At 43.5% G+C, this 57,671-nt stretch carries 51 protein-coding genes (2 of these 51 running past the window's edge); 40 read left to right on the forward strand and 11 right to left on the reverse strand.

The window, feature by feature from the left end:
• The 6 genes from cysS to EXT48_RS05140 all read left to right on the forward strand — a co-directional run.
• A protein-coding gene (cysS, locus tag EXT48_RS05110) for a cysteine--tRNA ligase (RefSeq protein ID WP_130163769.1) crosses the window boundary here: on the forward strand, positions 1-490 show its final stretch. Its footprint begins 890 nt before the window's first position; the window shows 490 of its 1,380 coding nt (coding positions 891-1,380); its start codon lies off the left edge, out of view; the stop codon is at positions 488-490.
• Positions 491-1,455: 965 nt separating this feature from the next.
• On the forward strand, positions 1,456-3,534 hold the full coding sequence (locus EXT48_RS05120) for an EAL domain-containing protein (RefSeq protein WP_130163770.1): 2,079 nt from the start codon (positions 1,456-1,458) through the stop codon (positions 3,532-3,534).
• Positions 3,518-7,687, forward strand: coding sequence for a response regulator (locus tag EXT48_RS05125; RefSeq protein ID WP_130163771.1), 4,170 nt, complete (start codon positions 3,518-3,520; stop codon positions 7,685-7,687). The genes EXT48_RS05120 and EXT48_RS05125 overlap by 17 nt, the downstream gene beginning before the upstream one ends.
• Before the next feature lie 15 nt (positions 7,688-7,702).
• Positions 7,703-8,506: a protein-glutamate O-methyltransferase CheR gene (locus EXT48_RS05130; protein ID WP_130163772.1), complete on the forward strand. Its 804-nt coding sequence runs from the start codon at positions 7,703-7,705 to the stop codon at positions 8,504-8,506.
• A complete protein-coding gene (locus EXT48_RS05135) occupies positions 8,478-9,077 on the forward strand; it encodes a chemotaxis protein CheB (protein WP_130163773.1) in 600 nt (199 codons plus the stop codon). Before EXT48_RS05130 ends, EXT48_RS05135 begins: the two co-directional genes overlap by 29 nt.
• A complete protein-coding gene (locus EXT48_RS05140) occupies positions 9,067-11,790 on the forward strand; it encodes a response regulator (protein WP_130163774.1) in 2,724 nt (907 codons plus the stop codon). The genes EXT48_RS05135 and EXT48_RS05140 overlap by 11 nt, the downstream gene beginning before the upstream one ends.
• Before the next feature lie 71 nt (positions 11,791-11,861).
• Here the strand turns inward: EXT48_RS05140 and EXT48_RS05145 are convergent, their stop codons facing one another.
• The gene (locus tag EXT48_RS05145; protein WP_130163775.1) at positions 11,862-13,385 is read right to left on the reverse strand and encodes an amidase; all 1,524 of its coding nucleotides are present in this window, start codon (positions 13,383-13,385) and stop codon (positions 11,862-11,864) included.
• Positions 13,386-13,565: 180 nt separating this feature from the next.
• Between EXT48_RS05145 and EXT48_RS05150 the strand changes: the two genes are divergently transcribed.
• Positions 13,566-14,462 (forward strand): mechanosensitive ion channel family protein, encoded by an 897-nt coding sequence (locus EXT48_RS05150; RefSeq protein WP_130163776.1) that lies wholly within the window; start codon positions 13,566-13,568, stop codon positions 14,460-14,462.
• Positions 14,463-14,504: 42 nt separating this feature from the next.
• On the opposite strand, the gene EXT48_RS05155 is transcribed toward EXT48_RS05150, so the two are convergent.
• The 4 genes from EXT48_RS05155 to EXT48_RS05170 form a co-directional block, all read right to left on the reverse strand.
• Entirely contained in the window at positions 14,505-15,326 is an 822-nt protein-coding gene (locus EXT48_RS05155; RefSeq protein ID WP_130163777.1) for a mechanosensitive ion channel family protein, read from the reverse strand.
• Positions 15,327-15,343: 17 nt separating this feature from the next.
• Complete coding sequence (locus EXT48_RS05160) at positions 15,344-16,024, reverse strand: LrgB family protein (RefSeq protein ID WP_240703353.1); 681 nt, start codon at positions 16,022-16,024, stop codon at positions 15,344-15,346.
• 1 nt (position 16,025) lies between these two features.
• A complete protein-coding gene (locus EXT48_RS05165; protein WP_010371242.1) occupies positions 16,026-16,394 on the reverse strand; it encodes a CidA/LrgA family protein in 369 nt (122 codons plus the stop codon).
• A 111-nt stretch (positions 16,395-16,505) separates the two neighbouring features.
• Positions 16,506-17,303 (reverse strand): crotonase/enoyl-CoA hydratase family protein, encoded by a 798-nt coding sequence (locus tag EXT48_RS05170; RefSeq protein ID WP_130163779.1) that lies wholly within the window; start codon positions 17,301-17,303, stop codon positions 16,506-16,508.
• Positions 17,304-17,495: 192 nt separating this feature from the next.
• On the opposite strand from EXT48_RS05170, the gene EXT48_RS05175 reads away from it, so the two are divergent.
• Genes EXT48_RS05175 through EXT48_RS05185 form a run of 3 tightly spaced genes read left to right on the forward strand, consistent with a single transcriptional unit; the run spans position 17,496 to position 19,119 of the window.
• Complete coding sequence (locus EXT48_RS05175; RefSeq protein ID WP_010371248.1) at positions 17,496-17,813, forward strand: DUF440 family protein; 318 nt, start codon at positions 17,496-17,498, stop codon at positions 17,811-17,813.
• Positions 17,814-17,830: 17 nt separating this feature from the next.
• Entirely contained in the window at positions 17,831-18,658 is an 828-nt protein-coding gene (locus EXT48_RS05180; RefSeq protein ID WP_010371252.1) for a YdiY family protein, read from the forward strand.
• An 11-nt stretch (positions 18,659-18,669) separates the two neighbouring features.
• A complete protein-coding gene (locus EXT48_RS05185; RefSeq protein ID WP_130163780.1) occupies positions 18,670-19,119 on the forward strand; it encodes a hypothetical protein in 450 nt (149 codons plus the stop codon).
• Positions 19,120-19,150: 31 nt separating this feature from the next.
• On the opposite strand, the gene EXT48_RS05190 is transcribed toward EXT48_RS05185, so the two are convergent.
• Together EXT48_RS05190 and ygfZ are read right to left on the reverse strand one after the other, a co-directional pair.
• Positions 19,151-19,636 (reverse strand): peptidylprolyl isomerase, encoded by a 486-nt coding sequence (locus EXT48_RS05190; RefSeq protein ID WP_010371256.1) that lies wholly within the window; start codon positions 19,634-19,636, stop codon positions 19,151-19,153.
• Positions 19,637-19,647: 11 nt separating this feature from the next.
• Positions 19,648-20,559, reverse strand: a complete 912-nt coding sequence (ygfZ, locus tag EXT48_RS05195) for a tRNA-modifying protein YgfZ (RefSeq protein ID WP_130163781.1) — start codon at positions 20,557-20,559, stop codon at positions 19,648-19,650.
• A 160-nt stretch (positions 20,560-20,719) separates the two neighbouring features.
• Here ygfZ and EXT48_RS05200 point away from each other — a divergent pair, with 160 nt between their 5' ends.
• Together EXT48_RS05200 and EXT48_RS24030 are read left to right on the forward strand one after the other, a co-directional pair.
• On the forward strand, positions 20,720-20,971 hold the full coding sequence (locus EXT48_RS05200) for a succinate dehydrogenase assembly factor 2 (protein ID WP_010371260.1): 252 nt from the start codon (positions 20,720-20,722) through the stop codon (positions 20,969-20,971).
• A 40-nt stretch (positions 20,972-21,011) separates the two neighbouring features.
• Positions 21,012-21,365 carry a protein YgfX gene (locus tag EXT48_RS24030; RefSeq protein WP_338139156.1) on the forward strand — a complete coding sequence of 118 codons (354 nt, stop codon included), beginning with the start codon at positions 21,012-21,014 and terminating at the stop codon, positions 21,363-21,365.
• 57 nt (positions 21,366-21,422) lie between these two features.
• On the opposite strand, the gene nadB is transcribed toward EXT48_RS24030, so the two are convergent.
• Positions 21,423-23,024 (reverse strand): L-aspartate oxidase, encoded by a 1,602-nt coding sequence (nadB, locus tag EXT48_RS05210; RefSeq protein ID WP_069018605.1) that lies wholly within the window; start codon positions 23,022-23,024, stop codon positions 21,423-21,425.
• A 296-nt stretch (positions 23,025-23,320) separates the two neighbouring features.
• On the opposite strand from nadB, the gene rpoE reads away from it, so the two are divergent.
• The 11 genes from rpoE (at position 23,321) to EXT48_RS05265 (ending at position 33,934) form a co-directional block, all read left to right on the forward strand.
• Positions 23,321-23,902: an RNA polymerase sigma factor RpoE gene (rpoE, locus tag EXT48_RS05215; RefSeq protein WP_010371267.1), complete on the forward strand. Its 582-nt coding sequence runs from the start codon at positions 23,321-23,323 to the stop codon at positions 23,900-23,902.
• A 1-nt stretch (position 23,903) separates the two neighbouring features.
• Positions 23,904-24,515, forward strand: a complete 612-nt coding sequence (locus EXT48_RS05220; RefSeq protein WP_130163782.1) for a sigma-E factor negative regulatory protein — start codon at positions 23,904-23,906, stop codon at positions 24,513-24,515.
• Positions 24,516-25,466, forward strand: coding sequence for a MucB/RseB C-terminal domain-containing protein (locus tag EXT48_RS05225; protein ID WP_010371273.1), 951 nt, complete (start codon positions 24,516-24,518; stop codon positions 25,464-25,466).
• A complete protein-coding gene (locus EXT48_RS05230) occupies positions 25,463-25,921 on the forward strand; it encodes a SoxR reducing system RseC family protein (RefSeq protein ID WP_010606761.1) in 459 nt (152 codons plus the stop codon). Before EXT48_RS05225 ends, EXT48_RS05230 begins: the two co-directional genes overlap by 4 nt.
• Positions 25,922-25,980: 59 nt before the next feature.
• The gene (gene lepA / locus EXT48_RS05235) at positions 25,981-27,768 is read left to right on the forward strand and encodes a translation elongation factor 4 (protein WP_010606762.1); all 1,788 of its coding nucleotides are present in this window, start codon (positions 25,981-25,983) and stop codon (positions 27,766-27,768) included.
• A 12-nt stretch (positions 27,769-27,780) separates the two neighbouring features.
• Positions 27,781-28,716: a signal peptidase I gene (lepB, locus tag EXT48_RS05240; RefSeq protein ID WP_010371286.1), complete on the forward strand. Its 936-nt coding sequence runs from the start codon at positions 27,781-27,783 to the stop codon at positions 28,714-28,716.
• A 2-nt stretch (positions 28,717-28,718) separates the two neighbouring features.
• Positions 28,719-29,396 (forward strand): ribonuclease III, encoded by a 678-nt coding sequence (gene rnc, locus EXT48_RS05245; RefSeq protein ID WP_010371291.1) that lies wholly within the window; start codon positions 28,719-28,721, stop codon positions 29,394-29,396.
• Positions 29,386-30,285 carry a GTPase Era gene (era, locus tag EXT48_RS05250; protein WP_045989845.1) on the forward strand — a complete coding sequence of 300 codons (900 nt, stop codon included), beginning with the start codon at positions 29,386-29,388 and terminating at the stop codon, positions 30,283-30,285. Before rnc ends, era begins: the two co-directional genes overlap by 11 nt.
• The gene (gene recO / locus EXT48_RS05255; RefSeq protein WP_039497123.1) at positions 30,286-30,978 is read left to right on the forward strand and encodes a DNA repair protein RecO; all 693 of its coding nucleotides are present in this window, start codon (positions 30,286-30,288) and stop codon (positions 30,976-30,978) included.
• Between the two features lie 85 nt (positions 30,979-31,063).
• The gene (gene pdxJ, locus EXT48_RS05260; RefSeq protein ID WP_130163783.1) at positions 31,064-31,798 is read left to right on the forward strand and encodes a pyridoxine 5'-phosphate synthase; all 735 of its coding nucleotides are present in this window, start codon (positions 31,064-31,066) and stop codon (positions 31,796-31,798) included.
• A gap of 81 nt (positions 31,799-31,879) precedes the next feature.
• A complete protein-coding gene (locus EXT48_RS05265; protein WP_130163784.1) occupies positions 31,880-33,934 on the forward strand; it encodes a TonB-dependent receptor in 2,055 nt (684 codons plus the stop codon).
• A gap of 50 nt (positions 33,935-33,984) precedes the next feature.
• Here EXT48_RS05265 and dapD read toward each other — a convergent pair whose 3' ends face one another.
• From dapD to map, 3 genes are all read right to left on the reverse strand, one after another.
• Positions 33,985-34,812: a 2,3,4,5-tetrahydropyridine-2,6-dicarboxylate N-succinyltransferase gene (gene dapD / locus EXT48_RS05270; protein ID WP_039497128.1), complete on the reverse strand. Its 828-nt coding sequence runs from the start codon at positions 34,810-34,812 to the stop codon at positions 33,985-33,987.
• A gap of 10 nt (positions 34,813-34,822) precedes the next feature.
• Positions 34,823-37,441, reverse strand: coding sequence for a [protein-PII] uridylyltransferase (glnD, locus tag EXT48_RS05275; protein WP_130163785.1), 2,619 nt, complete (start codon positions 37,439-37,441; stop codon positions 34,823-34,825).
• Between the two features lie 216 nt (positions 37,442-37,657).
• Complete coding sequence (gene map / locus EXT48_RS05280) at positions 37,658-38,449, reverse strand: type I methionyl aminopeptidase (RefSeq protein ID WP_039497131.1); 792 nt, start codon at positions 38,447-38,449, stop codon at positions 37,658-37,660.
• A gap of 279 nt (positions 38,450-38,728) precedes the next feature.
• On the opposite strand from map, the gene rpsB reads away from it, so the two are divergent.
• The 17 genes from rpsB to accA form a co-directional block, all read left to right on the forward strand.
• Positions 38,729-39,457: a 30S ribosomal protein S2 gene (gene rpsB / locus EXT48_RS05285; protein ID WP_010371318.1), complete on the forward strand. Its 729-nt coding sequence runs from the start codon at positions 38,729-38,731 to the stop codon at positions 39,455-39,457.
• A gap of 220 nt (positions 39,458-39,677) precedes the next feature.
• Positions 39,678-40,529 carry a translation elongation factor Ts gene (gene tsf, locus EXT48_RS05290; protein ID WP_010371321.1) on the forward strand — a complete coding sequence of 284 codons (852 nt, stop codon included), beginning with the start codon at positions 39,678-39,680 and terminating at the stop codon, positions 40,527-40,529.
• 139 nt (positions 40,530-40,668) lie between these two features.
• Complete coding sequence (pyrH, locus tag EXT48_RS05295) at positions 40,669-41,406, forward strand: UMP kinase (RefSeq protein WP_010371324.1); 738 nt, start codon at positions 40,669-40,671, stop codon at positions 41,404-41,406.
• A gap of 92 nt (positions 41,407-41,498) precedes the next feature.
• The gene (gene frr, locus EXT48_RS05300) at positions 41,499-42,056 is read left to right on the forward strand and encodes a ribosome recycling factor (RefSeq protein ID WP_010371327.1); all 558 of its coding nucleotides are present in this window, start codon (positions 41,499-41,501) and stop codon (positions 42,054-42,056) included.
• A gap of 171 nt (positions 42,057-42,227) precedes the next feature.
• Positions 42,228-43,001 (forward strand): isoprenyl transferase, encoded by a 774-nt coding sequence (locus tag EXT48_RS05305; RefSeq protein ID WP_017216092.1) that lies wholly within the window; start codon positions 42,228-42,230, stop codon positions 42,999-43,001.
• Between the two features lie 10 nt (positions 43,002-43,011).
• A complete protein-coding gene (locus EXT48_RS05310) occupies positions 43,012-43,878 on the forward strand; it encodes a phosphatidate cytidylyltransferase (RefSeq protein WP_017216091.1) in 867 nt (288 codons plus the stop codon).
• A complete protein-coding gene (gene ispC, locus EXT48_RS05315; protein ID WP_130163786.1) occupies positions 43,875-45,065 on the forward strand; it encodes a 1-deoxy-D-xylulose-5-phosphate reductoisomerase in 1,191 nt (396 codons plus the stop codon). Before EXT48_RS05310 ends, ispC begins: the two co-directional genes overlap by 4 nt.
• A 2-nt stretch (positions 45,066-45,067) precedes the next feature.
• Entirely contained in the window at positions 45,068-46,420 is a 1,353-nt protein-coding gene (gene rseP, locus EXT48_RS05320; protein WP_130163787.1) for a sigma E protease regulator RseP, read from the forward strand.
• 166 nt (positions 46,421-46,586) lie between these two features.
• Complete coding sequence (bamA, locus tag EXT48_RS05325) at positions 46,587-49,058, forward strand: outer membrane protein assembly factor BamA (protein WP_130163788.1); 2,472 nt, start codon at positions 46,587-46,589, stop codon at positions 49,056-49,058.
• Between the two features lie 11 nt (positions 49,059-49,069).
• The gene (locus EXT48_RS05330; protein ID WP_010371344.1) at positions 49,070-49,588 is read left to right on the forward strand and encodes an OmpH family outer membrane protein; all 519 of its coding nucleotides are present in this window, start codon (positions 49,070-49,072) and stop codon (positions 49,586-49,588) included.
• Positions 49,588-50,631: a UDP-3-O-(3-hydroxymyristoyl)glucosamine N-acyltransferase gene (gene lpxD / locus EXT48_RS05335; protein WP_130163789.1), complete on the forward strand. Its 1,044-nt coding sequence runs from the start codon at positions 49,588-49,590 to the stop codon at positions 50,629-50,631. Before EXT48_RS05330 ends, lpxD begins: the two co-directional genes overlap by 1 nt.
• Before the next feature lie 10 nt (positions 50,632-50,641).
• Positions 50,642-51,094 carry a 3-hydroxyacyl-ACP dehydratase FabZ gene (gene fabZ, locus EXT48_RS05340; RefSeq protein WP_010371351.1) on the forward strand — a complete coding sequence of 151 codons (453 nt, stop codon included), beginning with the start codon at positions 50,642-50,644 and terminating at the stop codon, positions 51,092-51,094.
• Positions 51,094-51,867, forward strand: coding sequence for an acyl-ACP--UDP-N-acetylglucosamine O-acyltransferase (lpxA, locus tag EXT48_RS05345; RefSeq protein WP_017216085.1), 774 nt, complete (start codon positions 51,094-51,096; stop codon positions 51,865-51,867). Before fabZ ends, lpxA begins: the two co-directional genes overlap by 1 nt.
• Positions 51,868-51,939: 72 nt before the next feature.
• Positions 51,940-53,094, forward strand: a complete 1,155-nt coding sequence (gene lpxB / locus EXT48_RS05350; protein ID WP_010371362.1) for a lipid-A-disaccharide synthase — start codon at positions 51,940-51,942, stop codon at positions 53,092-53,094.
• Positions 53,084-53,677: a ribonuclease HII gene (gene rnhB / locus EXT48_RS05355; protein ID WP_130163790.1), complete on the forward strand. Its 594-nt coding sequence runs from the start codon at positions 53,084-53,086 to the stop codon at positions 53,675-53,677. Before lpxB ends, rnhB begins: the two co-directional genes overlap by 11 nt.
• Before the next feature lie 2 nt (positions 53,678-53,679).
• Positions 53,680-57,171 (forward strand): DNA polymerase III subunit alpha, encoded by a 3,492-nt coding sequence (gene dnaE / locus EXT48_RS05360; RefSeq protein WP_069018614.1) that lies wholly within the window; start codon positions 53,680-53,682, stop codon positions 57,169-57,171.
• Between the two features lie 16 nt (positions 57,172-57,187).
• Positions 57,188-57,671 carry the 5' portion of an acetyl-CoA carboxylase carboxyl transferase subunit alpha gene (gene accA, locus EXT48_RS05365; RefSeq protein WP_010371368.1) on the forward strand. The gene runs 473 nt beyond the window's last position, so only the first 484 of its 957 coding nucleotides appear in the window; it begins with the start codon at positions 57,188-57,190; its stop codon lies beyond the right edge, outside the window.

Below are 57,671 nucleotides of genomic sequence, written 5' to 3' on the forward strand. Positions count from 1 at the left end.
TTATCGTAGCCAGCTAAACTACTCACAAGAAAACCTTGAACAAGCACGTTCGTCGCTTGAGCGTATTTACACTGCGCTACGTGGCGTTGAGCTAGTGGAAGTCGAACTGAAAGGTAATGCTTACGCTGAACGTTTTGAGACAGCAATGAACGACGACTTCAACACGCCAGAAGCACTGCCAGTGATTTTTGAATTATCAAAAGAAGTGAATCGCTTAAAAGATAGTGACGCAAAAGCTGCTGGTGAGCACGCGTTTATTCTTGTGAAACTCGCGGAAGTCTTAGGTATTGCGCAGCAAGACCCCGAATCTTTCTTACAGGGCGAACAAGACGACGACGAAGTAGCGCAAATCGAAGCATTGATTGAAAAGCGCCGCAGCGCTCGTGAAAATAAAGATTGGGCTGCAGCGGATGAAGCGCGTGATGCGCTAACTGCTTTAGGCGTTGTGTTAGAAGATAGCGCGGGCAAAACAACTTGGCGTAAAGCTTAATTAACCGTAGTTTAGGCTAATGAATAGCCGCTCTAGCTGTCTTGGTGACACAGGGCGCTGGAGTAGGGTTATTAAAAAATTGCGAGATAAGTAGCCTCTAGTATTATGCTGATCTATGTAATCAAATAGGCTGATGTCATTCGAACTATTCTCTTGGGCCTGTTCATCTTTTCTGTTCGATTTTTGTTCTCCTGAGTGTGTATTGATCGCGACACTCGACTTACCGCCTAGTAATCTAGGCAAAAGTTGAGCAACAATGAACAAAGCGGACTCAGGTGAACCCAAAAGACTGCGCTAAATTGGCATTTTTCTGTGTTACCCCACAAGGATGTGGGGTAAGGTAACTTTGTGCTCCTACAAAGTCTTTGTCGCCTGACTCACATGGAATAGCTATGCTACGCAGGCTCTGTCTTGTAAAATACCAATCAAACTGCTGCAAAAACAAACTTGCAGGATAAACAGGCCCTATCACAGCCTTTAACTAAAACTCACTTCTAATATTTTCACAAAGTATTTTATCTTTTTCCTCTACATTCGAGGCGGAGATATTAGCACCCTCGTACAAAGATACTATGTACTTAACTATCGTTAGATAGTTCATATCTATATTGGAAAGAGGACAACCAACTCTTTCATCAGCAGTTAAAGCTTGCGGACTTAGTTGGTTAAATATTTATCAACATACACTTTTTAGACTAATCTCTAATAATAGTATTGGGGATCTCAATATGCTCATCTTTGAAGTTAGAATCGCGGGAAGTTAGATAACTAACCCTAGGATTGGGTAAGGAATGAGTTAACTCATTGTTTTTAAATGTATATTAAATTATTTCCTTATCTAACCAAGGAGTTTTTGAGATGGCAAGGCGAGTTTACGCACCAATAGCTGGCTATTGGAAGTGAATTTAACGCAAGTCTAATGTTGATCACTCTGAGCATTACGAATTAAGGATGTTAGAAGGATTATGCCAGATTACAAAAAAGTGAGCATTTTAGTTATTGATGATGACCTCGTAAGCCGAGAGTTAATTGTCGAATGCTTAAAAATATATGAATTTGAGCAGATTGTCGCTGGAGACAGTGTTGCTATGGCGTATGACTGTCTGGCAAAAAATCGTTTTGATATTGTTCTGATGGATATTGGTCTACCCGATGGGTCAGGGGTCGAAGTACTTACTTCTATACGAGCAAAACACTCTGCTATTTCACTACCTGTTGTCATGATTAGCGGTGATGATGAGACTAACAATGTTGTGAAATGTTTAGAATTAGGAGCTAACGACTTTGTAGCTAAACCTATAAACATTCAGGTACTAATGGCTCGTATTGGTACCATTTTGACTATTAAGAGACTAAAGCAGGATGTTGATGTTGCAAATGAACGCTTCGCGCTTGCAGCAAAAGGAGCACATGATGCTCTGTGGGACTGGTTTATTACCACAGATGAGATTTACCTTTCCGCTAGATGGAAGCAGATATTAGGGCTAGAAGAGGGCGAAGTAGAGCCAGACTTTTCCACATTTGTAACGCGCTTACATGACGATGACATGCTTGGTTTTAAACGAGCCTTGCGTGCACATTTGTCTGGAGTGACAGACTACTTTGAATATGAATGTCGAATGCAAAATAAAAGTGGCGCATTTAGGTGGTTGTTGATGCGCGGTTCCGCTTTACGTTTTGATAATGGTAAGCCCTACCGGATGGCCGGTTCAATAAGTGATATTACTGAACGCAAAGTACTGGATCCACTGACTCAAACTCTAAATACTTCGGCTTTTCTCGATAAGCTTGATATGTACATTCAAGCGAGGAAAAGTAAGCAGCTTACTAGCTTTGCTGTGGTGCTGATTTCTATCGATCGCTATAAATTGATCAGTGACAGTTATGGTCACCACTTTTGCGATCACATGGCCGTTGAAGTTACAAATAGAGTTACGAGTGTACTACAGCCTCAAAGCACTTTAGCCAGAGTAGCAAACGATAAACTAGCGTTTGTTATAGAAAACCCTGCTCCTATAAACGAGGTGTTGCTATGGCTGAATGAGGAAGTATTGGAAACGATGATGGTGCCTTTATTAGCAGGTGAAAAAAAGCTTCATATTAGCTTTTCTGCGTCGTTAGTTTTTGATACGCATGTATATCGATACTCACATGATATTTTGCGTGATGCTGAAATTGCATTAGCGGGTCTAATTCAACAAGATGGTGATAGAGTCCGAGTCTTCAAACCTACGCAACAGGTATCTTTAAAAGACAGAGTAGAGCTAGAGGAAGCGATTCATCATGCCATCGAGCACGATGAATTTGAGCTCTATTATCAACCTAAAATTGATGCCTATGGAACAATTCAAGGAGCAGAAGCTCTAGTAAGGTGGAGAAATCAAAATAACCAATTTATTTCGCCCGCTGATTTTATTCCGATCGCTGAGCAGTCAGGCCTAATCATTGGTCTAGGTAAGTTACTTTTTCGGCAATTATGTTGTTTCTTGGCTAAATGTAATGACGCCGGCTTAACGATCCAAATTGCATTTAATCTCTCTGGGAAACAGTTTTTGGACCCGCGATTATGTGACTTTATGTTTAGTACTATGGATGAATGGAATATTTCGTCGCAGCACATTGAGTTAGAAATAACCGAATCAACAATACTACATGATGTTGAAAGTGCTGTGCTCATTTTAAAAGAGTTTCAAGACCGAGGTATTACCATCTCAATAGATGACTTTGGCACCGGCTATTCTTCACTGGCGTATTTAAAAAGGCTACCTATAGAAAAGCTGAAGATCGACAAATCCTTCGTCGATGATTTACCACACAGTAAAGACGATGTGGCAATCGCTACCGCCATCATCAATATGGCACATGCGTTGAATTTGAAGGTGGTTGCAGAAGGGGTCGAGAATAGCGATCAATTTACTTTTTTGACTCAGCTTGGTGTTGAGATGTATCAGGGCTTTTTGTTTTATAAGCCAATGCCTGAGGCTACATTCCTATCTGTATTGGATGAACAAAGCAAAGGGAACATCAATGAAGCTGGCACATAAACTTACCGTTACATTTTCTTCAATTTTATTGATAGTGGTATTTTCTTCGGTTTTTATCTATCAAAAAACGGTAGATGTAAAAACGATGCGAGAGTACCTTTCTGATCATGTGCTACCAATGGTCAGATCGTTAGGTGTAATAGAAACTGAATTACAAACTTCTCTCGCGTTGCTACGTGGTTATATGCTGTTGGGGAATATAGAGACTGAAAGCAAGTATTTTATCGCAAAAAGAGCTAAGTCTTGGCGGATTATTGATAGGCAAACGGCACGTTTATCTGAAATGAAGTTAAGTGGTCGTATAGCTATTTCACTCGACGAATTGAACGCACAGCTGAAGCAGTTTAGGGAGATCCAATACGAAATCGAGAATATCGCTTGGAGTCGTGAAAATACGCTCTCGAAAGACTTATTTACAAATAGTTTTAAACCCTCTTCTCAAAGCTTACAAGAAAGTCTGTCAACGTTAATTAACACGAATAAAGTGCCGCAACAGGCTTCTATTCAACTCGCTAACCTTCGCTATATTACGACGTTAATTGAAACTCAACTTGGCTATTATCTCTCTGGTGACTTTGATGGTGGCGAGTCAGAGCTTTACAGCAAGCTGAGTGAGTTTAGCAGTGTTATTGACAGTATAGATACTAGCTATCAATCAACGATAAGCAGTTCCGCATCGTGGTTGAATATTCTACGCCTCAAAGATATATATGTGGATAGTGCAAAAAACATAGTGGCGGAAAGAAATAAAAAAAACTGGAACAAAGCGCAATTTATTTTAACGAATCGTGCAATCCCTTTAGTAAATGATATTAATCTAACGGTCGATGAACTCGAACAGATGATGTCTATTCAAGAAGAAGAGCATGTGACAGCTTTATTTGATGCTGAAAATGCCATCCTCAATATTATTTGGGTAACCACCTTGGTTGCAATACTTCTATCTCTTTTTGTTGCACTGGGGTTCTCACGTTTTCTCACCCGCTCTATTGGTGCAATTCAACATAAATCAGAAGAGCTTGCTCAGGGGTTCCTTGATGGTGAACGACTTACTCTATCAAGCAATGACGAATTACATGAATTGTCCACAGCCGTAAATACAGTATCTGATAATCTCAAAGCGATTTTAGCTAAAGCACAACTGATGGCTCAAGGAGAGCTGGATGTGGAGTTTTCGCAAAGAAGCGAGCGAGATTTAATCGCTCAAACGTTGTCGGATATGCGTTTGAGTTTTAAGCAAGTTGAGCAGCAGGCAAACCAGATAGCCAAGCATAATTATAATATTGATATACAGCAGCGAGGACCCAAAGATCGACTCTCATCGGCGTTGCGTGACATGCTTGAGTCATTGCAACGGAGCGAGATGGAGAATAGGGCCCAGAGCTGGATTAAAAATGGCCTAAATCAGCTAAATGTTGAGCTGCGTAGCATCGATAAAACAGCTCTGTTGGCTGAAGCTTCAATACATTATCTTGCGAGATATACAAAAGCATGTGTTGGCGGCATATATCTCGTTGAACAGGATAAGTGCCAGTTGCAAGCTAGCTATGCTTTTGACAATAGGAAGCAGTCGACACATACATTTGAGGTTGGCGAAGGGTTAGTTGGGCAAGTCATGAAAGAAAAGACAATAGTGACCTTTAGCCCTGTACCTGAAGGCTATATTGAGGTCAGTTCTGGCTTAGGTAAAGCTCAGCCAACGGAAATCATTTTTTTGCCATTGTTAATTGAAGAAGATCTAAAAGGTATTATTGAGATTGCATATAGCGAAAAGCAAGATGAGGTCATTCAAGAGTTTCTCGCTCAATCGAGTGAGTCTATTGCTGTTATGCTGAATATTTTGCAAGCGCGGCAAAAGGTGGATGAGCTACTCGAAAAAACGCAAAAGCAGAGCTGTTTATTGGAAGAGCAAACGCAAACACTTCAATCGACCCAAGCGGACTTAGAACGAAAGCAAGATAAATTAGAGCAAAGTAATGTTGATTTAGAGCAGAAAACCGTTGAATTAGAACAGAAAAAGGAAGAGTTAGAGCAGCGAAATCTCAAACTTAACACCTTGAAAGCTGAGCTCGAAGCAAGGGCCGATGAGCTTCAACTTGCGAGCAAATATAAAAGCGAGTTTCTAGCGAATATGTCGCATGAGTTACGTACACCACTTAACAGTTTGTTGTTATTGGCAAAAGGGCTTATGAACAATGAGAGTGGGCAGCTAACAGACGAAGATGTCGAATCTGCAACCATTATTCACCAAAGCGGTAATGACTTACTCAGTTTGATCAATGAAATCTTAGATTTATCAAAAATAGAAGCTGGTAAGTTGGAGATCATTAAAGAGGAATTTTCAGTTAACTTACTGCTTGAAAACATGAAAAGAATGTTTACTCCAGTGGCAAATGGGAAAAATATTCACTTCGAAATTAATGATCATTGCCAAGGAGCGCTTATCAACTCTGATAGAAAGCGTGTAGAGCAAGTTTTGAAAAACTTGTTGAGTAATGCAATTAAGTTTACTAGTGAAGGAAAAGTCACTCTTAGTACCGAGCAAATAACCTTGGAGGATATGGGCGATGCGCTTGAGTTTACAGTAAGAGATACTGGTATAGGGATTAGCACGTCTAAATTGTCATTAATATTTGAGGCTTTTCAGCAAGAAGATGGCTCTACTAGTCGAAAGTTTGGTGGTACTGGTCTGGGGCTGACAATTTCAAGACAGTTGACTGAGTTGCTAGGGGGACTGATATCTGTTGAAAGTGAAGTTGGTAAAGGTAGTACTTTCAAGCTGATATTACCATTTAATGGGAGCGCCAGTAATGTTGATATGCGTTCGTCAAAGCAAACGCATTCATCTGTGTCAGATAATCTAGAAAATATCTCCCGTAAGATAAGCGAGGAATCGACTTCAATGCTAGCTGGTAAGCAAGCTGGTTCTGTCTTAGAGAGTAATGAAGGAATGACTAAAACAGAGCAATCTGTTGAAGCGCCCTCTAAAGCAGAGAAAGTAATACTCGTAATAGAGGATAATGTTCAGTTAGCGAAAATAATTGCACAGATGGTAGCTAAACAAGGCTTTAACTCAGCTCTAGCACACAGTGCGGCGGATGGCTTCAAGTTGGCTGTGTCTATGTTACCTGATGGTATTTTACTGGATGTTGGTCTGCCAGACGAAGATGGCGTTCGTCTGCTAGAAAGGTTAAAGCGTCACCCCGAAACGATGAGAATACCGGTTGAAATCATCACTGGGCTTGAAATAAATGTTGAAAATGTGCTTCAGCTTGGTGCTTTAGGGATAACGAATAAACCATTGAAAGACGACGATATTGAGCGGCTTGCTAATCAGATCTCTGTTGAAAATCAACAGCATGTTATGCAGCTTTTAATGATTGCGTCATTGGTTGAACTGAAACGGTTACAAACGGTGTTTGAACAGCAAAACGTCGCACTTGAATCTTGTCATGATATTACCACTGCTTGTAAGCTATTCAAGGAGATTAAGCCCCATCTAATTTTAATCGACGTAACCAGTATTCGGTCTGAGCAACTGATGAAATTGTTCGATGCCATATTAGAATACGATATCCCACCGAAAGTTTTGTTATACAACGCGCAATCGCCTGAAGTCCTGAGCCAACAACTCAAGGCGTATCAGGGACATTTTGTGGTATCTGAAGATGCACAAGAAGCCCATTTAATTCAATTAACAACATTATTTATGCATCGCTTAGAATCTGAGTTGCCAGAGATGCAAAGGGAGCTGCTGTATCAATATCAACATAATACTAATAGCTTAAAGGGTAAAAAAGTGTTGCTAGTTGATGACGATATGCGCAATACCTTTGCTTTAGCTAAGGTGTTAAACAAAGAGGGAATTGAAGTAAGCAAGGCATGTAATGGCGCAGAAGCGCTAGAGTTAATGACAGAGCAAGAGTTTGACTTGGTGATGATGGACATCATGATGCCCGTGATGGATGGTTATGAAGCTATTGCAAAGATGCGGGAAAACGATAAATGGCAAACAGTACCTATAATAGCCGTTACTGCAAAAGCGATGGCAACTGAGCGAGTTAAATGTATTGATGTGGGTGCGAATGACTTTATCTCAAAACCTGTTGATAGCAAACGCTTAATGTCAGTGTTACATGTTTGGTTGCAATAGAGAGTAAATAGCGTAATGCAAAGTGATGCGTTTTCAATAGATCTTGTAGTACGAGCATTGGAATACAAGAATGGTTATGCACTTGTACGTTACTCTGATGACTTTTTACAACAGCGAATTATTAAAGCTGGAAACGAGTTAGGCGTGTCGCATATCACAGAGTTGATTCCAAAAATCTTATCTGGTGAAAAGGAGTGTAGTGATGTGCTCGCCGAAGTAACGATCAACGTTACTAGCATGTTTCGGGCACCGCATGTATTCAAATATCTTCGGGCTTTACTCTCTCAAAACTGGGATAGCAATAAACAATATAAGATTGCGCATATTGGTTGTTCAACAGGTGAAGAGGTTCTTAGTGCAAATATTATGTTGCTTGAACTGGGTATGTTGGGGAAAACACGTAGCTTTGCCTATGACATAAGTCCGAGGGCGATTAGTGTCGCAAAGAAGTCGATATACAAAATTTCAGATTTTAAAGAATTTACGTGCAATTATTTTAGCGCTGGTGGAAAACAGGAATTTCGCAATTACTTTGAGTATCAATCTGGTGTGGTTCATTTTAATCCCGCCCTAACAGAACATACTATTTTTTCTGTTTGTGATGTGACGAAAGCCTTACCTGAGGGCGAGTTTGATTTAGTATTTTGCCGTAACATGCTTATTTATTACACTCAACACGCGCAGGATGAAGTGCTGTTAACAATCTCAAAAGCGATGAAAAAAGACGCATATTTGGTTGTCGGAGAGTCGGAGTCGTTACTTAATTCACGGCAATTTAAGGAGTTATCGAGTGGAAATTCGGTGTACAAACGAAATTGAGGATGTATGTCAAGTCATTGGTATCGGTGGCTCAGCCGGTGCGACGTCTGATTTTATTTCTATATGTCGCTTACTCAATGGAGAAATAATACCGCCGCTGGTTTTAGTACTACACTCTAGTGAAATAGGTGGGCTAGCGCTGCAGCAGACGTTATCTAACTTGATCCGTTACCCTGTCTCTATTGCAATAGATGGTGCGCCCTTAGAAAAGAACCACATATACATCGCCCCCTCACGCCTACATATCAGCATTTCAACGGATCACTGTATTCGATTAGGTGTTGGTGAACTTATCCATGGCTGTTGCCCTGCCATTGACAATCTGTTTTTAAGTATTGCCAATGTTTACCAACATCGAGCAATTGGGATTTTACTCTCTGGTGCCAATGAAGATGGTGTACAGGGTATGTTAGGGCTGAGTCAGGTCAACGCCTTAACAACTATACTTGCACCTGAACTTTGTGAGTTCCCGCAGATGGTAAGTGCGGCAAAAAGTACGACAAAAATTGATCTTGAACTTAGCCACTATTCGATAGCACAACTTATTGCAGGAGCAAGTCATGGATACTAATTTACCAAAAATACTTCTCGTTGATGATCGCAAAGAAAACATTATTGTGCTGCAAAAGTTATTGAAAAATGTGGCAGCAGAACGTATTGAAGCGGCTAGCGGTAATGAAGCATTGAAAAAGTTAGTAAAGCACCCTGATATCTTCTTAGTCTTGTTAGATGTAAACATGCCAGATATGTCTGGATTCGAAGTGGCCAGCTTAATGAGGGATGACCCAGCCTTAGTTGCCACACCGATCATCTTCATCACAGCAGGTGAGCAATCAAGAGAAGACCTAATTGAGGCATATCAACTAGGTGCAGTCGATTTCATTCACAAACCACTTAACGAAGATATTCTACTTGCTAAGGTGAATGTGTTTGTTGAGCTAAAGCGAAAGGAGATTGAGTTACAACACACAATGGCTCAATCAGAATATTGGCGCTGCTTCAATGAAACAGTATTGAATTCAGTGCCTAGCGCTATTTTTATTTCCAATGGTTTACCGGATTTGAAAGCGGTTAATAAGCCTGCTTTGGACTGTAGTCTAAAAAATGAGTTGAGCGACTATTTAGCTAGCCAAGATACATTAGTCAGTAAATTAAAAGAAAAGAACAAGAATAGACTCGTTAAAACCTTATGGTGCCCTCAAGAAGGGACATCACTGCGTACTTTTACTATCACTTTAGAGCAGTTTCAACACACTGAACAACAACAAATTTTAGTGGTGCTAGACGATATCACCGAAGAAGAGCGCGCGCGCCGCGCTGCTGAGGAAGCGGATCAGGCTAAGTCTACATTTCTTGCGAATATTAGCCATGAGATACGAACACCACTGAATGGTATTTTAGGTATGACGAGCCTACTTGCAAGAGAGTCCCTTTCCAAAAAGCAAACTGACTTTTTGCAAACGATCCACAATAGTGGTGAGCATTTGCTGTCTTTGATTAACGATGTTTTGGACTTTTCAAAAATTGAGTCAGGGAAGATGGAATTTGAGAATATTTCTTTTGATTTGAATGGACTAGTTGAAAATTGTGTCATGTTATATGCAAATAAAGCCCAAGAAAAAGGCCTTGAAATTGTCTATAACATTGAAGCTAATGCGCAAGTTACATGTATTGCTGACAAAACTCGCATTACTCAAATTCTCTGTAACTTGATTAGCAATGGAATTAAGTTTACCAAAGAGGGATATGTAAAAATACATGTCTCTAAAACAGGTGTTGAGCTACCTCATACCGTGCTCAGATTTTCGGTAAAAGATACTGGAATTGGTATTCCTAAAAGTGGCGAGCATAAATTGTTTGATGTGTTCACCCAAGTTGAAAGTGCCACCACAAGAAAATATGGAGGGACAGGGCTGGGGCTGGCAATTTGCAAGAGTATCGTAGAAGCTTTAGGAGGAGAAATTGGATGGAACAGCCGCCAAGGCAAGGGGTCAGAGTTCTTTTTCACTCTACCCGTTAGAGTTAACCCAACAACAAGCAGTCCTTATACTCAAGGTGAACTCCCTGCTTTAAGAGGGAAAACCGTTGTAGCGGTAGATGATTTGTCAGTAAACCTTGAAGTGATTAAGCACAATCTGGAATTATGGGGAATGAAAGTTTCTACCTTTCAGGACCCTCGAGATATAGAAGCGATAGTGTCAGATGCGCAATCAGCAGACTTGGTGATTCTTGATTACCAAATGCCGGAAGTAAATGGTATTGAGCTTGCTGCGCAATTAAAAGAAAAGCTGATATATGGGCCACCAATGATGCTATTTTCGTCATCAACAACGCTACCTAATAACGCGCGAAACCTTTTTGAGCATATAGCATATAAGCCTTTTAGGTTATCGGCATTTTATGATGCCTTGATGAGCACATTGTTTGCAGGTTATCGCCATGAATCCAATAGTGAAAGCACCCAAGCGATTGAGCAGTTACCTTATTTAGCAGAAAATTATCCACTAAAGATCCTCGTAGCAGAAGACAATCTCGTTAATATTGAGCTTATGAAGCACTATCTTGGAGCATGTGGCTACAAAGCGGACTTTGCTGAAAATGGACAAATTGCTTTAGATAAGCTTTGCGAGAAGCAATATGATCTCATATTAATGGATATGAGAATGCCGGTACTTGATGGATTGCAAACTACGCGCGAAGTGTTCCGTATTTATGGCGATCAAGCTCCCCAAATAGTGGCTCTGACAGCCAATGCAACCGTTGCAGATAAAAAGCAATGCTTAGCTGCAGGTATGGTTGATTTCTTGACTAAACCGGTTGTAGAAGCTGATTTGGTCTCTTGTTTGCAGGAATGCTCGAAAAAACTACGGTCTGAACAAGTTAGCACACCATCAATTGAGAGTAGTGAGAGTGAAGCAACACCTAAGGTGACTAGAGAACCAGACTCTGAGTTATTGGACATTGATAGACTAAACTCTTTACCTTTAGCACTTCTGTGTAACTTATCTAAAAGTTTTGAGCGTAGCATTGATGAAGAAATTTCTAATTTAAGGTCTTGCTTCACCTCTGGTGATGTCGGTGAGTTGGCTAAGCTTTTTCACAAAGTTAAGGGAGCTGCGATGAACCTTGGGTGCTCAAAGCTTGGTCAGCTTAGTTCTAAATTACAAAGAGAGTGTGAAAGCAACAAACAGCTACCAACTCCTGATGTAATCACTGATTTTGAGGCCTTATGTACAACTAGTTTAATTGAGCTGAAATGTTACCTTGAATACAAAGGAGCATAAAAACGCGGTATTGCCGCCATTTTTAACAGAAAGCCTCCTGTAGTGGTGTGGAGGCTTTTTATTTGCGCTGGCTAAGGCGTTAATGTTGTCTTAAACTCAGGCGCTTTACGTGCATTAGTCAACTGCTCGAAAGCATAGGCAAGCTTGATTAATTTCGCTTCGCTATAAGCCTCAGCGAAGAAAGAAATACCCAGCGGTAGCTCATGATGAAAACCCATCGGTACGGTAATGCTTGGATATCCTGCAATCGCGGCAGGAGATGACGAGGAGGCGGAGAAATTATCACCGTTAATGATATCGATACTCCAAGCTGGGGTATTCGTTGGTGCGATAAATGCGTCAAGGCGATGTTCTTGTATTATTTTATCAATGCCTTGTTGGCGGGCAAATTTTTTAACCAAAGCTTGGGCCTCTTGATATCGGTGCTCAGTGATATCGCCTTTCTTTGCTGCTTCCTCTATCAAATATTGATCAAAGTACTTAATGGTGGAAGGGTGTTGCTGGTTGAATTGGATGAGCTGGTTTAAGTTCTTTACTTTTACCTGCTCTGGTGTCGTGGCAAGATAAGCATTGAGATCATGCTTGAAGTCATAGAGCAAAATATCCAATTCGGCGGAGCCTAAAGCTTCCAGCTCAGGTAAGTCTAACCCTTCAATTATTTCTGCGCCATTTGCTTTCATGGTCGCAACGGCTTTTGCAAATACCGCTTGAACTGCAGGTGGAAATTGACCTACATGACTGGTGATAGCAATTCGTTTGCCTTTGAAACTGGCAGTATTTAAGCTTTGGGTAAAGTCAATCGGCTGTTTTGCATCGATAACGATAGCATTGAGTAACAAAGCGGCACCCATCACCGATTTTGCCATAGGGCCAGCGCTATCTTGGCTATGACTGATAGGAACAATGCCTTCACCAGAAACCAAACCGACAGTCGGTTTAATACCTACAACACCATTATGTGCTGAAGGACAAACAATAGAACCGTCAGTTTCCGTGCCAATAGCGAGCAGTGCAAGACCTGCGGAGACGGCAACAGCAGAGCCTGAACTTGAGCCACATGGTGTTCTGTCTAACACATACGGGTTTTTGGTTTGACCCCCAAGCGTGCTGTAGCCGCTCGAGCTGAAACTTGATTTAAAGTTTGCCCATTCACTTAAATTGGCTTTGCCAAGGATGATAGCGCCGGCTTGTTCTAACTGGATGATCAGTGGTGCTGCTTGGGTTTTGACGTTGTGTTGCAGTGCGAGCGCACCTGCAGTTGTTGCCATTGGCGCTCTGGTGTCGATATTATCTTTAACAATAACTGGCAGGCCATGAAGTGGCCCTCGGTATTTTCCCGCGCGTAGTTCGGCATCAAGCTTTTTAGCGTCTTGTAAAGCGTTGGGATTGAGCGTGATCACTGCATTGAGCATAGGGCCACTGTCGTCAAGTTGTGAAATCCTTTTTAAATAAAACTCAGTGAGTTGCGTTGCCGATAAAGTTCGATTTTGTATTTTGGTTTGTGCTTCGAGCGTGGTAAGGTCCGCAAGCGATTGACTATAAGCTGGCAACGCAAGCGCGAGACAAGTGGTTAAAGCGAGTAGGGATTTTTTCATGACGTATTTTACCAATCCGCAGTAGTATTATTGTTATTTATTTGTCCTTTATTTAGTCACGAGCCCTGTAAAAGGTCAAGCGAGTAGCTTGAACAAAGCATGATTTAGGCGTCTTTAAAACTTGTATTTTTGCTGCTAGCCACACACACTTAACTTCACGAGATAACAAAAAATATAACCATGATAAAAGCACCAATAGATATAGAAGTAGATATTCCGTGGCTTGACCAAAAGCTATTTTCATTAGGTAAATTTTCATTAGAGGTGGGAGAGGCACTCTCATTTATCGCGGTGATCGTTGCAACTTTGGTGATCTCTAAGATCCTGCGACTAGCATTTAACCGTCTCGCGTCAAGACAAGGGGTGATCCAGCATACTTCAGCCTATGTGATAGGCAGGATCATTCACTACATCGTATTATTTATTGGTCTTATTATTGCGCTGACAGCCTTAGGAATAGAGATCACTGAGTTGGCGCTTGTTGCCAGTGCACTCGGCGTTGGGATTGGCTTGGGCCTACAAGGTCTAGTGAATAACTTTGTCTCAGGTCTAGTGTTACTGCTAGAGAAAACCGTCAAAGTTGGGGACTTTGTTGAGCTGACCAATGGGGTGGTTGGGGAGGTGATAGCCATTCACATGCGCTCAACTTGGATCCGTACAAATGACAACGTCGACCTGCTTATTCCTAACTCGGAAATGGTGTCAAATACAATTACCAATTGGACAATGTCGGATAAATATCGTCGTTTCCGTATTCCTTTTTCGGTGGCCTACGGCAGCGACAAAGAGAAGGTGAAGCGTGCCGCATTGGAAGCGGCCAAAAATGTCCAATATACCTTGAATACGCCGGGGCGAGAAGCAACGGTATGGATGACAGGGTTTGGTGATAGTAGCTTGAATTTCACGCTTGGAGTTTGGGTGCAACCTGAGCAGGTAAAGCGACCAACAGCGCTGGTTTCTGATTACCTCTGGGCTATCGATGATGCCTTTCGGAAATATCAAATTGAGATCCCGTTTCCACAGCGCGATCTTCATTTTCGCAGTGGCTTTTCTATGAAAAAGCCTGATGAAAACTGAGGGTAGAATAACGGCTAGGGTGCTAGCCGTTATTGAGTTTACTCACTGAATGATTTTAACCACTCGTTGCGGGAATGGAATTTCGATTTCCGCATTTTTAATTGCGGCAAACACCGCTTTATTCACTTCTAATTTAGTTTCGATAAGTGAAGTCGTAGGCACCCAGTAGCGGTAGCTCAATATCACGGCACTGTCGGCAAATTCCTCGATCCCCACCTGCGGCTTAGGGTCTTGACTGACCTTAGCATTATCAGCGAGTACCTGATTGATAAGTGTTAATGCATTTTGATAATCAGCATCATAAGCTATCCCTATTTCACCTTTAACCAAAGAGTTTGCAAACGAGTTATGGAGAATTTCTCCCACTACATGTTTATTTGGGATTGTGATCTCTACTTTGTCTTCGTTGATGAGCGTAGTATGTCCAAGCTCAATCATTTTAACTTGGCCGTTAACGCCTTTGATGCTGATGGTATCGCCAATCACAAATGGGCGGGTAGCAATGATGGCAAGCCCTGCGCCATAATTTGCTAGCATACCTTGCAGTGCAAGACCTGCACCTAAAGACGCGGCACCGATGGCGGCAACAAATGGTGTAATACTGATGCCAACCTTGCCAAGAGAAATAATCACAAACATGGCAATGATAAGCACTTTGATCACATTGCCAATAAAGTTGGTTAAAGCAGGATCGATATTGTGTTTTAGCATCAAGTTTTCAGTCGCTTTAGACAGCTTTCTTGATAACCACAAACCGAGAAGGAAGATGAATATCGCAGCGAGCAATTGGAAACTGTACGTCACCAGATACTCTCGAATAATGTTGTAATAGTGTTCTATTTGCTCGATTTCTTGATTGATCACAGTCGTATCCCGAGTTATTAAATTAGATTAGCCAACCAATGATAAAACAAAGGCACCCAAAGTGCAGTTATCATGGCGGTAATTGTCATCGCCGCTGAAGCAAAAGCGCCAGCCATGGGGTGATGCTCAATCGCTGCGGCTGTGCCTATCGCATGGCAAGCAACACCAAGCGCGGTGCCTTTCGCTTGCATATGGTCAACTTTACACCAGTGCAAGATATGTAGCCCAAACACGCCACCAAATACACCAATTAGTATCACCATAATCGCTGCAATAGCGGGGATCCCCCCGAGATAATCACTAATGAGTAGAGTGATTGGTGTTGTAACCGACAGGGCAGCCATTGAAGCTGAGAGCTGTGGATCGGCTGCGAAAAACTGGCAAATAAGAAAAGCGCTTAACGTAGACAGTGAAACACCCAACCAACTGGTTAAGCACAATGCAAAAAATACCGGTTTAATTTGGTGAAATTGTTTATACAAAGGGTAAGCGAGTGCAACGACCGCTGGCTCTAACAAGTAATGAATTGGTAGCGTTGCTTGTTGATATACCTTGTAGTCGAACTTAGTGAATAGTAGAAATGCCGAAATGGCCAAAATGCAGATCAGCACAGGGTTCAATATCGGTAAGGAGATACGCTGATATAGTTTGCGTGCACTAAAAAATAACAGCACAGTGAGCGCTGACGCCATAATCATATTAATCACGAAACTTGATGCTCTTAACGATAGGGCTTAACAATACAAGACTTATTGTTGGAACACCAACTAGCAATAACAGCAGCATAAGCCAGTGGGATTGAAACAAACTGAGATGCTCTACCAAGCCCACTCCCGCTGGAATAAAAAACAGCGCCATGTATTTTAAGATGGGCTCTGCTGCGGGGGCTAACCATTCTACTTTAATGATTTTTGTGGCAAGAAGTATGACAAGAAACACCATGCCAAGTAGGGCGGCTGGGATCTGTAAAGCACTAAGCTGAATTATCCATTTAGCGCTGAAGAGACACGCCAAAATGATGGCAAAGCCTAGTGCAAATCGTAATATCAACTTCGCTCTGTGTACCATTAAATGTAAATCCTCAGCACTGCAATGGCGCTAACATGTATGATGCCTAATTGTACGCTCTCGTATTGCGATGACTATTATACTTTGGGCAAACAAGCATTCAACCTAGCGTTACCACTTCATGCGAGGCAAAAATGGCTTTTTATTCTCATCTGCTACAGAGGCATTCTTCATCGCAATTTTGGTATTTTTAGCTGCGAGCAATTTGATTTGTGACCACGTTTCTAACCATAGCAGTTTACGGGCGGGCTGGTTGTAGGCTCGATTATACACTTTCTTAATTGCTGCAATGGCATCTGGCGAGCGTGCGCTAAATTGAGTCAGTAATTCTGAGAGTCTAGCGTCAACATCATCACAGAGCTCGGTAATGAGACCGTCCTCTAGTGCTTGCTGGGCATCTATTCGCTGTGCATGGACTGTCATCAGCAGTGCCTTATCCTTGTTCATTGTGGCAGGCAAAAGTAAGCTACCACCCATGTCAGGGCAAAGTCCCCACTTGGCTTCCATAATGGCAAACTGCGAACTGTTGTCGGCTAAACGAATGTCAGCACCTAATGCAATATGACAGCCTCCGCCTAAACAATTGCCTGTGATCTTGGCGATGACAGGAACTGGCAAAGTTTGCCAGCCGAGTACGACTCTTTGTACCAAGTTAGCATTGCCAGGTAACCATTTTTTCAGTAGCTTGATGATCCCAGAAGGTTTATTCAGCACGCTTTTTACATCTAGACCAGCACAAAAATGTGCGCCTTCACCTTGGAGAACGACAGCCCTAATTGATTTGCTTTTTCTAATTTTCTTTATCGCATTATCTAAACCAACAAACATGTCAACAGACAGCGCGTTTTGTTTTTCTGGTCGAGATAAGGTCACAAATGCGATGTTGTTCGCTTCGGAAAATGAAATCATGATGAGATGCTCCCTGCGGGTTTTATGCGATAGTTTTAGAGTAATAACTCAAAAGCGACGTAACATTCAACTTTTACCGATAATTTGTTCGTCATTTAGCGTTATTTTCTGTTTGATTATCGCGACTAAGTATTTATGTTTTACCTCATTTTGCTATCATTGCGCCAATTTTAAAACAACAGGCTAGCGTCCATGACAGCGAGACTTTGTAGCATCGAAGAAGCCACTCACCAAGCATATGATATCTTCCTTGAGTTGGCCCCGGATAATCTTGAAGAACACGATATTAATATGTTCAACGAACATCGCGAAGATCGTGGCTTCATTGAAGAAAGTGAGCCGGACGAGAGTTGGTCAAGCATCACTGCGTATGAACAAGAAGCAGAACCAGAGCACTTCGTTCAGGTTTTGGTCGGTATCGAGTTTGATGACTCGGATCAGGTGTACGCAAAAATCCTAATTAGCAGAGATTTAGATGCGCCGTTTTGTCATATCATTTGGAAGCAATAACCGGAAAGTAGTTGTCAGTGCCGTTTTTTAGAACTTTCGCCTTATTTGCAATTGGCTTGGTTTCGCTACCAAGCTTAGCTACGGATCCATTCGAAGATTTTCACGAATATGGCAAAATGCCCGATGACGAAATTCATCAAAAACATAAGGGCGAAATGCTGTACGGTGACGTTGAATTTGGCTTTATCGTTAACAAAGGTAATACGCAAAACACGTCATTTAAGTTAAAAAGTAATCTCTACCAAGATTTCCCCAAGTGGCGTAATCAATTTAAATTTAATGGCCTTTATCGCCGCGAACACAATACAGAAACGGATGTCGAAGATGTCTCAGCATCGCGCTACTTTGGCTCTGCGCAAGGTAACTACAAATTAGGGGACGATAACGCTTCGTTCTTTATGTACGGCGACTATGAGCGTGACAGGTTTAATGGCAAGGAATATACCACGACATTTGCGCTTGGTTATGGCAATCGTGTGTACGAGGGACGAAAGAACACGGTAGATATCGACATCGGTCCCGGTATGTCTATCTCTCGTGTGGATAACGAAATCGAGCTTGAACCGGAAGAAGATAGAACGGAGCAAGGCCAGCTTTTGCGTATGGCATTGCAGTGGGAAAGAAACGTTTCAAAGCGTACCCGCTTTAATCAAGACGTGAGTTTTGAGCAATCGCTGTCAGGTTTAAACTCCCGATTGTTTGCTGAATCTGCGCTAGTTACACAAGTGATTGGCGGAATTGCGCTGAAGTTTGCGTTTATTTACCGTTATAATTCGCAGCCAGAAAATGAAAAAGAAAAGGTAGACACCGAACTTGGTGCTACATTAGTTTACAGCTTTGATTAAGAAGATTATCGATGTATAAAAATACACAGTTTGCATGGGTTATATGGCTGTTTCTAGCCTTTATCGCCAGTTTTACCATATTGGCAATTTTCCTAACTGGTAGCAATCTTGCCTTTGTCGGCTTTTTGGTGATCCTCGCGCTTGTTGCGTTTATTTTTTACGGCTTAACCATTCAAGTGAACCAAGAGCAACAAACGTTAAGCTGGTGGTTTGGACCATCGGTCGCCAAAATGACCTTAAAGTTTGAAGATATTGATTATGTTCAGCCTGTGACTAATTCTCTACGTCATGGCATTGGCATGCGGATCAGTACAGACGGTTGGGTATACACAGTTGCCGGATTCAAGGCGCTCGAAGTGGTGATGAAGGATGGCACGAAATATCGCTTAGGTACTAATGACCAAGCCAACTTGGTTACGGCAATGGAAAGTAAACTTAAACAAGAAAAAAGCGCTGAATGATCAGCGCTTTCTATTAGTAACTCGACTTATCTTAGTGGTCGTGACCACAACCGCCTTCGCCATGAACATGGCCGTGGGCAACTTCTTCAGCTGTAGCTTCACGTACTTCAAGCACTTCAACGTCAAAATTCAGTGTGATCCCAGAAAGTGGGTGGTTCGCGTCAACAATGACTTCTTCGTCTTCGATACCAATAATCACAACGATTTGGTCGCCTTCATCAGTGGTAGCTCTAAATTGCATACCCACTTCGATTTCCATGTCTTCAAACATTGATTTGGGAACCGCCTGAGTCAGTTCGTCAAAGCGTTCACCATAGCCTTCTTGTGGCTCTATGGTCACACTGAAAGTGTCACCAGCTTGTTTGCCTTGAAGGGCATCATCAAGACCTGGGATCAGATAGCCTGAGCCAAGCATCGCTATTACAGGCTCATCATCAAATGTGCTATCAATCGTGTTGTTGTCTTTGTCTTGAACTGAGTAGTGGATTGTCACTACCGAGTTAGGGCCAATAATCATATAAGATCCCGTTAGTTGTCTTCTAAAGAATAAGGTAGAGGTTGAATAGTAAGACTCACCTCTGGTGAATTTTTTGCTCTTAGCACCGCGTCTTGTGGTGTGTCATTTGGCATCACAGCTAGCGCATAATAACGGCCGCTGCTAGCATCAAAGGTTTGTTGAATAACCTTGCCACCACGACGCCAGTTGTCTTCAATCTGCAGTTCAATGTCTGCCTCTTCGATGCGCTCTGCAGCTTTTCCTGTCACTATGTACATGGCACGTTTGTTTTTACCAAGATAGCGCATACGAGCTACGGTTTCTTGACCAGTATAGCAACCTTTCTTAAAGCTGATCCCGTTAAGGGCTTGAAGGTTAACCATTTGTGGTACAAATTCGTCCACGTGATCGGCATCAAGGCTTGGCTCTCCTGCTAAAATGCTGGCCGCAATAAACGGTGCTGGATTGCTTTGTTGTTCCACGTCCGTGGGTAAACTTGCGCCTTCGAACGCGATGAAAACAAAGCGCTCGTCTGCGAGTTTTAGCAGCTTGCCGTTGGCAACATCCACAGCACTTGCGTCAGACGAAAGCTCAACGTCAAAGGCAGTAGCAAGCGCTTTACTGTCCTGAGTCATTAAGCCAAAGACTTCGCAGTCAGCAAAATCAATGTCGACTTTGGCAAAAACGCCGTACTTTTTTAGCTCACGAAGTGATGCTTCAGCTTCGGCTACACCTGCAAGCATTAAGTAGTCGTCTTGATAGCGAGTTAAGCGCGACACAGACCAAAGTTTGCCTTTAGGGCTACAATGCCCAGACCACATAAAATTATCTTCTTTGATAAGGTTAATGTCTTGAGTAACCTGACCGTGCAAATAGCTAAGTTTATCTTGTCCTGAAATGCGAATAACCTTGAACGGAAGCGCATAAGCACGAGCAATTGACATAATGTTGATCCCTATTAAAGTGTTTTCGTAATGTTACCGTAAAATCATAAGTGGAGATAGGGACGGACGATTTCAATGTGCCATTTCTATAAGTTTTATGGCATATGTCCTGCACAGTGGGTATAATTTTCTCAATAGTTTATGAGGGGTTAATCAGTTTATGGTTGAGTTACTGCCTAAAGCTCGAGTTAAATGGGCTTGCCGTCGTGGCATGTTAGAGCTGGACGTTATTTTAGAGCCGTTTGTTGAGCAGGCTTATGACGCGCTATCCGACGAAGGTAAGTACGTGTTTCAGCGTCTAGTTACCTGTGAGGATCCAGATTTATTCGCTTGGTTTATGGGTCATGAAGAATGTCCAGATCCAGAGCTAAAACGCATGGTTAAGTTAATCCTTGATCGGATCCGCGTATAGAATCGACTTTCAACACAATCTTCAGAACCACACCTTCTTTGTGGTTCTTTTTTCTTGCCTCACTTTTATCCTTTTTCTGCTGTTTCCTGCGCTGTGGTGGTTAGTCGCAATCGTATTTGCCGTGACGGGTTATTGCAGTTGGCAAACTGTTCTATCTCATACACCAAAGGCGGGTACTGTACTCATGCTCCCGAAGGAAAACTTCATTGAAATACAGTCGCAAACGATAAATTTCAAAGGGCAGCTTATTGGTGCGACCATATGGTTTGATAGTCAAATAGCGCTAAAAATCATGGATGCGAACCAAGCTAAGCAGCAGATATTTTTGACTCGACAGGCAATACCTGAAGCGGACTGGCGTTTACTTTGCCGCACTGCGCTGCAAGCCAATTAGAAACAGCGACCAGAGCATGGCGATAAAAATCAGCACATGCTCTACATGCAAATATTATTATTTTGTCGGTGACAAAACGGTAGGGGTGGGGTTTTCAGCCATGTCTGGGAAGTCAATGGTATAGTGCAGTCCACGACTTTCTTTACGTTCTAACGCGCTGCGAATAATCAGTTCAGCTACTTGTACTAAGTTACGTAATTCAAGTAGGTTGTTACTCACTCTAAAGTTGGCGTAATAATCGTGGATCTCTTGCTGCAATAACTCAACGCGGCGTAGCGCACGTTCTAACCGTTTAGTAGAGCGCACAATGCCAACATAATCCCACATAAACAATCTAAGTTCGTGCCAGTTGTGGGTGATCACTACTTCTTCATCCGAGTCGCTGACACGGCTTTCGTCCCAATCTGGTAACTTAGATGGCTCAGGACGATTATCGATTTTAGCTAAAATATCTTTTGCTGCAGCGTGGGCAAACACAATGCATTCTAATAACGAGTTACTTGCCATGCGGTTTGCGCCATGTAGACCCGTGTAAGCCACTTCGCCGATTGCATATAAATTGTCGATGTCAGTACGACCGTTAAAGTCAGTCATAACACCACCGCAAGTATAATGCGCCGCTGGCACTACGGGGATTGGCTCTTTGGTGATATCTAAACCAACACTTAGGCACTTAGCATAAATCGTAGGGAAGTGCTCAATGATGAACTCTTTGTCTTTATGTGAGATATCCAGATAGACGCAATTTGCGCCCAATCGTTTCATCTCATAGTCAATGGCACGGGCGACTACATCGCGAGGAGCGAGTTCTTCGCGCTCATCAAAGTCAGGCATAAAGCGTGTGCCGTCAGGACGTTTAAGCAGCGCGCCTTCACCACGCATGGCTTCGGTTATTAAAAAGTTTTGTAGTTCAGGGTGGTATAAGCTGGTCGGGTGAAATTGGTTAAACTCCATGTTGGCCACACGACAACCCGCACGCCACGCCATTGCGATGCCGTCACCCGAAGAAACATCTGGATTTGAGGTATACAAGTAAACTTTACTTGCGCCACCCGTTGCTAAAGCGACAAACTTAGCCGAGATGCTCTCAACTCTATCCGCTTTGCGGTTGTATACATAAACACCTTTGATATCGCTTGAGTCGCCATGTTTATCTTTGATGAGATCGATGGCGTTGTATTGCTCAAGTATATTAATTTTTGGGTGTAACTGCACTTGGCTAATTAATGTGGTTTGAACGGCTTTACCCGTTGCATCAGCTGCGTGCAATATACGACGATGTGAATGCCCACCTTCACGGGTTAAATGAAAGCGCTCTTTCCCTTTGCTATCCACTTCCATATCAAATGGTACGCCTTGCTCAATCAGCCACTTCAAGCAATTTTTTGCATTTGAGGCGGTATAGTGCACCGCATCGCGGTCACATAAGCCAGCGCCTGCCGCAAGCGTGTCTTCGACATGAGATTCAATACTGTCATTTTTCTTATCGAATACTGCGGCAATGCCACCTTGAGCATAAAGTGTGGAGCCTTCTTTTAACGCCCCTTTGCTTATCACGGTAACTTTACAGTGGTTTGCCAAAGAGAGCGCAAGAGAGAGTCCAGCAGCGCCACTACCAATAATGACTACATCAGTATTGTGGTGAGTCGTATTTTTCATATTCGAAGATCTTTACTGTTTTTGCGTTTAATTCTGCTATTTATACCACATCTGCTATCATAGAAGGCAGAGAGTTTGTTCCGTTTAATGAGAATCATTTAGAACATTTTGTGTGACTGCTAATGGAATAATGCTAAAAAGCAGCCAAGAACTAGTACGCAAAGATGGATGAATTCGTTTATTTTAAAAAAAAATACAAAAAAACAGAACTTTTTATTCAGTACTAAGTCAGAGTAGCTGTGAATGATGGCAACTAGATACGATTTAGAAAAGCAAAAAGAGGAGTACCGGCTCGAATGAGCGAGCAGGATTTAGATCTAGATATAGTTAAACGCGTTCAACAGGGAGATAAAAACGCATTCAACCTGTTAGTTGCCAAGTATCAAAATAAAGTCGCAGCGCTGATTTCTCGTTATGTAGCGAATCAAGGCGATGTGGCAGATGTGGCACAGGAAACGTTCATTAAAGCTTATCGAGCGTTACCTAACTTTAGGGGCGAGAGCGCATTTTATACTTGGTTGTATAGAATCGCGGTTAACTGTTCAAAAAATTATTTGGTGGCGCTTGGTCGAAAGCCGCCGGCAAACGACGTAGATGCGGAAGAAGCCGAGTTTTATGATGGTGCAGACCAATTAAGATCGAACGCTTCACCGGAAAATCTATTGTTAAGCGACGAAGTGAAAGCAGTGATTTTCAAAACTATCGAGCGCTTGCCTGATGACTTAAAAACCGCAATTACTTTGCGTGAAATCGAAGGCATGAGCTACGAGGAAATCGCTGTCATTATGGATTGTCCGGTAGGTACAGTTCGTTCGAGAATTTTTCGCGCAAGGGAAGCGATAGATAACAATTTGAACCCATTAATAGGTGAGTCTTAATATGGCACAAGCTGAAAAACAAGTGACAGAAGATTTAACGACATCGCAAATTTTTGACGGTGATCTGTCACTCAACGCTGAAACTGATGTTCGTTTAGACGAACAAAAGTTTGCTCGGTATGCCTTGATTGGTGATGTAATGCGTAGTCAAAAGCAAGATACACCTTGCATTGATATCACCAGCAGCTTTGCAGCGGCACTTGAACAAGAGCAAACGTATAGTGAGCCGGCCGTTGAGCAAGTGAGAGAAACGACGCCGAAAAGCAATGTGATTGAGCTAAGTGCATGGCGTAAGCCGTTTGCACAAGTGGCTATCGCGGCAAGTGTGTCATTGTTTGCTGTGCTTGGGGTTAATACGCTAAGCACAGATGCGACTTTACCTGCGGGCGATGCATTACAGTTGCAATCTACTCCTTTTGCTGGAGGCGTTTCTCCTGTGAGCTTATCAACTGAGCCTGCGCTTGAATCAGCGGCTAAAGGCATTAGAGAGTTACAGCAGCAACGTATTGGTGCATTGGTGCTAGAGCACCAAAGACAGTCACGCATGGCATATGCACTGCAGCAATCAGGTGAAAACAATACCGCTGAAAAGCAAGAGGAAAAAGAGCAATAAATGAGAGCACTGTTAGTTGTAGTAAGTGTATTTTTCTCTAGTTGGCTGTGGGCAAATGAAAGCGTATCAGCCAAACAACTGCTAAAAGACATGGCCGAAGCGGTGCATCATAGAAACTTTGATGCATCGTTTGTCGTGGTGAAAGGAAAATCTATGGAGCCTTACCGTTGGCTTCATGGTAACCAAGATGGGACTGAATTTGAGCTTTTAAGTTTGCTCAATGGTGCAGGACTTGAAATGATCCGCATTGGTGACAAAGTGACTTATTTTGAACCAAAGTCTGAGCCTTACACCATCCAAACAGATTCGATAGCAGGTCCTATTCCCGAAGTTTTGTTCAAAAATATCGACAGCCTCAAAGAGAGCTATGATTTTGTCTTAGGTGGTAAAGGCCGGATCGTTGACAGACCTGCTCAGCTTGTCAGGTTAGAAGCAAAGGACGACGCTAAATACAACTATTGGTTGTGGATAGATACCGAGTCATCTCTGTTGCTAAAATCCGCTTACGTAAACCAACAAGGCGAGTTGTTAGAGCAGCTTCAGCTTACCCATATCAGCGTGACTGAAACTCCGGCCGAGCAATTGTTAGAACTTTCACAAAAACAGTTTCCTGAAGCCGTATCTGGGTTGTTGAAGACACTTGAGAATGGCACAAAAAACAATTGGCAAATTGGTTGGTTACCTCAGGGCTTTGAGCTGCTAAAATCTGACAGACATAAGTTAGATTTAAACAATGAGCTGGCAGACTACTACTTGTTTTCCGACGGCCTTGTTGATATTTCGGTATTTGTACAACGTCCTTTACCGGGCCAGCGCCCAAGTGGAGCGCTTTCGTCAGGTGCGACAACGGTGTACGTACACAATACAGGTGCGTTTGACGTATCCGTAGTTGGAAATATTCCAGCAATGACCGCAAAAGCAATCGCTGAGTCTGTGAAAAGACCTTTATGATAGAACAAACTCTGACAGTTGCCGCCATAAAAGGCGCAACTGTCTACTTAGAAGCGCAGCCAAAACCCGCTTGTGAAGGCTGTAACGGCAAATGCGGCTCCCAAGTATTTGCCAAACTCTTTGGCACCCACAAAAAACAATTCCCTGTAGATTTGACGGAATCTGTCGAAATTGGCCAAAAAATTAAGTTGGCATTAGACGACTCTAATGTAGTGAAACATGCGTTTTATGTTTACATGATGCCATTGCTTTTTGCTTTTGCTGGCATGTTTATCGCAGCCCTCGTACTTGGTCTCAATGAACCCTTGCAGATACTTATTGCATTTACGAGTGCAGCACTCGGTTTATTTTTCGCCAGAGTCCAAGGGGATAAACTCAAACATCAGGTAAAAGTGATAAAAATTTACCCAATTAGCCTACCAATAACGCAAATAGATGGTGATTGTACTAAATAAAATGTAAAATCGAGGCCTTAATCTCTATTTGTGACTAACAGAAGTATTGAATCCAGTATATGAAGCATATCCGTAACTTTTCTATTATTGCCCACATTGACCATGGAAAATCGACGCTATCAGACCGCTTAATCCAAGTTTGTGGAGGTTTAACAGACCGCGAAATGCAGCAGCAGGTACTGGATTCGATGGACATCGAACGTGAGCGCGGTATTACCATCAAAGCACAGAGTGTAACGCTTAACTATCAAGCAAAAGATGGTGAAACCTACCAGCTAAACTTTATCGATACACCGGGACACGTTGACTTCACTTATGAAGTTTCGCGCTCTCTTGCCGCTTGTGAAGGTGCGTTATTGGTTGTTGACGCGGGTCAAGGTGTAGAAGCACAAACACTAGCGAACTGTTACACCGCGCTTGAGATGGACTTGGAAGTTATTCCGGTACTAAACAAAATTGACTTACCACAGGCTGATCCACTTCGCGTTGCCGAAGAAATTGAAGATATCGTTGGTATTGAAGCATTAGAAGCGGTTCGTTGTAGTGCGAAAACGGGGATCGGCATTGATGAAGTGCTCGAAGTGATCGTACGTGATATTCCGCCACCAGAAGGTGAGCCAAATGCGCCACTACAGGCACTGATTATCGATTCATGGTTTGACCCGTACCAAGGCGTAGTGTCATTGGTGCGTATTAAAAACGGTGAATTAAGAGCGGGCGAAAAGATTAAGATCATGTCTACAGAGCAAGCTCACCAAGTAGATAAGGTTGGTATCTTTACTCCTAAGCAGACCAATACCGGGGTGTTGAAAACAGGTGAAGTAGGCTTTGTTATCGCAGGTATCAAAGACATCCATGGTGCACCAGTTGGTGATACCATTACCATGGCTCGTGATTCTGCAACAGACCGTTTGCCTGGTTTCCAAAAGGTGAAGCCTCAGGTATACGCGGGAATGTTCCCAATTTCATCTGATGACTATGAAAACTTCCGCGATGCGCTTAATAAATTGAGCCTCAACGATGCATCACTATTCTTCGAGCCTGAAAACTCAACAGCACTAGGCTTTGGTTTCCGTTGTGGTTTCCTTGGTATGCTCCATATGGAAATCATCCAAGAGCGCCTTGAACGTGAATATGACATGGATCTTATTACCACAGCTCCAACGGTAATCTATGAAGTAGAAACTAAGCACGGTGTGGTGAAAATCGATAATCCATCGGATTTACCGCCAGTAAACGACATTATTGAAATTCGTGAACCAATCGTTGAAGCAAATATTCTCGTTCCGCAAGAATATTTAGGAAACGTGATCACGCTGTGTGTTGAAAAGCGTGGTATGCAGACCAAGATGACCTATCACGGTAAGCAAGTTGCGTTAACCTATGAACTGCCGATGTCGGAAGTGGTAATGGACTTCTTTGATAAGTTGAAGTCTACCAGCCGTGGTTTTGCATCACTCGATTACAACTTCAAGCGTTTTGAAGCATCAGACATGGTGCGTGTGGATATTCTGATCAATGGTGACCGCGTTGATGCGCTTGCAATAATTGTTCACCGCGATGGTTCACAAACACGTGGCCGTCAGTTAGCTGAAGCGCTGAGAGAATTGATCCCTCGCCAAATGTTTGATATTGCTATTCAAGCTGCAATTGGTAATCACGTTATTGCGCGTAGTACAGTTAAGCAGTTACGTAAAAACGTAATCGCGAAATGTTATGGTGGTGACGTGAGCCGTAAGAAAAAGCTACTGCAAAAGCAAAAAGAAGGTAAGAAGCGTATGAAGCAACTTGGTAACGTTGAAGTGCCACAAGACGCATTCTTAGCAATATTGAAAGTAGGTAAGTAACAGGAAATACAAATGGCAGGTTATTTTTCAATTTTATTGGTGCTACTCACGGTCGGTTCTGGCCTTATTTGGTTGATCGATCATTTGGTGTATGCACCAAAAAGACAAGCTAGGCTTGCTATTGCGCAAGGTGCGTCTGACACTCAGTTGGATGCCGACATCATTGCGGAAATCGCACCTGAACCTGCCATTGTTGAAAACGCGAAATCAATTTTTCCTATGATTGCAGCGATCACGATTTTCCGCTCGTTTATTTTTGAACCGTTTCAAATTCCATCAGGCTCAATGATGCCAACCTTATTGGATGGCGATTTTATTCTAGTGGAAAAATATGCTTATGGGATTAAAGACCCAGTGTGGCGTAGCAAAATCGTTGAAACGGGTACACCTGAGCGCGGTGATATTGCGGTGTTCAAGTTTCCGCTAGACGAGCGTATTGATTTCATCAAACGTATTGTTGGTTTACCGGGCGACCATATTGTTTATCGCAATCGTCAGCTTTACATTAAACCTAAGTGTGAAGACGGGCAGAGCGAAGCTAACGGGTTGACATGTGGTGAATATAACAAGATTGATGTAGATATTGTAAATCGTGATGAGTTTACGCAAGGCCCAATGCAGTTAGTGCGTCTAACCGAGCATTTGCCAAACGTAGAACATGATATTTTAATTAATCCTGAAGTGTTAGAGTTAACAGATCGCTACTATCAACAACCAGGTACTCGCCGCGATGAGTGGGTAGTACCAGAGGGAAGTTATTTTGCGATGGGTGATAACCGTAATAACAGCCAAGATAGTCGTATGTGGGGTTTTGTACCTGATGAAAACTTGGTTGGAAGAGCGGTATTTATTTGGTTAAGTTTTGATTTTGATAATGGCCCAGACAGCATTTTGCCAGGGTGGGTTCCAACTGGTGTTCGTTTTGAACGCCTAGGTAGTATTCAGTAAAAATGAAAAGAAACGTAGAAGAACTTTATAATAAAATAGGGTACAACTTCTCTGATAAGGCGCTGCTTGAGCAGGCTTTGACGCATCGCAGTCACAAAGGCCAGCACAACGAGCGTCTCGAATTTTTGGGCGACTCTATTTTAAGCTTTGTGATTGCAAATGCTTTGTATCACAAGTTTCCAAAAGCGCGTGAAGGTGATTTAAGCCGCATGCGCTCAACGTTAGTGCGTGGTCAAACGCTGGCGGAATTCGGTGTGGAATTCGCGCTGGGTGATTATCTGCGCCTAGGTCCAGGTGAGCTAAAGAGTGGCGGGTTTCGCCGTGAGTCAACGCTCGCAGATGCAGTAGAAGCCATTATTGGTGCTGTTTTCTTAGACTCTGACATCGATGTGTGTAGAGATTTGGTACTAAGTTGGTACGAATCACGCTTAACTGCGATTTCACCTGGTCATAATCAAAAAGACCCGAAGACGCTGCTGCAGGAGTATCTACAGGCTCGAAAATTACCTTTACCGGGCTACACTGTAATAGATACCAAAGGGCAAGCTCACAACCAAACATTCACGGTCGAATGTATAGTGGAAGGGATGGAAAGTATAATTTCAGTAGGCAGCTCGCGACGTAAAGCTGAGCAAAAAGCTGCCGAAAAAGCGCTTAAGATACTAAAGAATGACGCTTGATACACATTGCGGCATGATTGCCATTGTCGGTAGACCTAACGTAGGTAAATCGACACTATTAAATAAATTGGTTGAGCAAAAGGTAAGTATTACCTCGCGTAAACCACAAACCACTCGTCACCGCATCATGGGGATCCATACAGAGGGTAACTATCAAGCGGTGTACGTTGATACGCCAGGACTTCATATTGAAGAAAAGCGTGCAATTAACCGCTTAATGAACCGAGCAGCGTCAAGCTCAATCGGCGATGTTGAACTGGTTATTTTTGTCGTTGAAGGGACGCATTGGACGCCTGATGACGAAATGGTACTGACCAAAGTTAAAGACAGCGGTCGTCCTATCTTGGTGGTGATGAATAAAACCGATCAGGTAAAAGATAAAGACTTGTTGATGCCACATATTCAGTGGTTGAGTGAACAGGGTGATTTTATCGGGATCGTACCTATCTCTGCGAAGCAAGGTAAGAACGTTGATATGATCAGAGAAGAAGTGCACAAGCGTTTACCTGCGTGTGAATTCTATTTCCCTGAAGATTACGTTACCGATCGCTCAATGCGTTTTATGGCGGCAGAGATCGTGCGTGAAAAGCTGATGCGCTTTATGGGCGATGAATTACCGTACTCGGTGACGGTTGAGATCGAACAGTTTAAGTGGCAAGACAACGGTGTTTGGCAGATAAACGCATTGATCCTTGTTGAGCGCGAATCGCAAAAACGCATGGTGATCGGCAACAAAGGCGAAAAGCTCAAAGTGATCGGTCGCGAAGCGCGTAAAGATCTTGAAAACATGCTAGACAATAAAGTCTATCTCGAATGCTGGGTTAAAGTGAAATCTGGCTGGGCAGACGACGAACGCGCTCTTCGTAGCTTAGGGTACGGAGAAGACTGATTGGATAGCGACTTTCGACAGGCCTATCTGTTACATCGCAGACCTTACAGCGATTCTCAGGTACTGCTTGACGTGCTGGTCGAAGGCGTTGGACAACTCAAAATGCTTGCCCGAGTAAAGGGCAAGCAATCCCTCAAACATAATGCCCAGTTGCGGCCATTTTCATTACTTTTACTGCAATATGCAGGCAGATACGATTTTAAATACGTAAATCGTTTTGAACCCACAGACAATCAAATCCAACTCGTTGGGCGGCAGTTATATTGCGGCTTGTATCTCAATGAGCTAACACAACGCGTGGTGCCAACCAACGAACCGCTAGAGCAGATCTTTTCGCTCTATCAGCTACATTTAATGCGTTTGGCCCAAGATGAAGATGTGGAACCTATCTTACGCAGCTTTGAATTGCAATTGTTAGGTGAGCTGGGTTTCGGGGTGGAACTGGAGTTTGACGCAGAAGGTAATCCAGTGCGGCCAAAAGCCGCGTATAAGTACGTATCTGAGTACGGTTTTATTGCAGTCGGTCGTGAACCTGATACGATACCGGGCAGTATGTTATTGGCCATTGCCAATCAAGATTTCCAAGACCTTGCCGTGAGAAGGGCGGCTAAGCTATTAACACGAAAATTAATGGCACCGCTGGTTGGTAAGCAAGGGCTGAAAAGTAGAGAGCTATTTATTTCAAAGAAATAATACCAATTTAATCAAAAGTATAAATCGGTATCGCGGTAATAAGTGGGTAATCCACTTGCTACGTCATATTATCAAGGGATAAACGATGAAAGATATTTTACTCGGCGTCAACGTAGACCATATTGCAACGCTTCGTCAGGCGCGAGGCACCAGCTATCCAGATCCTGCACATGCAGCTGCAGTAGCTGAGCACGCAGGTGCCGACGGTATTACTATTCACCTACGTGAAGATCGTCGCCATATTCAAGATCGCGATGTTTACGTGATGGCAAAAACCATCCAAACACGTATGAATCTAGAAATCGCAGTAACTGACGAAATGCTCGACATCGCTTGCGAAGTAAAACCTGAATATGTTTGCCTAGTGCCAGAAAAGCGCGAAGAATTAACCACGGAAGGTGGCTTAGATGTTGCGGGTAATCTAGATAGGATCACAGCAGCAACTCAGCGTCTAGCTGATGCGGGTATCAAAGTAAGCTTGTTCATCGATGCGGATAAAAAGCAGCTAGATGCTGCAAAGCAAACCGGTGCGCCTTACATTGAGATCCACACCGGTGCTTATGCTGATGCTGAGAACGACACCGAAATAACCGCGGAGCTTGAACGCATTCGTGAAGGCGTTAAGTATGCTCATGGCCTAGGCCTTATCGTCAACGCCGGCCATGGTTTGCATTACCATAATGTTAAACCGATTGCACAAATGCCAGAAATCTACGAACTGAACATTGGTCATGCCATTGTTGCTCGAGCGGCAATTGATGGACTGGAAAAAGCAGTGCGAGATATGAAGCGTTTGATGTTAGAGGCAAGACAAGCATAACGCTTAGTGGTAAAGAAAACGAAAGGGCTGTGTAGCCCTTTCTTTTTGCCTTGTAATCGAGTTAATACAATTGGTATCAAAATGAAAAAAATGGTGTTGGTCTTTGCAAGTTGTGCCCTTACACCACAACTTAGCAAAGCGACAGAGAACAACGAATTTGAAATCATCACTACTACGGCATCCAGATTGGCTGAGACGGCAGGAGAGCGCCCTGTGAGCCTCTCTTTGCTCACAGAAGCTAAATTGGATGACATAGGCGTCACGCATATCGAAAAGGCGTTGAGGCTTGTTGCTGGCGCAAATATACAACATGGTAATGGTCAAGAGTATCTACCTGCATTACGCTCACAAGTGCTCTCTGGTGCAGGCGCATGTGGCGGCATTTTAATGGCTGAAGATGGTATTGCACTCAGAGCCGCTGGCTTTTGTAATATTAATGAACTCTTTGAATCGCACTTTGAAGCGGCTGAGCGTATAGAAGTGCTAAAAGGGCCAAACAGCGTATTGTATGGCTCTAATGCGGTGCATGGAGTGGTTAATGTGATTACTTCAAACCGCATTCAAAAGACACCTAGGATTGCATTAGATATCGGCTCCTATGGTTATAGCCGAACTCGGATACAAGCTGGTGATAAAGCCCTTGGCTTGGGCGCAGCGTTAACCCTTACAAAAGATTCGGGTTATCGTGACGATGAAAGCGTTGAGCAACAAAAGTTGAACGTCAAACACCAATATGAAGGTGAGAAGATTGGTGTCGTATCTGGAATAACATACACCCACTTAGATCAGCAAACTGCAGGTTATATAACCGGAGTGGACAGCTATAAAAATAAGCAATTGGCAAAGCAAAACGAAAACTCTGAAGCATTTAGAAAGGCTGAGTCATTTAGAGCTTGGACAGAGATAACCGGGCACTTTGATGATAGCAACACCGTACTGATAAAACCTTATGTACGCTGGCAAGAGATGGAATTTGTTAAGCATTTCTTACCGGGTAAGCCGTTTGAAGAAAATGGTCAAACTGGTGTGGGGCTGCAAACGCTTATACACACTGAATTAAGTGACTCAATACAACTAGATTGGGGAATGGATGCGGAATATACTCAAGGCGAGATGTTGCAGTATCAGCCTACGCCGACTGAAGGCTCTGCATTTTTACGCTCGACTATTCCCACAGGAAAACACTACGACTATGAGGTAGATGCAAGGCAACTCGCGCCTTTTGCAAATCTCAGTTGGCAACAAGGTAACTGGTTAGTTGAACTGGGCGCTCGTTTTGAGTCAATGAAATACGATTATCGCAACTTTTTGCCTACTGGGCGCACCAAAGAAGATGGCTCAGTGTGTGCAATGGGAGGATGTCGTTATAGTCGCCCAGCCAGTGGCAAAAATAGCTTTGCTTATTTTTCACCAAAATTTGGCCTAAGCTATGCGTTCACTGAGCGAGATATTGCCTATGCTAACGTGTCTCAAGGCTATCGCGCACCACAAACTGCTGAGCTTTACCAATTGCAGCGAGCGCAGGTAAAAGCATCGCTAGAGGAAGAAAAGGCGGATAATATCGAGCTTGGCCTAAAAGGGAGTGCAGATAGTCTTGGCTATCAGGTCGCGATTTATGACATGGAAAAAGAAAATTTGATCTTCCGAGATAGTGACTTTTTCTATATCAATGATGGTCGCTCAAGACACCGAGGTGTGGAGTTGGAGCTGAGTTATTCATTCACAGCACATTGGCAACTAGATCTCGCCGCAACGCGTGCTAAGCATACCTATGAACAAGATAATATTCTTGGTGGCATCAATATTAACGGCAACGATCTAGATTCAGCACCAAGGAACATCATTAACGCCCAATTACACTGGCAAGCACTGGATAACCTAAGTTGGTCTTTAGCTTGGCATCATGTAGGAGAGTATTTTACTGACCCCGAAAATCTTCATCGTTATTCCGGTCACGATTTACTGAGTTTACGAGGAAAGTGGCAGGTAAATCCGCATTTGGCGTTGACGATGAGAGTGAAAAATCTAACCGACGAACGTTATGCTGAGCGTGCCGATTACACTTCATTTAGTGGTGAAAGGTACTTTCCCGGAAGACCAAGAAACATTCTAGTGTCACTGGACTACCGCTGGTAATAGATGAAAAAGGGAGCAGAAAGCTCCCTTGTTTGAAACTATCGTGATATTTAGTCGTCTAGTGAGCGAAGTAGTGCATTAATGCCAACTTTTTCACGGGTTTGCTGATCTACTTTTTTCACAATAATTGCTGCGTATAGGCTATGAGAGCCATCTTTGCTTGGTAGTGAACCTGGTACTACTACCGCACCGGCTGGTACGCGACCATAATGGGTTTCGCCTGTTTCACGGTCGTAAATACGAGTACTTTGTGAAATATAGACACCCATGGAGATAACCGCGCCTTCTTCAACAATCACACCTTCGACGATCTCAGAACGTGCGCCGATGAAACAGTTATCTTCAATAATCGTTGGATTGGCTTGTAACGGCTCTAATACGCCACCAATGCCCACACCGCCAGAGAGGTGTACGTTTTTACCGATCTGTGCACACGAGCCTACAGTTGCCCAAGTGTCTACCATAGTGCCTTCATCAACATATGCTCCAATATTAACGTAAGACGGCATAAGTACCACGTTCTTACCGACAAAACTGCCTTGACGCGCTACCGCGTTTGGTACTACGCGCATACCACCTTGTTGGAACTGCTCTGGCGTATAGTCTGAGAATTTTAATGGTACTTTGTCGTAAAACTGGTTAACGCCATCGCTCATTGGTTGGTTGTCACGAATTCTAAAAGACAGGAGTACCGCCTTTTTCAACCATTGATGTACAACCCACTCACCACTAATTTTTTCAGCAACACGCGCTGCACCTGAATCTAGCATTTCCAATGCGTTGACAATCGCTTGTTTTACTTCGTCTGATACCGTGGTTGGAGTAATGGTATCGCGGTTTTCCCACGCGGTTTCAATAGTCGTTTTTAAATCAGACATAAATTCCTCGTTAATCTGTTTCAGCATTTAATTTTTTGAGTAGGGCGCGATGAAGCTCAGCTTTTTGTACTTCATCTAGAGCCTTGTAATCTTTGTTTGAGACGACGAAAAAGTCTTCTGCGCGTTCGCCGACGGTTGTAATGCGCGCGGCATGAATATGTAGTGAATAGGCCTGAAATACCTCAGCAATTTTAGTCAGTAACCCCGGAATATCAATGGCCTGAATTTCAATTAGGCTGCGATCGTCGCGTGCGTGCGGGCGCAGTATAATTTTCGGTTTGATATTAAAGTCTTTAAACTTCTGTGAGCGGTTTTTCTTAACCCGGATCTTTCTTTTTGGATCTTTTAGTAAAGTTTCCAAGCCTTTTCTGATCCCCGCTGCACGGCCAGTACTGAGTGGGTCGCCATTCACTTCTAGGATAACAAAACTAAAGACAACATAGCCATCTTTTGTGGTCATGACCTGAGCATGCTGGATCTGTGCTTTTTTAGAACCTATTACACTGACCAATTTGGCGAATAACGCAGATTCATAAGGACTGTATACGAATACTTGTGTTCCGCCATGCATGGGCTTGTCAGAGACGATCACGCTTGGCTGACTTAAATCATCAGACTGTAATAAGTGTTCAGTATGCCAAGAGATCTGCTGTTCACTAAAGGCAGTAAAATAATTGGCCTTAAAGCGTGACCAAATAAGGTCAATGTACTCTTCGAAGTAGCCCAAATTAATCAGCCGTTGCTTGGCTTGGCGTTTCTTATCACGGATCTGATCGCGCATATCCATTGGGTTTTCAAGACCCAAGCGCAATGCCCGCTGAGTATGTAGATATAGCTCGCGTAAGAGGGTATTTTTCCAGTCGTTCCAGAGGTTGTCGTTGGTGGCACGAATGTCGGCAACCGTTAAGCAATAGAGATAATCTAGCTGACGTTCGTTTTTCACTTTTTGTGCAAATTCAGCAATAACATCGGGGTCGTTAATATCTTTACGCTGGGCTGTGACAGACATCAGGAGGTGATTTTGCACCAGCCAAGCTACCAATTTAGCGTCGGAAGCGGTAAAGCCGTGCATTTTGGTAAATGCCATGGCGTCAACGGCACCAAGCTCGGAATGGTCGCCACCTCGGCCTTTGGCAATATCGTGAAAGATCCCTGCTAAGTAGAGTAGCTCTGGTTTGTCCATGCGGGCAACAATCTCAGAACAAATCGGGAATTCACTAATATGCTCTTTATCGAAATAGCGGTAGATGTTATTGATGAGCTTATGGGTATGCTCATCTACCGTGTAGGCGTGAAACAGATCGAACTGCATTTGACCAAAAATATTACGCCACTGCGGTAAATAGGCGGCGATGATCCCGTGTTTATGCATCAGAGTAAACGCTCGCCCCATGCCGTTGGGGTGTTTCAATAACCTTAAAAAAGCGTCACGACAGCCTGCGTAATCTTGCAAGTCGCCTAATAAGCGGCGTCTGACTTGGCGCATAGTACGTATAGTACTTGGGTCGATCTGATTGATTTTAGGGTTGTCTGCAATATGTTCAAAGAGGACAAACAAATTCTCTCGACGGAAAAAGACCGAGGGGTTCTTAACGCGAATTTTATTGCCAATACGCTCAAAGTTTCTGTCGAGTGGCACGGCTTCTTGTTCTAACTGCTCGGGAAGAATACTTTGTTCGAAATAGGAGAGCAGCATCTGGTTCATTTCGCGCACTCGGCTCATGATCCTAAATAAGCGTTTCATCATACGCTCGACCGAGGCTTTACCTTCAGAGCCAAAACCGAGGAGCTCTGCGGCATGTGGTTGATGGTCAAACAGTAAGCGGTTCTCACTGCGACCCGCGGCCAAATGTAGCGCAAAGCGAATGTTCCACAGGTTTTCGATGCACTCTAACAGCTCTTGATATTCTTCATGGGTCAAATAACCGTGATTGATTAACTCTTCCAAAGTTTCAGCGCGGAAGTGCTTTTTAGCGACCCAAAAAATGGTTTGCAGGTCGCGCAGGCCACCGGGGTTTTCTTTAATATTAGGCTCAAGGTTATAGGCGGTACCATGGCATTTTTTATGGCGAATATTCTGCTCATTGACCTTGGCGATAAAAAAGTCACTAGATTGCCAAATTGGGGTTTCAACGATATGCCGTTTGAGGTGTTCATACTCAATATGGTTACCACAAATGAGGCGGCTTTCCAGCAGGCTTGTGGCAAAGTGAACGTCATTTTGTTTTTGTTCTAGGACTTGTTCATGGGTTCTTACGCTATGACCAATATCTAGACCTAAATCCCATAAATAAGTGACAAAACGCTCTAAACAGCTGGTCACTTCTTCACAGGGAACGGATTTGGTTAGCACCAAAAAATCGATATCAGAGAACGGGTGTAACTCACCACGGCCATAACCACCAATGGCGATTAACGACAAGTCTGGTTGGTGCGCCAGTCCGGTTTCATTAAACAGTTTAATCAACAATCGGTCGATAAATTCGGCTCGAGAGTTAATTAGATTTCTAACGGGTTGCTTGGCAAATTGATTGCTTAACCATTTGTAGAAAAAAGCAAGACAATCACGGTAATCGGTAAGTTCTTGTGCTTCGTCAAGAAGCGTCTTCACTTTGTTCGGTAATGCCACTTAGGATCCTGTGTCATGCGCGCAAAAACAGTAGAGTCCTGTTTTACACTAAATAAATAAGAATTGCGAGTGACGGGGAGGTGAAGGGTCAAGGATTGGGCAACTAGCATTGCGTGTAACTGATATCTAAACACAAAGGGGTTGTAACCGCTGTAGCGTGAGTTGCGCAATAAAAAAGCCAGCAATCTGGCTGGCTTTGATAAATGCTTTTTGCAATTAAGCTGAATGCGTAATAACGCGGTCTATCGTTTCGTCATTACGTAGCGTTAAGATCTCAACGCCATTATCTGTGACAAGCAGCGTGTGTTCCCACTGAGCCGAAAGACTACGGTCTTTGGTAACGACAGTCCACTCATCTTTTAGTAGCTTACATTGGCGCTTACCCGCGTTAACCATAGGCTCGATAGTCAAACACATACCAGCTTTAAGCACTTCGCCAGTGCCCGGTTTGCCGTAGTGCATTACTTGTGGCTCTTCATGGAATTCTTTACCAATGCCGTGACCACAATATTCACGCACGATAGAGTAGTTAAATCCTTCTGCATACTTTTGAATTGCAGCGCCAATATCACCCAAACGTACGCCCGGTTTTACCATTTTGATCGCAAGGTATAGACTTTCTTGCGTGATTTCGCTTAAGCGCTTACCTTGGATAGTTGGTGTCCCGACGTAAAACATTTTTGACGTATCACCATGATACCCATCTTTGATCACAGTGATGTCGATATTGATAATGTCGCCCTCTTTTAGCGGTTTATCGTTTGGGATACCGTGACAGATAACGTGGTTAACTGAGGTACAAATAGACTTCGGAAAGCCGTGATAATTTAGCGGTGCAGGAACAGCACCTTGCTCATCAACAATGTAGTTGTGACAAATGGTGTTTAATTCGTCGGTGGTCACCCCTGGCTTAACATACGGCTCGATCATTTCCAGTACTTCCGCGGCTAAACGCCCGGCAACACGCATTTTTTCGATTTCTTCAGGGGTTTTGATCACAGCACTCATTTAGACTCCAAGTCAATTTAGATGAACATTTATTATGCACAAATTTTACGCATAAGATTGAGTTAATTCTTTATATATGGTATAAAGCGCGCCGTCTTTTTACAAATAATTCTTCCTCACACGATAAGATTGAATGTTTGTAGTTAAGACAACACACTTATTAATATTAACACACACACATATCGACACATACACTTGGGTGCATGCAGTTATAAAAACTTCGTGTTGGTGCTATGGGATATGTGGAGGCCTAACCCTAACTTTTAGAGGAAATATACAATGGCAAACGTTTCAATGCGCGATATGCTTCAAGCTGGTGTTCACTTCGGTCACCAAGCACGTTACTGGAACCCTAAGATGAAGCCGTTCATCTTCGGTGCACGTAACCGCGTTCATATCATCAACCTAGAAAAAACTGTTCCTATGTTCAACGATGCACTTAAGTTCTTACAGAACGTAGCATCTAACAAAGGCAAAATCCTTTTCGTAGGTACTAAGCGCGCTGCAAGCGAAGCAGTTAAAGAAGCGGCTATCCAAAGTGAGCAGTTCTACGTAAATCACCGTTGGTTAGGTGGTATGTTGACTAACTGGAAAACAGTTCGTCAATCAATCAAGCGTCTTAAAGAGCTTGAGACTCAAAGCCAAGACGGTACTTTCGAGAAGCTTACTAAGAAAGAAGCGCTAATGCTTACTCGTGAAATGCAAAAGCTTGAAAAAGGCCTTGGCGGTATCAAAGATATGGGCGGTCTTCCTGACGCTATCTTCGTTATCGACGCTGACCACGAGCACATCGCTATCCGTGAAGCTAACAACCTAGGTATCCCAGTAGTATCTGTTGTTGATACTAACTCAAACCCAGATGGTGTTGATTTCATCATCCCAGGTAACGACGACGCTATCCGTGCAATCCAGCTATACACTGGTGCAGTAGCGACTGCTATCACAGAAGGTCGTGAAAGCAACATCGTTGCTCAAGCAGAAAACGACGACTTCGTTGAAGCTGAGTAATTACCTGATTAGGTATTAGCTGTCATCAAGTCTTCATCAAATTATTGGTGAAGACTTGATATTCTTTATAAGCGATTAACTGCTTATCCCGTTGTTTGCCAAGCAGACCTTGAAAGATAACGGATTTTTATCAAATTGAGGCGAGCTGTACTTGATTTGATATTCAGCCAACCTAAGGTTGGTTTTATCAAGAACTGAATTCAGATTTGAGGATATTCTAATGGCTGTAACTGCTGCCCTAGTAAAAGAACTTCGTGAGCGCACTGGCGCTGGCATGATGGATTGTAAAAAAGCACTGACAGAAACTGGCGGTGATATCGATCAAGCAATCGAAAACATGCGTAAAAGTGGTGCTGCTAAAGCTGCTAAAAAAGCAGGCAACATCGCTGCTGAAGGTACAATCATCATCAAGCAAGGCGAAGGTTTTGCTGCACTAGTAGAAGTTAACTGTCAAACTGACTTCGTAGCAAAAGATGCAAGCTTCCTTGCATTTGCTAACGAAATTGCTGACGCAGCTGTAGCTGAGCAACTAACTATCGAAGACTTACAAGCTAAGTTTGAAGAGACTCGTGTTGCACTAGTAGCTAAAATCGGTGAGAACATGAACATCCGTCGTGTTTCTTACATCCAAGGTGACAAGCTAGTTGCTTACCGTCACGGCGAACGTATCGGTGTTGTTGTAGCTGGTGATGCTGACGAAGAAACACTTAAGCACGTTGCAATGCACGTTGCTGCTTCTAAGCCAGACTACCTAAACCCAGAAGACGTACCTGCTGAAGTAGTTGAAAAAGAAAAAGCGGTTCAAGTTGAAATCGCAATGAACGAAGGTAAGCCAGCTGAAATCGCTGAGAAGATGGTTGTTGGTCGTATGAAGAAGTTCACTGGTGAGATCTCTCTTACTGGTCAAGCTTTCATCATGGAACCTAAGAAATCAGTGGGTGACTACCTTAAAGAGAAGAATGCATCTGTTTCTTCATTCGTTCGCCTAGAAGTAGGTGAAGGTATCGAGAAGAAAGAAGAAGACTTCGCAGCAGAAGTTGCAGCACAAATCGCTGCAGCAAAAGGCCAGTAATCACTTATTGTGATGCCTAATGACGTAAAAGCTGACATTAGCTTTGCGTCATTGCTGAAAATTCTCTAAAATAACCGCGCATTTATGTCTAGCATAAGCGCGGTTATTTTTTACCTCACTTTTAATTGGCCCGGATATTATGACTATCAATAAAAAACCTGTTTTTAGACGCGTTCTTTTAAAGCTTAGTGGTGAAGCTTTAATGGGAGATGAAGGCTTTGGTATCGATCCAAAAGTATTGGATCGTATGGCACAAGAAATCAAAGAGTTAGTAGAGCTCGACGTAGAAGTGGGTTTGGTTATCGGTGGCGGTAACTTCTTACGTGGTGGTTCACTTGCAGAAGCGGGCATGAACCGAGTTGTGGGCGACCACATGGGCATGCTAGCGACCGTCATGAATGGCCTTGCGATGCGTGATGCGCTGCACCGTGCTTTTGTAAACGCACGTTTGATGTCTGCTATCCCGCTAAATGGTGTGTGTGATGCGTACAATTGGGCGGAAGCAATTAGCCTATTAAAATCTGGCCGTGTTGTTATTTTCTCTGCAGGTACGGGCAACCCATTCTTTACCACGGACTCAGCAGCATGTTTGCGCGGTATCGAGATTGAAGCGGATACCGTGATTAAAGCCACTAAGGTTGAAGGGGTATTTAGTGACGATCCAGTGAAAAACCCAGATGCTACGCTGTACCGCACGTTAACTTACAACGAAGTTATCGACAAAGAATTGAAAGTGATGGATTTAGCTGCATTTACATTGGCACGTGACCACAATATGCCAATCAGCGTATTCAACATGAATAAACCAGGTGCATTGAAAAATGTCATCATGGGTGAAGAGGAAGGTACCCTTATCTCTTCTCAAGCAGCAGAATAATCTGACGACTATTTCAGCAACTCGCAGTTAAGTAGCGAATCTCTAAATTGCGAGTATAATCTGGCATAACAAGAACAGACTAGGAAAGTATTGTGATCGAAGATATTAAAAAAGACGCTCAAGAGCGCATGAAAAAAAGTGTGGCTGCACTTGGAAGCCAGCTTTCTAAAATCCGCACAGGTCGTGCACACCCTGCGCTACTAGATGGTATTTCTGTTTCTTACTACGGTGCAGATACACCGCTAAACCAAGTAGCAAACGTAACGACGGAAGACTCTCGTACACTAGCTATCAGCGTATTCGACAAATCGCTTGCACAAGCGGTAGAAAAAGCAATCATGTCTTCTGACTTAGGTTTAAACCCAATGTCAGCAGGTACTGTGATCCGTGTTCCACTTCCTCCACTAACTGAAGAGCGTCGTAAAGATCTTATCAAGATCGTACGTGGTGAGGTTGAAGGTGGTCGTGTTGCAGTACGTAACATTCGCCGTGATGCAAATGGTGATATTAAATCATTGCTAAAAGACAAAGAAATTTCTGAAGACGAAGCACGTCAAGCTGAAGATGATATCCAAAAATTGACTGACAAGTTCATCAAAGAAATGGATACTCAACTAAGTGCGAAAGAAGCAGAGTTGATGGAAATCTAAATGTCTTTATCCTAGCGTTTATATTTACGCACTGTTTACGTATTGCAGAAATTTCTGCTTTGTTTCTGAGCAGTTAGCGTTTTTTTGGCTAGGTACACTGACAAATTTATTAGGTTTGAAGCGCCGCCTAGGGTATACTAGGCGGCGTTTTTTTTCACTTAAATTGGAATTATGGTTTTAGAAGCAGAGGTTATTTCGCAGCAATCATTGCCAAAACATGTTGCGATAATAATGGATGGCAACGGTCGTTGGGCTCAAGCTCGCAGGCGTCCTCGCGCCTTCGGACACAAGAAGGGCGTAGATTCGGTTCGCAGTGCTGTACAATTCTGTTCCAAGTTAGGTATAGAGTCTCTGACGCTATTTGCCTTTAGTAGTGAAAACTGGCGTAGGCCAGAAGATGAAGTCAGCACGTTAATGGAATTATTTATTTATGTGCTGTCTAAAGAAGTTAAAAAATTACATAAGAACAACGTAAAGCTAACCATTATTGGCGATCTTTCTCGTTTTCCTGACAGCCTCCAAAAGCGTGTTCATGAAGCTCAAACATTGACCCAGGACAATACAGGGCTTAACTTAAACATTGCAGCAAATTACGGTGGACGTTGGGATATCACACAGGCAGCACAACACCTCGCAAAACAAGTTGCAGCAGGTGAATTGCAACCAAGTGATATAACCGAAGATGCCTTGACAGAGCAGATGACGATGGCTGATCAAGCGAATCTCGACTTGCTGATCAGAACGGGAGGCGACTTCCGCATCAGTAACTTCTTGCTATGGCAAGCTGCGTATGCCGAACTCTATTTTACCGACACGCTTTGGCCTGATTTTGACGAGCAAGCATTCTCTGAAGCGATTGCTTGTTACGTGTCTAGAGAGCGACGCTTCGGATGCACAGGAGAGCAGATAAAGCAGCTCCTCGCAGAGAAAGACGCAACAAGTTAAGGGTTCAAATTTGTTAAAACAACGTATTCTAACGTCAGCGGTGCTTGCACCTCTGGCTCTACTTTTGGTGTTTTATACACCGCTGGCAATGTTTAGTACGATTGCCGCACTAATCGTTTTGCTTGGTGCATGGGAATGGTCGGCGCTTGCGGGCCTATGTCAAAAGCGTCAACGTTTTACTTTCGTTGGCGTTATGGCGGTGTTAATTCTATTGCTTAACACCCATTGGCCGATACAGGATTTATGGCAGCAAGGGCGCTTAGTCGCTGATGCCAATTATGTATTTACGCTCGCTTTTGCGTGGTGGTTGGTCGCTACTTTCTTGGTGGTGAAATATCCACGAGCAGCTCGTGCTTGGAATGAAGGGATCATGATGCGCTCCATCGCCGGTGTACTGACGCTAGTCCCGCTGTGGCTTGCGTTAAACGTGATGCGTAGTGCCGGGTACGAAGATGGCGAGCACATAGGCTCAGTCCTTATCATGGTGGTATTGGGCATAGTGTGGAGCGCGGACATTGGCGCTTACTTCGCTGGAAAGAATTTAGGTAAGCATAAGCTTATGCCTAAAGTGAGCCCTAATAAAACGATTGAAGGTCTTGTTGGTGGCGTGATCACCGCGGTTGTTTTTGTGTTAGTGTTTTGTCACTTCGCTGCAATTGATCTCAACATGTGGCCAATTTACGCTGCAATGACCATTATTATCGCGCTATTTTCTGCCGTTGGTGATTTGCTTGAAAGTATGTTTAAGCGCGAAGTAGGTCTTAAAGATTCAGGCCGTTGTTTGCCAGGTCACGGCGGTATCCTAGATCGCATTGATAGCTTAACGGCTGCGGCACCCATTTTTGCTTTTTGCTACGCTTGGACGGTTGTGCTATGAGCGAGCAAAACTTGGTAGTACTAGGAGCGACAGGCTCTATCGGACTATCAACCTTAGACGTCGTTAGCCGCAATAAAGAACAATATCGTGTATTTGCCTTAGTCGCAGGGCAAAACGCGGAAAAGATGGCTGAGCTTTGTTTACGTCATCAGCCTAAATACGCAGTTATGAGCTCTGAGCACGCAGCTCAGCAACTTTCTCAACGTTTGGCGGGCACTACCACTGAAGTACTCCATGGCGTTGAAGCAATGGCCGAGATGGCTCGTCACGTAGATGTGGATATCGTGATGTCCGCAATCGTTGGTGCAGCAGGGTTGTTACCGACACTAGCGGCAGTCGAGGCGGGCAAAAAAGTGCTGCTGGCGAACAAAGAGTCGTTAGTAATGAGTGGCCAGCTGTTTATGGATAAAGTAAAAGCGCATGGTGCGACTTTACTCCCTATCGACAGTGAACATAATGCTATTTACCAGTGCCTACCAACGACCATTCAAACGGGACAATCTTCAAACCTAAGTCACAGCGGTGTTAGTAAGATTTTATTAACCGGTTCTGGTGGACCTTTCTTGCAGCGTTCATTGGCTACCTTAGCTTCAGTAACGGTGGAAGAAGCGGTTGCGCATCCTAATTGGTCTATGGGCAGAAAAATCTCTGTCGACTCTGCGACCATGATGAATAAAGGGCTAGAGTTTATTGAAGCGAAGTGGTTATTTAACTGCTCGGCTGACGATATTGAAGTGGTGATCCACCCACAAAGTATGATCCACTCAATGGTGCAGTATCGCGACGGCTCGGTGCTCGCACAAATGGGGCAGCCAGACATGCGAACGCCGATTGCATATGGGCTTGCCTATCCTGAAAGAATTGACGCCGGTGTAGAGCCATTAGATTTTTCTCAGATTGTCGATTTCACTTTTACCAAACCAGATTTTAACCGTTATCCCAACCTCAAATTAGCGATTGACGCATGTCGTAGTGGTCAGGCTGCAACAACAACAGTGAATGCTGCAAATGAAATCGCTGTTGCGGCATTTTTAGAGGGTAAGATAGGGTTTTGCGATATCTATCGAGTCAATGCCTTAACGCTTGAGCAAAGTGAGCTAAGCGTATTAGAATCCGTTGAGTCTATTATGGAAACAGACCGAACGGCCCGCCACCGAGCGCAGCAAATTATCGCCACATTGAGGTAACTATGTTTGAATTTTTCTGGCACTTAGGCTCATTTATTCTTGCTTTAGGGATTTTAGTTACCGTTCATGAATATGGCCATTTTTGGGTTGCCAGAAAAGCCGGCGTTAAGGTCTTACGTTTTTCTATTGGTTTTGGTAAGCCTTTAGTTAAGTGGTATGACAAACATCAAACCGAATACGTTATTGCCGCAATTCCACTTGGCGGCTATGTCAAAATGCTCGATGAACGTGTTGATGATGTGCCAGAGCAGGAGCGCCATCTTGCCTTCAATAATAAGCCAGTACTTTCTCGTATCGCTGTGGTAGCTGCAGGTCCCATTGCAAACTTTTTGTTTGCCATTGTCGCGTTAGCGGCAATGTATATGGTAGGGGTTCAATCAGTAAAACCCGTCGTTGGTGGTGTGACACCAACCAGTATCGCGGCGGATGCTGGATTTCAATCAGGTGACCACATCATTGCACTGAATGATGAGTTAGTACACTCATGGCAAGACGTCACGTTTGAATTGATGGCGCATTTAGGTGAACCATCTCTGGTTGCCAAAGTACAAGATGAAAAAGGTAGTTTGGCTATTCGCACGCTACGTTTGAGCGATTGGAAACTGGAAAAGCAAGATGAAGCGCCACTGACCTCAGTCGGCATTACGCCTTATAGGCCACCGCTGACGCTGCAGCTCGGTTATATCGAAGAAGGTGCAGCTGCCGACAAAGGTGGCTTACAAGTAGATGACACGCTGGTTGCGATAAATGGTGACAAATTGGCATCGTGGCAACAGCTGGTGAGCCGAGTTCAAAAATCTGCAAATCAAGCCATAAGCATTGATATTCTGCGCGATGGTCAGCCACAAACCCTAACGATAACACCTCAGGCAAAAACTTCACCAGAAGGTGTCGTACAAGGCTATTTGGGCGTTGTGCCTGTGATGGAAAAGTGGCCAAATGGTTATATTGAAACTAGACAATACGGCATCCTAGATAGTATGGTGCTTGGCATTCGTAAAACTTACGACTTGATTGCCTTAAGTTTCGACATGATCGGCAACTTAATCACGGGCCAAATCTCGGTAAAAAACTTAAGCGGGCCTGTGGGGATCGCGGTTAGTGCCGGAAATAGTGTTAGTTACGGGTTAGTTGCATTTTTAGGCTTCTTAGCGCTTATCAGCGTGAATTTAGGAGTTTTTAACTTATTACCGCTCCCTGTCCTAGATGGTGGGCATTTAATGTATTACTTAATTGAACTAATTCGCAGAAAACCAGTCTCTGAAAAGACACAAGAGTTTGGGTTTAAGATTGGAGCAGCGCTTCTTCTTGCCTTAACGTTTTTTGCACTATTTAATGATGTTTCTCGGCTTTAAGCCGTGCGGTGCTAAAAAGCGCACATTATATGCAGTTTAAATGTTTGCATTTTTGTTCAAGCATACAACGGATAACATAATACAAAAGCTGTAACGTTTGAATGTTGTGATGTAATGGGCCTTAGCGTATCGCGCCAAAATTGTTGTAAAGGATAAAGATAATAAAATGCCTATAAAAAAACACATTGCAGTAACCAGTTTACTGGGCGCTAGTTTTGCTGCCTTAGGGCAAAACTCCTTTATCGTAGAAGATTTAAAAGTAGAAGGGCTGCAGCGCGTTGCACTGGGTGCTGCATTGACACATATTCCGATCAACGTTGGTGACAATGTCGATCAGTTTACGATTTCACGCACAATCAAGGCGTTGTATAAGTCTGGCCACTTTGACAACATTGCGGTATTCCGTGATGGTAATCAGATTATTTTTAAGGTTAAAGAACGTCCAACTATCAGCTCAATCGAATTTGATGGTAACAAAGACATCAAAGACGAGCAGCTAAACGAGAGTTTAGAGCAGCAAAATATTCGCCAAGGTGAACCGTTAGATAGAACGGTACTCGATAGTATCGAAAAAGGCTTAACGGAATTCTTCCACAGTATTGGTAAATATAACGCTAAGGTTGAGGTGAGCATTGTTGAATTGCCACGTAACCGTGTGAAGCTGATGCTGAAGTTTGAAGAGGGTGATGCTGCTTCTGTACGTCAAATTAACCTCGTTGGTAATGAGCTGTTCTCGGACGAAGAACTTCTTAACCTAATTGAATCTCAGCAGGACTTGCCTTGGTGGCGCTTCCTCTCTAATGACCGTTATCAAAAACAAACCATTGAAGGCGATTTAGAAAAGATCCGCAGTTTTTACCTAGACCGTGGTTATTTACGTTTTAACATCGATTCAACACAGGTTTCAGTAAGCCCAGAACGTGAATCAGTTTATGTTACGGCAAACATCACCGAAGGTGAAAAATATACCGTTAAAGGGTTTGATTTCATTGGTGACTTATTAGGTCGTGAAGACTTAATTAAAGGTATTGTGCCGCTTCGCGCAGGTGAGCTTTACAACGGCTCAGTTGTGACGGCAACGGAAGATTTCATTAAGAGTTATTTGGCGCGTTTTGGTTACGCCAATGCTGAAGTACGAACTGTTCCAGAAATCGATGATGAAAACAAAGAAGTACAATTAACACTATCTGTTGATCCTGGAAAGCGCGTATATGTACGTCGCATCGTGGTGAACGGTAACCAAAATACAGCAGACGAGGTATTACGTCGTGAAATGACGCAGCTTGAAGGTGCGTGGTTGTCTAACCAAAACCTAGAGCGTTCAAAGCTTCAAATTCAACGTTTGCCATATATGGAATCGGTAGAGTTTGAAGTCAAGCCAATTCCTGGTGTTGAAGATCAGGTTGATGTTGACTTTAAAGTAAAAGAACAGCCTGCTGGTAGTTTCCAAGCGGGTGTTGCTTATGGCTCTTATGCGGGCCTTCAGTTTAACATTGGTGTTAGTGAGTCAAACTTTCTAGGCTCTGGTAACCAAGTTGCTTTCAATATTAACACTTCGCGTGGTTCTGAGCGTTATAGTGTGTCTTATACCGATCCTTACTTTACGCCTGATGGTGTATCGCAAGGCAGCAGTATCTTCTACAGTAAGTTCGATGCGAGCGAATTTGGGATTGTAGATTACAAATCGACGAGCTACGGTATCGGTACCAACTTTGGTTTCCCAATTAATGCGATTAACCGTGTTAACTTTGGTATTCGTTGGATTGAAGAAAGCCTTTCGCAAATTTCAAATTTTGAGCAAACACGAGTACTTCGTGAGAGCTTCTTAAACGAAAGCGATCCAAATGCAGATTATGACTTTACTAAATATGAGTTAAGTGCAGGATGGTCACGTGTAACTGTTAACCGTGGTATGTTCCCAACAGCAGGTTCTCGTCAAAGCTTGAACTTAAGTGTTACCACGCCAAACTCAGATCTTAATTTCTTCAAGATTAATTATGATTCACGTTTTTACTGGCCAATCAGTAATGACCATCGTTGGGTCTTCTCTGCGAGAGCGGGTTTAGGCTATGGTAATGGTTATGGCGAGACGAATGGCTTTGAGCAAGTATTGCCATTCCAAGAATTCTTCCGTATTTCAGAGCAAGAACTACGCGGCTTCGACCGAAACACGATTCTACCTCGAGCGGTACAGCGTGCACCTAAGTGTATTCCGGGCACACCTAAACCAGATGGTACACCAGGTAGCTGTATTGGCGGCGAGCAGCAATTTGATACGCTAAATCTAGGTGGTCGTATTGGTGGTAACGCGAAAGCACTAGCTGGTCTTGAGCTTATCGTACCAACGCCATTCCTAGACGAAGAAAACACGAGTTCGGTAAGAACGAGCTTCTTCGTCGATGCGGCAAACGTATGGGATACTGAGTTTGATGTAGACCGTTATAGCAACTTGCCAGAAGATCAATACAATCTACTTTCTGATTTCTCTGATCCGTCAAGGTTTAGAGTATCAACGGGTTTATCGATTCAGTGGATCTCGCCTATGGGACCTATGCTGATCAGTTTCGCTTACCCACTCAAAAAAGAAGAAGAAGACGATACGAAGACGATCAGCTTCAACATCAGTAATACATTCTAAGGAGTTTTATTGTGAAAAAATTTATTAAATCATCAACACTAGCCATGACAGCAGCACTAATGATGGGTGCTTCAGGTAGCGCATTTGCACACAAAGTAGGCATCGTAGACATGCAGGAAGTGTATAAGCAAATTCCACAAATGGCGAAAATTGAACAGACACTACAAGCTGAGTTTGCTGAGCGTCGTCAAGAGCTTGAAAAAATTCAAGGTGATATTCGTTTTGAAGCGGAAAAGTTCAAACGCGAAGCGACGACAATGAGTGAAGAGCAAAAAGAAGCGCTTCGTGAAAAGATCCAAGGCATGCAAAAGACACTTGCTGAAAAAGGTCGTCCACTAGAGCAAGAAATTAAAGTTCGTCAAAACCAAGAGCTTGCTAAAGTACAAAAGCTAATTGTGGATGCGATTGAGTCTGTTGCTAAAAAGGGTAAGTTTGACGAAGTTAAAGTAAAAGATACGACAATTTACTTCAATCCTGATAAAGTAGCCGACCTTTCTGAAGAAGTGGTAAAAGCGGTTAGCAATAAGTAATGACAAAACTTCACACCTTATCTCAACTTGCTGAGTATCTAGGTGCTCAGCTGCAAGGTGATGGCGATAAATCAATTCGAAATATCGCCACTCTCGCACAGGCAGAAGACGACCAAATCGCGTTTTTAGCCAACAGCAAATACCGTGGTCAGCTTGAAAGCACGACTGCGGGTGCCGTGATCTTGAGTGAAAAAGACGCGGATTATTTTGCGGGTAATAAACTCATTATCGCAGATCCTTATGTAGCCTATGCAAAACTTGCACAGAAACTAGACTCAACACCTAGCGCAGCATCAGGAGTTCATCGTACAGCAGTTATCTCTGATACCGCAACACTTGGTGCAAACGTCAGTGTGGGTGCGAATGCTGTAATTGAAGATGGCGCTGTGATTGGTGATGATGTTGAGATAGGGCCAGGCTGTTTCATTGGAAAACATGCCAAAATAGGCGCAAAGACTAAACTCTGGGCAAACGTAACCGTCTATCATGAAGTACAGATAGGCGAACAATGTCTATTCCAGTCTGGTGCCGTAATAGGAAGTGATGGTTTTGGCTACGCCAACGAGAAAGGCGAGTGGGTTAAAATCCCTCAAGTTGGCACCGTAATTATTGGCGACCGTGTCGAAGTTGGCGCGAGTACTTCTATTGATAGAGGTGCGCTAGAAGACACCATTATTCATAGCAACGTCATTTTAGATAACCAGATCCAAATTGCCCATAACGTCGAGGTTGGTTACGGTACAGCCATCGCAGGCTGCACGGTACTGGCGGGCAGTGTTAAAATCGGCAAGTACTGCCAAATTGGCGGCATGACAGCAATCAATGGTCACAACGAAATTTGTGATGGGGTTGTCATTACTGGTATGAGCATGGTTACTAAAGGAATTACTGAGCCAGGGATCTATTCTTCTGGTTTACCTCACCAAACGAATAAAGAGTGGCGTAAGTCTATTGCACACTTACGCAATTTATCTGACTTTAAGTCGCGCCTGAAGGCACTTGAGCTGCTGACAGCACAGCTTAAAGATACTGATGTAGAATAAGGAAGCTATTTTGGCTAACGAATTAAACAGCTTTGATATCCAAGAGATTTTAAAACTTCTTCCGCACCGCTACCCAATGTTGCTTGTTGACAAAGTGGTAGATTTTAAGCCTGGTGAATATCTTCACGCGATTAAAAACGTGACGATTAATGAGCCTATTTTCACGGGTCACTTCCCTGAGCAACCTATTTTCCCAGGTGTGTTGATCCTAGAAGCGATGGCTCAGGCAACAGGTTTACTTGGTTTTAAAACGGTCGAGAATCGCAGCGAGAATGAACTATACTTATTTGCGGCGATTGATAATGCACGTTTCAAACAACCTGTTTTACCGGGTGACACGATGCATTTGCACGTTAAGTTCGAAAAAGAACGCCGTAACATCTGGAAATTCAGTGCTGAAGCTAAAGTAGAAGGCAAAACTGTGTGTTCAGCTGAAATTATGTGTGCTAGAAGAGAGTTTTAATGGCTATTCATCCTACCGCAATTATCGAATCAGGCGCGCGTCTAGGCGAGAATGTTTCTGTAGGCCCTTATAGTTATATTGGCAATGACGTAGTCATTGGTGATAACTGTAAGATTGAATCACATGTTGTGATCAAAGGCCCTTCTGAGATTGGTTCAGGCAATCACATTTTCCAATTCGCGTCAGTAGGGGAAGCCTGCCAAGATAAAAAGTACAAGGATGAACCAACCAAGCTAATTATTGGTGATAACAACGTTATTCGTGAGTGTGCGACTATCCATCGTGGCACAATTCAAGACGAAGGGATCACTCGAATTGGTAGCAACAACCTATTTATGGCTTACACCCATGTGGCACACGACGCAGTCATTGGCAGCAATGTGATTTTCGCTAACAATGCAAGTGTAGCCGGACATGTACATATTGGTGACTGGGTTATCCTTGCGGGTAATTCAGGTGTACATCAATTTTGTAAAGTGGGTTCACATGCCTTTATTGGTATGTACTCGGGTGTGAACCAAGACGTGCCGCCTTTTGTTACAACGACTGGCACGCCAGCGAGACCCGTTGCAATTAATACTGAAGGTTTAAAGCGTCGCGGCTTTGAGTCTGATGAAATCATGGCAACAAGACGTGCATACAAAACGTTGTTCCGTAAGGGGCTGCGTTTAGAAGATGCGTTAGAAGCGCTAAAAGAAGATGCTTCTGAGTTCGCAGCAGTTCAGCAAATGATTGATTTTATTGCGACTTCTAATCGTGGTTTGATCCGCTAAACTTGAACCGCAATACAGGTTATACTTACGCCATACATTTTGTATGGCGTTTTTTTATACTGAAAAATAACAATGGCTAACGAAAAAAATATCACCATTGGCGTGGTCGCAGGAGAGTTATCGGGCGATATACTCGGTGCTGGCCTCATAAACGCGCTAAAACTTCATTACCCCAATGCCAATTTTGTCGGGATCGGTGGTCCTAAAATGCAACAAGCGGGTTGTAAAAGCCTGTTTGACATGGATGAACTCGCTGTTATGGGACTAGTCGAAGTGCTTGGTCGCTTACCTCGCTTGCTAAAAATTAAAAAGCAGTTGGTGAATTACTTTATTGATAATCCACCCGATGTATTCATCGGTATCGATGCGCCGGATTTTAATTTGCGTGTTGAAAAACCGTTGAAAGCGGCAGGAATTAAAACCATTCAGTATGTAAGCCCGAGTGTGTGGGCGTGGCGTCAAAAACGCATCCATAAGATTGCCGAGGCGACTAACCTAGTGCTGTCTTTGCTGCCGTTCGAAAAAGCCTTTTATGATAAACATGAAGTGCCTTGTACATTTGTGGGTCATACGCTAGCGGATGAAATTCCACTTGAGCCGGATACCGCAGGTGCGCGTGCACAGCTGAACTTAAGTCAAGATGATACGGTTTTAGCACTGCTTCCTGGTAGCCGGGGCTCTGAAGTTGGCTTATTGAGCCGCACTTACCTTGCCACTGCAAAAAAATTAGTCGATAAAATACCTAACTTAAAAATAGTCGTGCCTTTGGTAAACGAAAAGCGCAGAGCACAGTTTTTGGAAGCCTTGAATGAAGTCGCGCCGGAATTGAATCCAATTATGCTTGACGGCCAGTCAGCACTGGCAATGCAAGCTGCGGATACCGTTTTACTGGCCTCAGGAACTGCCACACTTGAGGCGATGCTATATAAAAAGCCAATGGTAGTCGGGTATAAGCTAAATCCTAAGAGTTATTGGATTTTTAATACCTTTTTTACCTTTAACATCAAATACTTTGCCTTGCCGAATTTATTGGCTGACGCACCTCTTGTGCCTGAGTTTTTACAGGCAGAGTGTAATCCTGACGCACTCGCTGATGCACTTTTCCCGATGTTAAAAGGCAATAATAGTAAGCTTGTTAGAAAGTTTTACGAGATACATGAGAACATTCGCCTAAATGCCAGCAAACAAGCGGCTCAGGCTGTAATGGAGTTAATAGATGCAAATTGAACGTCCTGATGTGCAGTATATTGCAGGCGTTGACGAGGTAGGACGTGGCCCGTTGGTGGGTGACGTTGTTACCGCTGCCGTCATTTTAGATCCAACCAAACCAATAATAGGGTTAACCGACTCGAAAAAACTGTCAGAGAAAAAGCGCATTGCATTGGCAGAAGAGATAAAAGAAAAGGCATTATGTTACTGCATTGCGAGAGCGTCAGTTTCAGAAATTGATGATTTGAATATTCTTCACGCAACAATGTTGGCGATGACACGCGCAGTTGAAGGATTGGAAATTCAACCTGATCATGTATTTGTTGATGGAAATCGTTTACCTAAGCTAAGTGTTGCGGCAACCGCAGTTGTAAAAGGGGATAGCCTAGTTGCCGAGATAAGTGCGGCATCCATATTGGCGAAAGTCACCCGAGACAATGAGATGTTAGCACTCGATGCGGAATATCCTGAGTTTGGTTTTGCAGGCCACAAAGGTTATCCAACCAAAGCCCACTTTGCCGCGCTCGAAGCACATGGGGTTACTCCGCATCACCGTACAAGCTTTAAGCCTGTGCAACGAATTTTGGCCGAGAAGGAGTAAGCATGCCAGCCCCGCAGTTTGTCCATTTGCGTGTACACAGTGACTTCTCAATGGTGGATGGTCTAGCGAAGACCAAACCAATTGTGGCAAGGGCCGAAGAGCTTGCAATGCCTGCGCTTGCCATCACCGATCAAATGAACTTATGTGGTTTGGTGCGTTTTTATGGTGGCGCACACGGGGCAGGGATCAAGCCAATAATTGGTGCGGATTTTTGGCTAAAGTCAGATCAGTTTCCTGATGAACCAAGCCGAATTCTCGTTCTCGCCAAGAACAATCAAGGCTATAAAAACCTCACCTTGTTGATCTCCGATGCCTATCTTCGTGGTCATGTATTCCATCGCCCTGTAATTGATAAAGAGTGGCTTGCAAAATACAAAGAAGGGCTGATCCTTATCTCTGGCGCGAAAGATGGCGATTTAGGCAAAGCTATCTTAAAAGGCAATCCTAAGCTAATTGAAGAAACGCTGGCGTTTTACGAGCAGCATTTTAGCGACCATTTTTATATTGAGCTACAACGCACCGCACGTGCACAAGAAGAAGAATATCTCCATGGTGCTGTGGAGGTCGCGGCTGCACGTAATATACCTGTTGTGGCGACGAATGAAGTGGTGTTTTTACACGAAAAAGACTTTGATGCCCACGAAATTCGCGTTGCTATTCACGACGGTTATACATTAGAAGACAAAAATCGACCAAAACGCTTTTCTAAAGAGCAATATTTAAAGACTTCAGAGCAAATGCAAGCGCTCTTTAGTGACATTCCAGAAGCTTTAGAAAACACCGTAGAAATCGCTAAGCGCTGTAACGTGACGGTACAGCTTGGCACCTACTTCCTACCAGATTATCCAACGGGCGATCTGGCGATTGAAGATTTCTTGGTAAAAGTATCGCGAGATGGTCTAGAAGAACGTTTGCAGTTCTTATTCCCTGATGAAAATGACCGCAAAGAAAAGCGTGGTGAGTATGACGACCGTCTGCAGGTTGAACTCGACGTTATCAACCAAATGGGATTCCCAGGTTACTTCTTAATCGTAATGGAGTTCATTCAGTGGAGTAAGGATAACGGCATCCCTGTAGGTCCAGGTCGTGGTTCCGGTGCCGGCTCTTTGGTGGCATATGCGCTTAAGATCACGGATCTTGACCCACTTGAATTCGATCTCCTATTCGAACGATTCCTTAACCCCGAGCGGGTTTCGATGCCTGATTTTGACGTCGACTTCTGTATGGATAGACGAGACGAGGTAATTGACCACGTTGCTAAACTGTATGGTCGAGACGCAGTATCTCAGATCATCACCTTTGGTACGATGGCGGCAAAAGCGGTAATTCGAGACGTTGGTCGTGTGCTTGGTCACCCTTATGGCTTCGTAGATAGGATCTCCAAGCTTGTACCTGGCGACCCTGGTATGACACTTGCCAAAGCGTTTGATGTTGAACCTCGCTTGCCTGAAGCTTACGATAGCGATGAAGAAGTTCGTGAACTGATTGATAAATGTCGCATTCTTGAAGGCTGTACGCGTAACGCGGGTAAACACGCCGGTGGTGTTGTTATCTCGCCTACCACCATTACCGACTTTGCAGCACTGTATTGCGACGAAGAAGGTAAGTTCCCAGTTACCCAGTTTGATAAGAACGACGTAGAAACCGCAGGTCTGGTTAAGTTTGACTTCCTCGGTCTAAGAACGCTAACCATTTTGCAATGGGCGCTCGACATGGCGAACGAACGCCTTGGTAGAGAAAGTCGTGAGCCGATTGATATCGCTGCGATCCCATTGGATGACCCTGCAAGTTTTAAAGTGTTACTAGACGCACAAACAACTGCGGTATTCCAGCTGGAATCTCGTGGTATGAAAGACTTGATCCGTCGCTTGAAGCCAGACTGTTTCGAAGACATGATCGCACTGGTTGCGCTATTCCGTCCGGGTCCTTTGCAATCGGGCATGGTAGATAACTTTATCGACCGTAAGCATGGTCGTGAAGAAGTATCGTATCCAGATGCACAATACCAGCATGAAAGTCTACAACCTATACTAGAACCGACCTACGGGATCATCCTTTACCAAGAACAGGTAATGCAGATAGCGCAGGTGCTTGCCGGTTATAGCCTAGGTGGCGCTGACTTGCTTCGTCGTGCGATGGGTAAGAAAAAGCCTGAAGAAATGGCGAAGCAACGTGCAACGTTCGAAGATGGTGCCAAAGATAATGGCGTCGAAGGCGAACTTGCCATGAAAATCTTCGACTTGGTAGAAAAGTTCGCGGGTTACGGCTTTAACAAATCACACTCCGCAGCCTACGCGTTAGTGTCGTACCAAACGCTATGGATGAAGACCCATTTCCCTGCCGAGTTTATGGCGGCGGTAATGTCAGCGGATATGGATAACACTGACAAAATCGTAACCTTGGTAGATGAATGCGAAAACATGAAGTTGACGCTGCTACCACCAGACGTGAATGCCGGTGTCTACAAATTTGCTGTAAATCGTCAAGGTGAGATCGTCTATGGTATAGGGGCGATAAAAGGCGTGGGTGAAGGCCCTGTTGAAGCGATCCTTGAAGCGCGAGCCCAAGGGGGAGAATTTAAAGATTTATTCGACTTCTGTGCCAGAGTTGATTTAAAGCGTCTAAATAAACGCGTGATTGAAAAGCTAATATACGCGGGAGCGCTTGATAAGCTTGGTCCTGACAGAGATCAGCCAGGGCGCGCGACTTTACTGGCAAGCTTAAAGGATGCCATGAAGTCGGCAGAGCAGCATCACAAAGCCGAATCACTTGGACAGAGCGACTTATTTGGTTTGCTTGCGGTTGAGCCCGAGGAGGTTGAACAAGCCTTTATCAAAGCTACGCCGCTTAGCGATAAAGAATGGTTAAATGGGGAAAAAGAAACCTTAGGTCTTTATCTAACAGGCCACCCAATTAATCAATACCGCAAAGAATTAAAATATTATACCTCTGGTAAGTTAGTTGACTTACAACCCGGTAATCGTGATACGGTAGCAACCGCGGCGGGACTGGTTATCAATGCTCGTACCTTGATAAACAAAAAAGGAGCGCGTTGGGGACTTATCACTTTAGATGACAAAAGTGCCCGAATTGATGTACGCTTATTTCCTGAACAGTTTGAAATGTACCAAGAAATGCTGCAAATTAACCAAATCTTGGTAATATCTGGACAGGTCAGCTTTGATAACTTCTCTGGTGGCATTACAATGACCGCAAGAGAAATCTCTACCATTGCTCAGGCGCGAGAAAAGCGTATTAGTGCAATAAAAATGACGCTAAATATGGCTCAAATTGACGCGAACTTCTTTGATAATTTCAAAAAAGTGCTAGAACCATATAAATTTGGAACGTGTCCGGTAAAAATTAAATATCAGCGTCCTGATGCATTAGCAGAGTTAACATTAGGAACACAATGGTGTGTGACGCCAAGTGATGAGCTTTTAACTCGTTTATCACTGCTGGCGGCGCAGGAATTAGAATTAGAATTTAACTAAACAGGTAGTTTAGAGCATGAGCCTCAATTATCTTGAATTTGAACTTCCAATCGCTGAATTGGAAGCAAAGATCAAAGAATTACAAAACGTTAGCCGCTCTGGCGATTTAGATCTTAGCCTTGAAGAAGAGATCAGCCGCTTAAAAGACAAAAATGTTGAGCAAACAAAGAAAATTTTCGACGGTTTAGGCGCTTGGCAAGTGTCTCAATTAGCGCGTCATCCGCTTCGTCCATATACTCGCGATTATATTGAGCGCATTTTTACCGAGTTTGACGAGTTTGCGGGCGACCGTACTTTTGCTAACGATCCGGCTATTCTTGGTGGTGTTGCGCGTCTTGACGACAAACCAGTAATGATTATCGGTCAGCAAAAAGGTCGTGATACGGCTGAAAAAATCAAACGTAACTTTGGTATGCCAAAGCCAGAAGGTTATCGTAAAGCATTGCGCTTAATGGAAATGGCTGAACGCTTTAAGATGCCAATCATTACCTTTATCGATA

The sequence above is a fragment of the Pseudoalteromonas sp. CO348 genome, assembly GCF_004208845.1.
GTDB classification, from domain to species: Bacteria; Pseudomonadota; Gammaproteobacteria; order Enterobacterales; family Alteromonadaceae; genus Pseudoalteromonas; species Pseudoalteromonas maricaloris.

Coding starts and splice junctions, on each gene's coding strand:
- EXT48_RS05120 (WP_130163770.1), top strand. CDS start 1,456: ATGCCAGATTACAAAAAAGTGAGCATTTTAGTTATTGATGATGACCTC.
- EXT48_RS05125 (WP_130163771.1), top strand. CDS start 3,518: ATGAAGCTGGCACATAAACTTACCGTTACATTTTCTTCAATTTTATTG.
- EXT48_RS05130 (WP_130163772.1), top strand. CDS start 7,703: ATGCAAAGTGATGCGTTTTCAATAGATCTTGTAGTACGAGCATTGGAA.
- EXT48_RS05140 (WP_130163774.1), top strand. CDS start 9,067: ATGGATACTAATTTACCAAAAATACTTCTCGTTGATGATCGCAAAGAA.
- EXT48_RS05145 (WP_130163775.1), bottom strand. CDS start 13,385: ATGAAAAAATCCCTACTCGCTTTAACCACTTGTCTCGCGCTTGCGTTG.
- EXT48_RS05150 (WP_130163776.1), top strand. CDS start 13,566: ATGATAAAAGCACCAATAGATATAGAAGTAGATATTCCGTGGCTTGAC.
- EXT48_RS05160 (WP_240703353.1), bottom strand. CDS start 16,024: ATGATTATGGCGTCAGCGCTCACTGTGCTGTTATTTTTTAGTGCACGC.
- EXT48_RS05165 (WP_010371242.1), bottom strand. CDS start 16,394: ATGGTACACAGAGCGAAGTTGATATTACGATTTGCACTAGGCTTTGCC.
- EXT48_RS05170 (WP_130163779.1), bottom strand. CDS start 17,303: ATGATTTCATTTTCCGAAGCGAACAACATCGCATTTGTGACCTTATCT.
- EXT48_RS05175 (WP_010371248.1), top strand. CDS start 17,496: ATGACAGCGAGACTTTGTAGCATCGAAGAAGCCACTCACCAAGCATAT.
- EXT48_RS05185 (WP_130163780.1), top strand. CDS start 18,670: ATGTATAAAAATACACAGTTTGCATGGGTTATATGGCTGTTTCTAGCC.
- EXT48_RS05190 (WP_010371256.1), bottom strand. CDS start 19,636: ATGATTATTGGCCCTAACTCGGTAGTGACAATCCACTACTCAGTTCAA.
- ygfZ (WP_130163781.1), bottom strand. CDS start 20,559: ATGTCAATTGCTCGTGCTTATGCGCTTCCGTTCAAGGTTATTCGCATT.
- EXT48_RS05200 (WP_010371260.1), top strand. CDS start 20,720: ATGGTTGAGTTACTGCCTAAAGCTCGAGTTAAATGGGCTTGCCGTCGT.
- nadB (WP_069018605.1), bottom strand. CDS start 23,024: ATGAAAAATACGACTCACCACAATACTGATGTAGTCATTATTGGTAGT.
- rpoE (WP_010371267.1), top strand. CDS start 23,321: ATGAGCGAGCAGGATTTAGATCTAGATATAGTTAAACGCGTTCAACAG.
- EXT48_RS05220 (WP_130163782.1), top strand. CDS start 23,904: ATGGCACAAGCTGAAAAACAAGTGACAGAAGATTTAACGACATCGCAA.
- EXT48_RS05225 (WP_010371273.1), top strand. CDS start 24,516: ATGAGAGCACTGTTAGTTGTAGTAAGTGTATTTTTCTCTAGTTGGCTG.
- EXT48_RS05230 (WP_010606761.1), top strand. CDS start 25,463: ATGATAGAACAAACTCTGACAGTTGCCGCCATAAAAGGCGCAACTGTC.
- lepA (WP_010606762.1), top strand. CDS start 25,981: ATGAAGCATATCCGTAACTTTTCTATTATTGCCCACATTGACCATGGA.
- lepB (WP_010371286.1), top strand. CDS start 27,781: ATGGCAGGTTATTTTTCAATTTTATTGGTGCTACTCACGGTCGGTTCT.
- rnc (WP_010371291.1), top strand. CDS start 28,719: ATGAAAAGAAACGTAGAAGAACTTTATAATAAAATAGGGTACAACTTC.
- era (WP_045989845.1), top strand. CDS start 29,386: ATGACGCTTGATACACATTGCGGCATGATTGCCATTGTCGGTAGACCT.
- pdxJ (WP_130163783.1), top strand. CDS start 31,064: ATGAAAGATATTTTACTCGGCGTCAACGTAGACCATATTGCAACGCTT.
- EXT48_RS05265 (WP_130163784.1), top strand. CDS start 31,880: ATGAAAAAAATGGTGTTGGTCTTTGCAAGTTGTGCCCTTACACCACAA.
- dapD (WP_039497128.1), bottom strand. CDS start 34,812: ATGTCTGATTTAAAAACGACTATTGAAACCGCGTGGGAAAACCGCGAT.
- map (WP_039497131.1), bottom strand. CDS start 38,449: ATGAGTGCTGTGATCAAAACCCCTGAAGAAATCGAAAAAATGCGTGTT.
- rpsB (WP_010371318.1), top strand. CDS start 38,729: ATGGCAAACGTTTCAATGCGCGATATGCTTCAAGCTGGTGTTCACTTC.
- tsf (WP_010371321.1), top strand. CDS start 39,678: ATGGCTGTAACTGCTGCCCTAGTAAAAGAACTTCGTGAGCGCACTGGC.
- pyrH (WP_010371324.1), top strand. CDS start 40,669: ATGACTATCAATAAAAAACCTGTTTTTAGACGCGTTCTTTTAAAGCTT.
- EXT48_RS05305 (WP_017216092.1), top strand. CDS start 42,228: ATGGTTTTAGAAGCAGAGGTTATTTCGCAGCAATCATTGCCAAAACAT.
- ispC (WP_130163786.1), top strand. CDS start 43,875: ATGAGCGAGCAAAACTTGGTAGTACTAGGAGCGACAGGCTCTATCGGA.
- rseP (WP_130163787.1), top strand. CDS start 45,068: ATGTTTGAATTTTTCTGGCACTTAGGCTCATTTATTCTTGCTTTAGGG.
- bamA (WP_130163788.1), top strand. CDS start 46,587: ATGCCTATAAAAAAACACATTGCAGTAACCAGTTTACTGGGCGCTAGT.
- lpxD (WP_130163789.1), top strand. CDS start 49,588: ATGACAAAACTTCACACCTTATCTCAACTTGCTGAGTATCTAGGTGCT.
- lpxA (WP_017216085.1), top strand. CDS start 51,094: ATGGCTATTCATCCTACCGCAATTATCGAATCAGGCGCGCGTCTAGGC.
- lpxB (WP_010371362.1), top strand. CDS start 51,940: ATGGCTAACGAAAAAAATATCACCATTGGCGTGGTCGCAGGAGAGTTA.
- rnhB (WP_130163790.1), top strand. CDS start 53,084: ATGCAAATTGAACGTCCTGATGTGCAGTATATTGCAGGCGTTGACGAG.
- dnaE (WP_069018614.1), top strand. CDS start 53,680: ATGCCAGCCCCGCAGTTTGTCCATTTGCGTGTACACAGTGACTTCTCA.